Origin of the sequence: Streptococcus sp. Marseille-P6264, from assembly GCF_902460355.1 — a bacterium.
GTDB lineage: Bacteria > Bacillota > Bacilli > Lactobacillales > Streptococcaceae > Streptococcus.
The window spans coordinates 634,245-686,154 of sequence record NZ_CABPTO010000001.1 but is presented as its reverse complement, the minus strand read 5'-3'; the positions used below and the strand labels follow the sequence as shown (position 1 = coordinate 686,154).

At 43.4% G+C, this 51,910-nt stretch carries 48 protein-coding genes, 9 tRNA genes, 3 pseudogenes and 1 riboswitch (1 of these 61 running past the window's edge); of the genes and pseudogenes, 48 read left to right on the top strand and 12 right to left on the bottom strand.

The window, feature by feature from the left end:
- Positions 1–51 precede the first annotated feature (51 nt).
- From FZ941_RS03500 to ldcB, 12 genes and pseudogenes are all read left to right on the top strand, one after another.
- Positions 52–124: transfer RNA gene (locus FZ941_RS03500), tRNA-Val, on the top strand.
- A gap of 4 nt (positions 125–128) precedes the next feature.
- Positions 129–201 (top strand) — tRNA-Asp (locus tag FZ941_RS03495).
- Between the two features lie 30 nt (positions 202–231).
- Positions 232–304, top strand: a tRNA-Lys gene (locus tag FZ941_RS03490).
- Between the two features lie 5 nt (positions 305–309).
- Positions 310–391 (top strand) — tRNA-Leu (locus tag FZ941_RS03485).
- Between the two features lie 15 nt (positions 392–406).
- Positions 407–479: transfer RNA gene (locus FZ941_RS03480), tRNA-Thr, on the top strand.
- A gap of 18 nt (positions 480–497) precedes the next feature.
- Positions 498–569: transfer RNA gene (locus FZ941_RS03475), tRNA-Gly, on the top strand.
- 5 nt (positions 570–574) lie between these two features.
- Positions 575–660 (top strand) — tRNA-Leu (locus FZ941_RS03470).
- A gap of 18 nt (positions 661–678) precedes the next feature.
- Positions 679–752: transfer RNA gene (locus FZ941_RS03465), tRNA-Arg, on the top strand.
- A gap of 42 nt (positions 753–794) precedes the next feature.
- Positions 795–868: transfer RNA gene (locus FZ941_RS03460), tRNA-Pro, on the top strand.
- Positions 869–1,179: 311 nt separating this feature from the next.
- Positions 1,180–2,274, top strand: a pseudogene (locus FZ941_RS03455) (DUF6574 domain-containing protein).
- Positions 2,275–2,292: 18 nt separating this feature from the next.
- Positions 2,293–4,016 (top strand): annotated as a pseudogene (locus tag FZ941_RS03450) (TcaA second domain-containing protein).
- Positions 4,017–4,025: 9 nt separating this feature from the next.
- The gene (ldcB, locus tag FZ941_RS03445; protein WP_148886857.1) at positions 4,026–4,808 is read left to right on the top strand and encodes an LD-carboxypeptidase LdcB/DacB; all 783 of its coding nucleotides are present in this window, start codon (positions 4,026–4,028) and stop codon (positions 4,806–4,808) included.
- A gap of 199 nt (positions 4,809–5,007) precedes the next feature.
- Here ldcB and FZ941_RS03440 read toward each other — a convergent pair whose 3' ends face one another.
- Together FZ941_RS03440 and FZ941_RS03435 are read right to left on the bottom strand one after the other, a co-directional pair.
- Entirely contained in the window at positions 5,008–5,802 is a 795-nt protein-coding gene (locus tag FZ941_RS03440) for a peptidylprolyl isomerase (protein ID WP_148886856.1), read from the bottom strand.
- 55 nt (positions 5,803–5,857) lie between these two features.
- Positions 5,858–6,277: an NUDIX domain-containing protein gene (locus tag FZ941_RS03435; RefSeq protein ID WP_148886855.1), complete on the bottom strand. Its 420-nt coding sequence runs from the start codon at positions 6,275–6,277 to the stop codon at positions 5,858–5,860.
- Positions 6,278–6,434: 157 nt separating this feature from the next.
- Here FZ941_RS03435 and FZ941_RS03430 point away from each other — a divergent pair, with 157 nt between their 5' ends.
- The 4 genes and pseudogenes from FZ941_RS03430 to FZ941_RS03415 all read left to right on the top strand — a co-directional run bounded on the left by FZ941_RS03430 (position 6,435) and on the right by FZ941_RS03415 (position 10,056).
- On the top strand, positions 6,435–6,881 hold the full coding sequence (locus FZ941_RS03430) for a DUF2798 domain-containing protein (RefSeq protein ID WP_148886854.1): 447 nt from the start codon (positions 6,435–6,437) through the stop codon (positions 6,879–6,881).
- A gap of 132 nt (positions 6,882–7,013) precedes the next feature.
- Positions 7,014–7,195, top strand: a pseudogene (locus FZ941_RS03425) (PspC domain-containing protein).
- 71 nt (positions 7,196–7,266) lie between these two features.
- The gene (locus FZ941_RS03420; RefSeq protein WP_148886853.1) at positions 7,267–9,564 is read left to right on the top strand and encodes a DNA translocase FtsK; all 2,298 of its coding nucleotides are present in this window, start codon (positions 7,267–7,269) and stop codon (positions 9,562–9,564) included.
- Positions 9,565–9,669: 105 nt separating this feature from the next.
- Entirely contained in the window at positions 9,670–10,056 is a 387-nt protein-coding gene (locus FZ941_RS03415) for a VOC family protein (protein WP_148886852.1), read from the top strand.
- A gap of 107 nt (positions 10,057–10,163) precedes the next feature.
- On the opposite strand, the gene FZ941_RS03410 is transcribed toward FZ941_RS03415, so the two are convergent.
- Positions 10,164–10,511 carry a DUF3397 domain-containing protein gene (locus FZ941_RS03410; RefSeq protein ID WP_148886851.1) on the bottom strand — a complete coding sequence of 116 codons (348 nt, stop codon included), beginning with the start codon at positions 10,509–10,511 and terminating at the stop codon, positions 10,164–10,166.
- Positions 10,512–10,660: 149 nt separating this feature from the next.
- Here FZ941_RS03410 and rplK point away from each other — a divergent pair, with 149 nt between their 5' ends.
- The 8 genes from rplK to FZ941_RS03370 all read left to right on the top strand — a co-directional run bounded on the left by rplK (position 10,661) and on the right by FZ941_RS03370 (position 17,128).
- Entirely contained in the window at positions 10,661–11,086 is a 426-nt protein-coding gene (rplK, locus tag FZ941_RS03405) for a 50S ribosomal protein L11 (RefSeq protein WP_001085808.1), read from the top strand.
- 96 nt (positions 11,087–11,182) lie between these two features.
- Positions 11,183–11,872, top strand: a complete 690-nt coding sequence (gene rplA / locus FZ941_RS03400) for a 50S ribosomal protein L1 (protein WP_001085675.1) — start codon at positions 11,183–11,185, stop codon at positions 11,870–11,872.
- Positions 11,873–12,000: 128 nt separating this feature from the next.
- The gene (locus FZ941_RS03395) at positions 12,001–13,452 is read left to right on the top strand and encodes an APC family permease (RefSeq protein WP_148886850.1); all 1,452 of its coding nucleotides are present in this window, start codon (positions 12,001–12,003) and stop codon (positions 13,450–13,452) included.
- A gap of 308 nt (positions 13,453–13,760) precedes the next feature.
- Positions 13,761–14,696, top strand: a complete 936-nt coding sequence (locus FZ941_RS03390) for a manganese-dependent inorganic pyrophosphatase (protein ID WP_062004654.1) — start codon at positions 13,761–13,763, stop codon at positions 14,694–14,696.
- Between the two features lie 85 nt (positions 14,697–14,781).
- Positions 14,782–15,294, top strand: a complete 513-nt coding sequence (locus tag FZ941_RS03385) for a YiiX/YebB-like N1pC/P60 family cysteine hydrolase (protein WP_148886849.1) — start codon at positions 14,782–14,784, stop codon at positions 15,292–15,294.
- A complete protein-coding gene (locus FZ941_RS03380; protein ID WP_148886848.1) occupies positions 15,287–15,940 on the top strand; it encodes a DUF1803 domain-containing protein in 654 nt (217 codons plus the stop codon). Before FZ941_RS03385 ends, FZ941_RS03380 begins: the two co-directional genes overlap by 8 nt.
- A 96-nt stretch (positions 15,941–16,036) precedes the next feature.
- A complete protein-coding gene (locus FZ941_RS03375) occupies positions 16,037–16,237 on the top strand; it encodes a CsbD family protein (protein ID WP_148886847.1) in 201 nt (66 codons plus the stop codon).
- A 141-nt stretch (positions 16,238–16,378) separates the two neighbouring features.
- Positions 16,379–17,128, top strand: a complete 750-nt coding sequence (locus FZ941_RS03370; RefSeq protein ID WP_148886846.1) for a CPBP family intramembrane glutamic endopeptidase — start codon at positions 16,379–16,381, stop codon at positions 17,126–17,128.
- A gap of 25 nt (positions 17,129–17,153) precedes the next feature.
- On the opposite strand, the gene FZ941_RS03365 is transcribed toward FZ941_RS03370, so the two are convergent.
- Positions 17,154–18,599, bottom strand: coding sequence for a UDP-N-acetylmuramoyl-L-alanyl-D-glutamate--L-lysine ligase (locus tag FZ941_RS03365; RefSeq protein WP_148886845.1), 1,446 nt, complete (start codon positions 18,597–18,599; stop codon positions 17,154–17,156).
- A gap of 86 nt (positions 18,600–18,685) precedes the next feature.
- Between FZ941_RS03365 and FZ941_RS03360 the strand changes: the two genes are divergently transcribed.
- The 5 genes from FZ941_RS03360 (at position 18,686) to mgtA (ending at position 26,511) form a co-directional block, all read left to right on the top strand.
- On the top strand, positions 18,686–20,314 hold the full coding sequence (locus tag FZ941_RS03360) for a polysaccharide biosynthesis protein (RefSeq protein WP_148886844.1): 1,629 nt from the start codon (positions 18,686–18,688) through the stop codon (positions 20,312–20,314).
- Positions 20,315–20,464: 150 nt separating this feature from the next.
- Complete coding sequence (locus FZ941_RS03355; protein ID WP_148886843.1) at positions 20,465–21,559, top strand: cystathionine gamma-synthase; 1,095 nt, start codon at positions 20,465–20,467, stop codon at positions 21,557–21,559.
- 1 nt (position 21,560) lies between these two features.
- Positions 21,561–22,727, top strand: coding sequence for a MalY/PatB family protein (locus FZ941_RS03350; RefSeq protein WP_148886842.1), 1,167 nt, complete (start codon positions 21,561–21,563; stop codon positions 22,725–22,727).
- Positions 22,728–22,779: 52 nt separating this feature from the next.
- Positions 22,780–22,935, top strand: a riboswitch (M-box (ykoK) riboswitch).
- Between the two features lie 146 nt (positions 22,936–23,081).
- Positions 23,082–23,693 (top strand): glutathione S-transferase family protein, encoded by a 612-nt coding sequence (locus FZ941_RS03345; protein ID WP_005592160.1) that lies wholly within the window; start codon positions 23,082–23,084, stop codon positions 23,691–23,693.
- A gap of 157 nt (positions 23,694–23,850) precedes the next feature.
- The gene (mgtA, locus tag FZ941_RS03340; RefSeq protein ID WP_148886841.1) at positions 23,851–26,511 is read left to right on the top strand and encodes a magnesium-translocating P-type ATPase; all 2,661 of its coding nucleotides are present in this window, start codon (positions 23,851–23,853) and stop codon (positions 26,509–26,511) included.
- 69 nt (positions 26,512–26,580) lie between these two features.
- On the opposite strand, the gene zwf is transcribed toward mgtA, so the two are convergent.
- The 5 genes from zwf to FZ941_RS03315 all read right to left on the bottom strand — a co-directional run bounded on the left by zwf (position 26,581) and on the right by FZ941_RS03315 (position 31,577).
- Entirely contained in the window at positions 26,581–28,044 is a 1,464-nt protein-coding gene (gene zwf, locus FZ941_RS03335) for a glucose-6-phosphate dehydrogenase (RefSeq protein ID WP_148886840.1), read from the bottom strand.
- Between the two features lie 121 nt (positions 28,045–28,165).
- Positions 28,166–29,530, bottom strand: a complete 1,365-nt coding sequence (locus FZ941_RS03330) for an MFS transporter (RefSeq protein ID WP_148886839.1) — start codon at positions 29,528–29,530, stop codon at positions 28,166–28,168.
- A 195-nt stretch (positions 29,531–29,725) separates the two neighbouring features.
- Positions 29,726–30,541, bottom strand: coding sequence for a TIGR03943 family putative permease subunit (locus FZ941_RS03325; protein ID WP_148886838.1), 816 nt, complete (start codon positions 30,539–30,541; stop codon positions 29,726–29,728).
- Positions 30,538–31,443 (bottom strand): permease, encoded by a 906-nt coding sequence (locus FZ941_RS03320; RefSeq protein ID WP_148886837.1) that lies wholly within the window; start codon positions 31,441–31,443, stop codon positions 30,538–30,540. The genes FZ941_RS03325 and FZ941_RS03320 overlap by 4 nt, the downstream gene beginning before the upstream one ends.
- The gene (locus FZ941_RS03315; protein WP_125373709.1) at positions 31,440–31,577 is read right to left on the bottom strand and encodes an SPJ_0845 family protein; all 138 of its coding nucleotides are present in this window, start codon (positions 31,575–31,577) and stop codon (positions 31,440–31,442) included. The genes FZ941_RS03320 and FZ941_RS03315 overlap by 4 nt, the downstream gene beginning before the upstream one ends.
- 171 nt (positions 31,578–31,748) lie before the next feature.
- Here FZ941_RS03315 and FZ941_RS03310 point away from each other — a divergent pair, with 171 nt between their 5' ends.
- The 9 genes from FZ941_RS03310 to FZ941_RS03270 all read left to right on the top strand — a co-directional run bounded on the left by FZ941_RS03310 (position 31,749) and on the right by FZ941_RS03270 (position 39,066).
- A complete protein-coding gene (locus FZ941_RS03310; RefSeq protein WP_148886836.1) occupies positions 31,749–33,881 on the top strand; it encodes a Tex family protein in 2,133 nt (710 codons plus the stop codon).
- Positions 33,868–34,317: a SprT family protein gene (locus tag FZ941_RS03305; RefSeq protein WP_005589455.1), complete on the top strand. Its 450-nt coding sequence runs from the start codon at positions 33,868–33,870 to the stop codon at positions 34,315–34,317. Before FZ941_RS03310 ends, FZ941_RS03305 begins: the two co-directional genes overlap by 14 nt.
- 102 nt (positions 34,318–34,419) lie before the next feature.
- Positions 34,420–34,692 (top strand): PspC domain-containing protein, encoded by a 273-nt coding sequence (locus FZ941_RS03300; protein ID WP_037586216.1) that lies wholly within the window; start codon positions 34,420–34,422, stop codon positions 34,690–34,692.
- Between the two features lie 148 nt (positions 34,693–34,840).
- Positions 34,841–35,332: an NUDIX domain-containing protein gene (locus FZ941_RS03295; protein ID WP_005592248.1), complete on the top strand. Its 492-nt coding sequence runs from the start codon at positions 34,841–34,843 to the stop codon at positions 35,330–35,332.
- 143 nt (positions 35,333–35,475) lie between these two features.
- Positions 35,476–36,411, top strand: coding sequence for an HPr(Ser) kinase/phosphatase (gene hprK / locus FZ941_RS03290; RefSeq protein ID WP_005589460.1), 936 nt, complete (start codon positions 35,476–35,478; stop codon positions 36,409–36,411).
- Positions 36,404–37,183, top strand: coding sequence for a prolipoprotein diacylglyceryl transferase (gene lgt, locus FZ941_RS03285; protein ID WP_148886835.1), 780 nt, complete (start codon positions 36,404–36,406; stop codon positions 37,181–37,183). The genes hprK and lgt overlap by 8 nt, the downstream gene beginning before the upstream one ends.
- Positions 37,184–37,195: 12 nt before the next feature.
- Complete coding sequence (locus FZ941_RS03280; protein ID WP_015605212.1) at positions 37,196–37,591, top strand: DUF948 domain-containing protein; 396 nt, start codon at positions 37,196–37,198, stop codon at positions 37,589–37,591.
- A 15-nt stretch (positions 37,592–37,606) separates the two neighbouring features.
- Positions 37,607–38,038, top strand: coding sequence for a YtxH domain-containing protein (locus tag FZ941_RS03275; protein WP_148886834.1), 432 nt, complete (start codon positions 37,607–37,609; stop codon positions 38,036–38,038).
- A 200-nt stretch (positions 38,039–38,238) separates the two neighbouring features.
- Positions 38,239–39,066 (top strand): C39 family peptidase, encoded by an 828-nt coding sequence (locus tag FZ941_RS03270; protein WP_148886833.1) that lies wholly within the window; start codon positions 38,239–38,241, stop codon positions 39,064–39,066.
- 49 nt (positions 39,067–39,115) lie between these two features.
- On the opposite strand, the gene FZ941_RS03265 is transcribed toward FZ941_RS03270, so the two are convergent.
- Complete coding sequence (locus FZ941_RS03265) at positions 39,116–39,406, bottom strand: DUF3270 family protein (protein WP_148886832.1); 291 nt, start codon at positions 39,404–39,406, stop codon at positions 39,116–39,118.
- A gap of 129 nt (positions 39,407–39,535) precedes the next feature.
- On the opposite strand from FZ941_RS03265, the gene FZ941_RS03260 reads away from it, so the two are divergent.
- A complete protein-coding gene (locus FZ941_RS03260) occupies positions 39,536–40,465 on the top strand; it encodes a peptidase U32 family protein (RefSeq protein ID WP_148886831.1) in 930 nt (309 codons plus the stop codon).
- A gap of 130 nt (positions 40,466–40,595) precedes the next feature.
- Here the strand turns inward: FZ941_RS03260 and FZ941_RS03255 are convergent, their stop codons facing one another.
- The gene (locus FZ941_RS03255; protein ID WP_148886830.1) at positions 40,596–41,159 is read right to left on the bottom strand and encodes a TetR/AcrR family transcriptional regulator; all 564 of its coding nucleotides are present in this window, start codon (positions 41,157–41,159) and stop codon (positions 40,596–40,598) included.
- 143 nt (positions 41,160–41,302) lie between these two features.
- On the opposite strand from FZ941_RS03255, the gene FZ941_RS03250 reads away from it, so the two are divergent.
- The 6 genes from FZ941_RS03250 (at position 41,303) to FZ941_RS03225 (ending at position 47,811) form a co-directional block, all read left to right on the top strand.
- Entirely contained in the window at positions 41,303–42,004 is a 702-nt protein-coding gene (locus FZ941_RS03250; RefSeq protein ID WP_148886829.1) for an ABC transporter ATP-binding protein, read from the top strand.
- A 1-nt stretch (position 42,005) separates the two neighbouring features.
- The gene (locus tag FZ941_RS03245) at positions 42,006–44,729 is read left to right on the top strand and encodes an ABC transporter permease (RefSeq protein ID WP_148886828.1); all 2,724 of its coding nucleotides are present in this window, start codon (positions 42,006–42,008) and stop codon (positions 44,727–44,729) included.
- A 94-nt stretch (positions 44,730–44,823) separates the two neighbouring features.
- Positions 44,824–45,672 (top strand): metallophosphoesterase, encoded by an 849-nt coding sequence (locus FZ941_RS03240; RefSeq protein WP_148886827.1) that lies wholly within the window; start codon positions 44,824–44,826, stop codon positions 45,670–45,672.
- Positions 45,673–45,729: 57 nt separating this feature from the next.
- Positions 45,730–46,179: an Rrf2 family transcriptional regulator gene (locus tag FZ941_RS03235; protein WP_148886826.1), complete on the top strand. Its 450-nt coding sequence runs from the start codon at positions 45,730–45,732 to the stop codon at positions 46,177–46,179.
- 232 nt (positions 46,180–46,411) lie between these two features.
- Positions 46,412–47,269, top strand: coding sequence for a VOC family protein (locus FZ941_RS03230; protein ID WP_148886825.1), 858 nt, complete (start codon positions 46,412–46,414; stop codon positions 47,267–47,269).
- 35 nt (positions 47,270–47,304) lie between these two features.
- The gene (locus FZ941_RS03225; protein WP_148886824.1) at positions 47,305–47,811 is read left to right on the top strand and encodes a methylated-DNA--[protein]-cysteine S-methyltransferase; all 507 of its coding nucleotides are present in this window, start codon (positions 47,305–47,307) and stop codon (positions 47,809–47,811) included.
- Positions 47,812–47,862: 51 nt separating this feature from the next.
- Here the strand turns inward: FZ941_RS03225 and FZ941_RS03220 are convergent, their stop codons facing one another.
- The gene (locus FZ941_RS03220) at positions 47,863–48,945 is read right to left on the bottom strand and encodes a Xaa-Pro peptidase family protein (protein ID WP_148886823.1); all 1,083 of its coding nucleotides are present in this window, start codon (positions 48,943–48,945) and stop codon (positions 47,863–47,865) included.
- 262 nt (positions 48,946–49,207) lie between these two features.
- Between FZ941_RS03220 and yycF the strand changes: the two genes are divergently transcribed.
- The 3 genes in view from yycF to FZ941_RS03200 are tightly spaced (each overlapping or abutting the next) and all read left to right on the top strand, a layout consistent with a single transcriptional unit that may run on beyond the window.
- On the top strand, positions 49,208–49,909 hold the full coding sequence (yycF, locus tag FZ941_RS03210; RefSeq protein WP_005589489.1) for a response regulator YycF: 702 nt from the start codon (positions 49,208–49,210) through the stop codon (positions 49,907–49,909).
- Positions 49,902–51,266 carry a cell wall metabolism sensor histidine kinase VicK gene (vicK, locus tag FZ941_RS03205; RefSeq protein ID WP_148886821.1) on the top strand — a complete coding sequence of 455 codons (1,365 nt, stop codon included), beginning with the start codon at positions 49,902–49,904 and terminating at the stop codon, positions 51,264–51,266. Before yycF ends, vicK begins: the two co-directional genes overlap by 8 nt.
- Positions 51,259–51,910, top strand: partial view of an MBL fold metallo-hydrolase gene (locus FZ941_RS03200; protein WP_148886820.1) — the 5' portion only. The gene runs 149 nt beyond the window's last position; only the first 652 of its 801 coding nucleotides appear in the window; the start codon lies at positions 51,259–51,261; its stop codon lies off the right edge, out of view. Before vicK ends, FZ941_RS03200 begins: the two co-directional genes overlap by 8 nt.

Sequence of the window (51,910 nt, the reverse complement as noted above, 5' to 3'; positions counted from 1 at the left end):
TGAGATATGGTAGTCGCTTAGCAGGATAGGAAGTCGGAGTACTTCCTTTTTGGGAGTTTAGCTCAGCTGGGAGAGCATCTGCCTTACAAGCAGAGGGTCAGCGGTTCGATCCCGTTAACTCCCATATAGGTCCCGTAGTGTAGCGGTTATCACGTCGCCCTGTCACGGCGAAGATCGCGGGTTCGATTCCCGTCGGGACCGTTGAAATTGTTAAACAGTTTCAAGAAGAAAGACTCGTTAGCTCAGTTGGTAGAGCATTTGACTTTTAATCAAAGGGTCACTGGTTCGAGCCCAGTACGGGTCATAAGCGCGGGTTTGGCGGAATTGGCAGACGCACCAGATTTAGGATCTGGCGCTTTAGGGCGTGGGGGTTCAAGTCCCTTAACCCGCATAGAAATATAAATGAGCCGGCTTAGCTCAGTTGGTAGAGCATCTGATTTGTAATCAGAGGGTCGCGTGTTCAAGTCATGTAGCCGGCATTTTTTTTGGATAGAGATGCGAACGTAGTTCAGTGGTAGAACACCACCTTGCCAAGGTGGGGGTCGCGGGTTCGAATCCCGTCGTTCGCTTTGAGGCCGGGGTGGCGGAACTGGCAGACGCACAGGACTTAAAATCCTGCGATTGGTAACGATCGTACCGGTTCGATTCCGGTCCTCGGCATAGCGGATATGCGACAGGGCACCCTTAGCTCAACTGGATAGAGTACCTGACTACGAATCAGGCGGTTAGAGGTTCGACTCCTCTAGGGTGCATGAAGGGAAACGAGGTCCTATGACTCCGTTTTTACTTATGATCGGGAAGTAGCTCAGCTTGGTAGAGTACTTGGTTTGGGACCAAGGTGTCGCAGGTTCGAATCCTGTCTTCCCGATATGCTAATTCATAAAAGACAACGGCTATATGCTGTTGTTTTTTATATTTTATGGGTTCTGTTTTTTTGCTTTTCTATAATGTCTTTATAATTTATAAGTTTTCGTAAATTAGATAGTATCCATATAGGATGTGGTCTTTTTGCTTTTTGATTAGAGTATTTGGCTTACTTTATATTTTTTGGTGTTTATGCGTGCCTATTGACTTGATTGAATTTTCACTCGATTTTTTGTATACTAATATGAGGATAATCATTTATAGATGGGAGATTGTTATATGTTAAAGTAAGATTGGCTCGAATATTTTGAAGCTGTGAATGGCCGTTCAGCGACGGATGCAGAAATTGCTCAAGCTTTCCTAGCTGGTGAGTTTGTGGAACCTGAGTTGGCAAGTGCACATCAAGTTGGAAATGAGACTGCTTCAACCATGGCAGGAACTACACAAGCACAAGGAGTGGCTTCGAACGGAGAATACTATGCACAGCAGCAAAATGTTTTTCAGGAACAGAATGTACAAGCCCCGTTCACTCAGCCAACTGGGCAGTAATATCAAGAGCTTCCCCAGCAACAGCAAAACATAAATCAATTTGCTAATCAACCACAATCGTTTGCTCAGCAGGGATATCCTTATCAACAGCCAAATGGTGGGCAACCTAACCAGTTTGTTGGTCAGCCTCAATCTTCTGGTCCGCAAGGCTTCAATCAGCAAGCTTATTAAAATAATCCGCAAGGCCAGTTCAATGTGCAGAATTTCCAGTAAGGTCCACAGGCCTATTATAGTCAGCAACAGCCGGCGCAACCAAGTGAATTTTCTAAAACAATGAAAGGTTTCTGGGCTTAGCTTGTTTCTGCTTGGAAGTCGCCAACTTCAGAAGTTGAAAGTAGCAAATTAAATGGCTATCTTTCTCTAGGATTGACTGTTTTCTTTGCAGCTATTGTGGTGAATTATAATTTTTATAATATTATTTCTTCGGTGAGTTTTGGCTTTTACAGTGGTCCGACTTTTGATTTTAGACTGTTCTTGGTCTCACTGATAGCGGCAGGCCTCGTTCTTTTCTCCATTATTTTAGGAGGTTTTGCTGTAAAACGCATGGTCTATAAGGATGGAAGCTTTAGCTTTAATAAGGCATTCGACTGGTATGGCCGACTCTATGCGATTGTCTTACCTTTTGTAGCTCTTTCTGCTTTATTTAGTTTACTAGGCATTATGTCTGTATCCCTCTTCCTAGCATGGATTGGCTTGGTGTTAATTGGAGTCGGAGCAACCTTTGCTTTGATTTATTCAAAATCTAGCACGTCAATGGATCCTTTTTATAAATATTTACTGGCAATCATTGTCAATGGTGTGATTACATTTATCTTTACTTTCATCGCTTTCTCATTGCTGATGAGTCTTATGATGATGTAAAGTTTTAGGAGGTGATTTATGACAACGAAAGAAAAGTGGGTTGAGCTTTTTGAGCAAGTTATTGGTAGAAAGCCAACCGCAGATGAATTTTTAGAAGGAAAGCGTTCTGATTTTGATCCCAGAAAGATTATTTCTATTGCGGCTCCGGCAGGACAAAGTAACGATGGGGTAGCTGAAGAGAAGCAAAGCTCGGTGAATCAAGAACAAAATTTGGGACAAGAGGAGCCAGCCCTAGAGTTTTTCAAAGAAGAAACTGTTGTGGATTCTCCTAAAGAAGAGAAGCAAGAAATTCCAGAGCCTGATCAATACCAAGAGCAACGGGAAAATTGGCTGCAAGCTTTCGAGATGAATATTGGTAGAAAGCCGACTAAAGAGGAATTTTTAGAAGCACGAAATCAAGGTTTTATTAATTTGCCTGTTCGCTCTGAATTACTGGATTCGGAATTACCACAGAAAGCGATAAAAAAGCAGAAAAAAGAATGTCAAAGAAGAAAGTCATGTTACTTGCTTTTCCTTTGATTTTGCTTTCTGTTTTGGTGGCAGCCTTTCTTTATTTGAGCTCGGTGACAGGTGTTAAAGTAGTGACGGACGATTTTGCAAAAGCAGTTACTAAAAAGGATTATGATGGAATTGCAAACCTTCTCTCTACGAATTCAGATAAGTGGACACGCGCAGATGCGAGGGCTTTAGTCGAACACTTAGAAAGTCAAGAAATCAATATTGAGACCGAGCTGGACAACATTGCTAAGTCAAAGGGCAAATCAGCTTATATTGATGACAATCAGAATAAACTTTTAGGTGTGACTGAAAAGAGCAAAAAATTTGGAATTTTTCAGGAATATCAAATAGTAGCCCATCCAGTAGAGGTTAAGGTTAACACGAACTTAGACAATGTGAGCATCAAAGCAGGAGATAAGAAAAGCCTTCCTTTGAATAAGAATGCTGAAACGAATATTGGCAAATATCATTTTATCAGGCAGGAATTCACCCTCAAGGGTAAGACGGAAGTCGGAGAAATTGAGAGTAAGATTCAGCTTGATTTAGCAACTGCTAAGAATAATGAAATTAAATTGGATCTTAAATCTGAAAAGAAACGATTGAAGGTTATTCTGCCAGCAGAAGCTTCAAATGCAACAGACCTTAAAATTGTTGTAAATGGAAAGGAAATTGGTAGTAGCTTGGAAACAGATATTCAAGTTGTACCACATCAAGAACTGGAAGTTTATGCTAAGTTTGTTGTTGCTGATAACACTTTTGTAACCAACAAGGAAAGTATTGTTGTCAAGGGAGATACGCTTGATGTTGCTTTATCTTTACCTAAAGAAGTGACAGATAAGATCAAAGAAAAGGACGAAGAAGCTAAAAAGCTAGAAGCTAACAAGGCAAAAATCACCAATTTCCTTAGTGAATATCGCAGTGCTATTTTCAGATCGGTTTCTAATCGTTCTAATTACTACGCTCAATACTACGACACTTCTAGTCCAGTATACAAAGAAATGGTTGAGTGGACTACAGGTGGCGGTGTCAAGAAGGCGAAAATTGATTATTACGATCCAGGAGCCTTGGATATCCGTGATGTGCGGGAGGAAAATGGTTCTTATATTGTAACGACTTATGAGGACTACACAGTGCACTATATGGATAATACTCCAAATAGTGTCAATCGTAAAAATAAAACTTACTATTTGAAGCCGGCTGGAAATTCTTTTGTGATCTATAATATTGAAGTTTCAGAAAGTTAGTGGGATACAATGAAATATAATAAACTTATTTTTCTAGCAATGTCAGTCTTGGTTTTAAGTGCTTGCTCAGCAGCTAAAGACAAGACTGAAAGTAGTACAAACAAGCAAGCAAGTAGCTCAAAGGTATCTGTTGAAAAAAAAGAGGGTGAAAAAGATCGGTCATCTAGCCAAGATACGAGGAGTGAATCGGATAGTGCGGAGTCTAAGAAGGAGCAAAAGCAGGACGTAACTGTCGATAAAAATGTTTCTTACAACGGAAGCTATTATAGCGTTCAAGGGAAATATGACGAAATAGTCATCGCCAATAAACACTATCCATTATCAGCTGATTACAATCCAGGTGAGGATCCAACTGCTAAAGCAGAATTACTTAAGTTAATCGCAGATATGCAGTCCAAAGGTTATCCTATCAGCAACCAATATAGCGGTTTTCGTAGCTACCAAACTCAGGTAGGCCTTTATCAAAGTTATGTGAATCGAGATGGGCAAGCTGCGGCTGATCGCTATTCGGCAAGACCGGGCTACAGTGAGCACCAAACTGGTTTAGCGTTTGATTTAATTGATAGTAGCGGCAATCTGGTTGAAGAAGCTGGGGCTAGTCAGTGGCTCTTGGACAATGCCTATAAATATGGTTTTGTAGTACGCTATCCTGTTGGCAAGGAGGCTTCTACTGGCTATGTGCCTGAAAGTTGGCATCTACGCTATGTAGGAAAAGAGGCCAAGGAAATTTCCGAATCTGGTCTCACACTGGAAGAGTATTATCATTTTACAGGTGGTAATTATGTCCAGTAAAATCTAATTGCAGACTCAGCATCTACCTTATTCTCAAAAGTTAGAAGCTATATACTTCACTTTAAAAGTGGAGTTGAGCTGCTGGATAATTAGAAAAATGCATAGTAAAACCAGTCCTCGTTTTTGGGGACTGGTTGTTTGTTTTGTTGCTATTAAGGCATAACTCATAAGATGACTAGAACTCGAGTTGACTCTGGTCCTATTCTTTTATAATTTCAATCTTTTCGATTTTAATATCTGTTTTGGGTTTATCTTTATCGCCAGTTTCTGTGGCAGCGATTTTGTCTACTACGTCCATTCCTTCAATGACTTGACCAAAGACGGTATAGCCGCCGTCAAGGCTTGGATTTCCGCCGTTTTTGTAAGCTTCAATGATTTTAGCTGGGAAGGTGTCGGTCGGTAATTGTTTGGATAAGTCTTTCTTGCTTTGGTTGATGAAAAATTGACTGCCGTTGGTGTCTTTTCCAGCATTAGCCATGGCTAGTGCACCGCGCAAGTTGTAGAGGTAAGGAGAATATTCATTCTTGAAGCCATTTCCTGAGTCAATAGCCTCATTCTTGCCTTTCCAAATGGATTCGCCACCCGTACCATCTCCTTTAGGATCGCCGGTCTGAATCATGAAGTCGTTGATAACGCGGTGGAAAATCACACCGTCATAATAGCCTTCTTTTGCATGTGTCAGAAAATTTTCGACAGCTAAAGGAGCGTATTTAGGAAACAGCTTGAGGCGAATGTCTCCTTGTGTTGTGATAATCTTGACTTCAGCCTCATCTTCAGCAACTTCTGTAGATAGTTGTGGGAAGTTGGCATTCTCATTGGTCATGGCATCCTTGTACTGTTCACGGAGTTTTTGAGCTTCCGCTGCCTCAGAGCTAGTATCGGTAGCAGAAGACTGCTTAGGAGCGCTGGAGGACTTGGTAGTAGAATCTTCTTTAGTGGAGCAGCCTGTCAGAGCAAGTGCAGATAAAAGACTAAAAAGAATGATTTTTTTCATAAATAACCTTTCTATGCATAAGTTTATGAACTATTGCTATTTTACTATAAGTGCCTTAGTTTTTCAAACTTTCCTGCGTCAGAAATTCCAAGAGTAGCGATTTAAGGATTTCTGGACGCAGATTGTAGTTGTAAAGTTCTTGCAAGCTGACCCATTTGGGCTGGTAAATGTTTTGGAGACTACTGCGCTGGGCTTCCTCACCCTGCATGAGGGGTGTATCAGCCGTAGATAGTTCGGTGTAGAAATAATACTCCTCTTTGCCCTGATTATTAAGGGAAAAAGCTGTGCATAGTTGGTCGGCAGAAAAGGTCAGATCGACTTCTTCTTTCATTTCCCGTAAGGCAGCCTCTAAAGGCTTTTCTCCAGGCTCGATAGTTCCACCGGGAATCACGAAATACTCTTGTCCGTCCTTCCAGCGGTGAATCAGTAAAATCTTGTCTAAGAAAGGATTGTAAATAATCACACCTGCTCGCATGGTTTTCTCCTTTTCGATACTTTTCTTCTACTTAGTCTAGCAAAAATAACTAAGGATTACCAATCTCAGGCTATGGAAATATTCTCTTGAAAATTTTGCTTACGAGACAAAAATATTTATGCTAGCATGAATGTAATCCATCAGAAATGGAGTGTTTATGCCGAGAAATTTTAAAGAAGCTATCTTCTTAACCTTGCCCATGTGTAGTATGATGGCCTTGGGGATGTCCATTTGGAATCTCTATCTACTATGCCGTGTATCTTTAGGAAATTTAGCTGCTGACTATCTATCTGGTTTTATAACGGCCTTTTTATTAGATGTTCTTTTAGTAGGAGCCTTGGTCAAAGGGCTGTCCTTCCACTTTTTGAAAGACTATCACAAGCGCTGGCAAAAGATTGCGGTCATATCTGGAGGTATGGTGCTCATGATGGTATCATTGATGTCAGTCTATGGCCTGCTTTTTAATGGTGTGGACTTGTCAATGGAAAGCTATTTGGGAGCTTTGGGAACAAATTTTATCATGGCTTTTCCGATCAACTTTCTGCTGGTTGGTTCGCTCTCGCATTTTATCCTAGGACGTATCCAGAAACCTTTCCCTGATTAAGAAAATGTCGAAGATTTTGAAGACGATAATGAAGTTCCGACAATTATTTGAGGAAAAATTATGGTAAAATAAGATGAGAATCATTGGTTGCGTTTGATAAAAATTTGTCGTTCGTTTGAAGGGGGCTTGATTATGGCAAGACGTTTAACAAGAAGTGCTGATGATAAAATCATTGCGGGAGTTTGCTCCGGCCTAGCTGGTATTTTAATATAGATCCGGTCATCATCCGTGTCATCTGGGGAGTCTCCTTTTTCGCTTATGGGATTGGACTTCTTCCCTACCTCATTTTCTGGTTGATTTTGCCAGAAGAATAAAGCGGAAACTAGTTGCAAAAGGCAGCTAGTTTTCTCTTTAGAAGATCTTAAAATATGGTATAATGAAAGTTATGGCAAATAAGAAAAATACAAGAAACAGTCGGACTACGAGAAGGCCGACAAAAGCGGAATTAGAAAGACAGAAAGCGATTCGACGTATGATAGTCACCTTTGTTTTGGCTATCGCTTTGTTGTTTGCTGCTTTGAAGCTGGGGGCTTTTGGCGTCACCATTTATAACTTAATTCGGGTTCTGGTAGGGAGTCTGGCTTATGTGGCGATTCTAGCTGCCTTGTTTTATCTCTTTTTCTTTAAGTGGCTGCACAAACATGAGGGAAAGATTTCTGGCTTTATCAGCTTTTTCTTAGGACTCAGCTTAATTTTTCAAGCCTATTTTGTTCATGTTTTGCATTTGAAAGGGCAGGTTTTATCCACTACGCTTACGCGAGTCCTGACAGATTTGATGGCCTTTAAAGTTACCTCATTTGCTGGTGGGGGACTGATTGGGGCGGCTCTTTATGCTCCGATTTCTTTTCTCTTTTCAAATATCGGTTCTTATTTTATCGGGCTGCTCCTGATTTTGCTGGGGGCCCTGCTCATGAGTCCATGGTCGCTTTATGATCTTGCTGAGAAATTTAGCGTGGCTTTCCAAAATTGGAGAGAAAAAGAGGAAGAAAAACGTCAGCTCCGTTTTCTTGAGCAGGAGGAGAAAGCTGCACAGGCAGCTATGCAAGCCATTGAGGTAGAGCAGGCAGAAGCTGAAGTGGATCCTGAAACGGGAGAGATTCTAGATGCCGAGGACTTGTCCTATTCGCCTATGGACTTTGACGAGGCGGACTATGCTGAAGAGGGAAACTATAATCCTCATGAGCCGCTAGACTTTGACCGAGACGAGGAAATAGAAGAAGCAGAGGCGGACGTAGAGGTAGATTTTACGACCAAAGAAAGTCTAGATTATAAATTACCGACCATCAATCTCTTTGCGCCTGACAAGCCTAAGAACCAGACTAAAGAAAAGCGGATTGTCCGAGAAAACATCAAGATTTTGGAAGAAACATTTGCTAGTTTTGGGATTAAGGTTACTGTTGAGCGGGCTGAAATCGGGCCTTCTGTCACCAAGTACGAGGTTAAGCCAGCTGTCGGCGTTCGGGTCAATCGGATCTCCAATCTGGCGGATGACTTGGCTCTCGCTCTTGCTGCCAAAGATGTGCGGATTGAGGCACCAATTCCTGGGAAGTCTCTTGTCGGGATCGAAGTGCCCAACTCTGAAATTGCGACCGTGACCTTCCGAGAACTTTGGGAGCAGTCTAAGACGGATGCTAGTAAGCTCTTAGAAATCCCTCTAGGAAAAGCTGTCAACGGCTCTGTCCGTTCTTTTGACTTGGCTAAGATGCCCCATCTCTTGGTGGCGGGCTCTACTGGATCTGGTAAATCTGTGGCCGTCAACGGTATTATTGCCAGCATTCTCATGAAAGCCAGACCGGATGAAGTCAAGTTTATGATGGTGGATCCTAAGATGGTGGAGCTGTCCGTTTATAATGACATTCCCCACTTGCTTATCCCCGTTGTGACCAATCCTCGCAAGGCCAGCCGCGCTCTGCAGAAGGTCGTGGACGAGATGGAAAACCGCTATGAACTCTTCTCCAAGGTCGGTGCCCGTAATATTGCCGGCTACAATGCTAAAGTAGCCGAGTACAATGCCCAATCAGAATACAAGCAGGTGCCCCTGCCTTTAATCGTCGTCATCGTGGACGAGCTGGCTGACCTCATGATGGTGGCCAGCAAGGAAGTGGAAGACGCTATTATACGTCTGGGACAAAAAGCGCGTGCGGCTGGGATTCACATGATTCTGGCTACCCAGAGGCCATCTGTAGATGTTATCTCGGGCTTAATCAAGGCCAATGTCCCCTCTCGGATTGCCTTTGCTGTGTCTAGTGGGACAGATAGCCGGACCATTCTGGATGAGAATGGAGCGGAAAAGCTTTTGGGACGTGGCGATATGCTCTTTAAGCCGATTGATGAAAATCATCCAGTCCGTCTGCAGGGCTCCTTTATCTCAGATGAAGATGTAGAGCGAATCGTAGCTTTTGTCAAGAATCAAGCTGAAGCTGACTATGATGATAATTTTGATCCTGGCGAAGTATCTGAAAGTGATTTGGATACTGGCGGGGGCGATGATGAAGGCGATCCTCTCTTTGAGGAAGCCAAGGCCTTGGTTATCGAGACTCAGAAAGCCAGCGCCTCTATGATCCAGCGGCGACTCTCGGTCGGCTTTAATCGGGCTACTCGTCTCATGGAAGAGCTGGAAGCAGCAGGCGTTATCGGGCCGGCCGAAGGAACCAAGCCGAGAAAAGTGTTGCAGACAAGTTAAACATTTTCCCGAGCAGTTGGTTAACAAGAATAATATCCTGAAAATACAAATCTGCCAGCAGTTAGCCGGCAGATTTTCTCTACTGAGGAATGAAAGGAAACAGTTATGAAACTAGATAGCATTCACCATATTGCGATTATTGGCCATGATTATGACAAGACTAAGGATTTTTATGTAGAAAAGCTGGGCTTTGACATGCTGGATGAGCACCATCGCCCCGACAAGCAGGACATTCTCTTTAATGTCCGCAAGGGAAATTTGACGCTGGAAATTTTCATCAAGGAAGAGGCTCCCAAGAGGCCAGCCTTGCCAGCTCCAGAGCATACTGGATTGCGACATCTGGCCTTCCGAGTGACGGATGTCGAAGAAACGCTAGCGGAATTTGACCGATTGGAGATTCCCCATACCGAATTGCGCTATGACGACTTTGACGGCCGTAAGATGGCTTTCTTCTTTGATCCCGATGGCCTGCCTCTAGAGATTCATGAATAAGACTAAGAGAATCGGAAGGTCTTCGTTTCTCAACAGAAGAATGACTCGTAAGATGCGCGTATGAAAAAACCATCGGTCAGTACAGACCGATGGGTTGTGGTTTACATTTATAAAAAGAGGGCGATGACCATGGCTAGGTACATAAAGAAAGTCAAGATAAAACCAGCCCGCCAGAAGAATTTAAAGAACTTAGGATAGTAGAAAGTCCGTTTTTTTCTAAGAAAATAGGCTGTGATGGCAATAGCTAGGCCAGACAAGACGAATAATAGGTGAGGCAAAAGACTATGGTAGAAGGCCTTGTCTGAAATGATATAAAACTCCATGGCAAAAAAAGGGAAAGCCAAATCTGCAAAATTCAAGCCAAATTTTCTTAGCTTGAAGACCTTCACCGCGATAATCGATAAGATAAGTGTTAAAAAGATAAATAATACAGAAGCAATTTTTAATAATACCATGTAACCATTTTACCATAAAAACGAGAAAATATAAGAATTTTTCTTGCATTTTGAAAAGATTAGTGTATAATAGAAAAGTATGCAAAAAGCATACTTGTGGGAGGTAAAAATCTCTAATTACCGCCAAAACCACAAAGGAGGATTTAAAAATGGCTAAAAAAGTCGAAAAACTTGTAAAATTGCAAATCCCTGCTGGTAAAGCTACTCCAGCTCCACCGGTTGGACCTGCTCTTGGTCAAGCTGGTATCAACATCATGGGATTCACAAAAGAGTTCAACGCTCGTACAGCTGACCAAGCTGGTATGATCATTCCAGTTGTTATCTCAGTATACGAAGACAAATCATTTACTTTCGTTACAAAGACACCACCAGCTGCTGTTCTTTTGAAAAAAGCTGCAGGTGTTGAAAAAGGATCAGGTACACCTAACAAAACGAAAGTTGCTACAGTTACTCGTGCACAAGTACAAGAAATTGCAGAAACTAAGATGCCAGATTTGAACGCAGCAAACATTGAGTCTGCAATGCGTATGATCGAAGGTACTGCTCGTTCTATGGGATTCACTGTTGTTGACTAATCAATAACACCCCAATATAACCCGCAAGACTTCATCATTTCGAGAAGTGACGTGGGAGATGAAAATCGATTGAACCACTTACAAGGAGAATAGAAAATGGCTAAAAAAAGCAAACAACTTCGTGCTGCACTTGAGAAAATCGACAGCACAAAAGCATACAGCGTAGAAGAAGCTGTAGCACTTGCAAAAGAAACTAACTTTGCAAAATTCGACGCAACTGTAGAAGTTGCTTACAACTTGAACATCGACGTTAAAAAAGCTGACCAACAAATCCGTGGCGCAATGGTATTGCCAAACGGTACTGGTAAAACTTCACGCGTTCTTGTTTTTGCACGTGGTGCAAAAGCTGAAGAAGCAAAAGCTGCAGGTGCAGACTTTGTTGGTGAAGATGACCTTGTTGCAAAAATCAACGACGGTTGGTTGGACTTCGACGTAGTTATCGCTACACCTGACATGATGGCTCTTGTTGGACGTCTTGGACGTGTCCTTGGACCACGTAACTTGATGCCAAACCCTAAAACTGGTACTGTAACAATGGATGTTGCTAAAGCAGTTGAAGAGTCTAAAGGTGGTAAGATCACTTACCGTGCTGACCGTGCAGGTAACGTTCAAGCAATCATCGGTAAAGTATCATTTGAAGCTGAAAAATTGGTTGAAAACTTCAAAGCGTTCAACGAAACAATCCAAAAAGCAAAACCAGCTACAGCTAAAGGAACTTACGTAACAAATTTGACTATCACAACTACTCAAGGTGTTGGTATCAAGGTTGATGTGAACTCACTTTAAGAATAGAATTTGAGCTACCTACGGGTAGCTCTTTTTTTGGACAAAATATGCTGAAGACGGTTACAAAAATATAAAAACATGGTATAATTTTATGTAGCTATTTATTTTATATTCAAAGGAGATGAATGATGAAAAAAGATCAGAACCAGCTGACTTGGCTGATGGTGTCCCTGATTGCCTTTAATATGGTTTGGGGTCTGGGAAATGTGGTCAACAACTACTCCCAACAAGGGATTTCGGTCGTTGTTTCTTGGATTCTTATCCTGGCCATTTACTTTATTCCTTATGCCCTCATCGTGGGGCAGCTAGGCTCGACTTTCAAGGAAAGCGGAGGTGGTGTCAGCGACTGGGTGGAGAAGACTTCTACCAAGCGCTTGGCTTATTTTGCGGCTTGGACTTACTGGGTCGTACATATCCCCTATCTGGCTCAAAAGCCGCAGGGAGTTTTGATTCCTTTAGGTTGGGCTATCCAAGGCAATGGCGATTTTTTGAGCAGCTTGGATTTTCATTGGATTGTTATTCTTAGCTTGCTGATCTTCGGTGCCTTCCTCTACTTGTCCACCAAAGGGCTGTCCACACTTAAGGTGATTGGGGGCTTAGCCGGAAGTGCCATGCTGATTATGTCCTTCCTCTTTGTTCTCTTAGCGGTTGGCGCGCCTTTTATCAAGCCGGACATGCAGTTTGCGACGGCTAATATGGACAAACTCAGCACTTATATTCCTAATTTTGATTTTTCATATTTTACGACTATCTCGCTCTTGGTCTTTGCAGTCGGTGGGGCTGAGAAAATCTCGCCTTACGTTAATCAGACTCGCAATCCAGCCAAGGAATTTCCAAAAGGAATGATCATCATGGCCATCATGGTTGGGGCCTCTGCGATTTTAGGCTCTCTAGCTATGGGTATGCTTTTTGATGGCAGCAATATTCCTGAAGACTTGATGCGCAATGGTGCCTACCAAGCCTTCCAAATGCTGGGTAACTACTGGGGTGTGGGCAATGTGCTAGTCGTTATCTATGCCCTGACTAATATGGTCGGACAGATCGCGGCCTTAGCTTTCTCTATTGATGCCCCTCTACAAATCTTGCTAAATAATGCTGATGAAGAATTTGTTCCGAGCTGGCTACGCAAGCGGACATCAAAAGGTGTGTTGATTAACGGTTACATCTTGACTGGGATTTTGGTCAGCTTCTTGATTATCCTGCCTATCTTTGGAATCAAAGAAATTGATGGCCTAGTTAAATGGATGACCAATCTTAACTCTATCGTTATGCCCATGCGTTATCTCTGGGTATTTGTGGCTTATATGCTGCTCAATAAAGCTTGGAAGAAGTACAAAGATGCAGAGTACAAGTTTACCAAAAATCCAAAAGTTGGCTTTGCTATTGGAGCTTGGTGCTTCCTCTTCACAGCCTTTGCTTGTATTTTAGGAATGGTTCCTAAGGTAGACTACGCAGCGGATCCAGCAGGTTGGCGCTTCTCTCTGATGACAAATATCTTGACGCCGATTGTCTTGATTAGTTTGGGAGTCATCTTGCCTATTTTGGCTAAGCGTGAGAAAAGACAGTCGCTTAAGCAATAGTGATAATTGTCGATATCCTCAAATTGATAAATTTTTCAGTCCTATCTTATGATAGGGCTGTTTTTTAGGAAAAAATTCCTTTCATAGGAAATAAAAATGATAAGGCAAGTATTTCTTATGGGGACTTTCATCAGAGATGATACTTGTATCGACGGTTAAGATTGGATGATTATTTTGAATGTTCAGCTTAGCCCTCTGTTGCAAAGCTACAATTTTTCTCAAGAAAATATCCTTCTCCTTTTGTGAAATACCCATAATTGTGGTAAAATAAGTGGAATAAATATTATTAAAAACAAAGAGGTATTATCATGTCTAAGATTCTAGTATTTGGTCATCAAAATCCAGACTCAGATGCCATCGGCTCATCTGTAGCCTTTGCTTATCTTGCAAAGACAGCTTACGGTTTGGATACAGAAGCAGTAGCTCTTGGGACTCCAAATGAAGAAACAGCCTTTGTCTTGAACTATTTTGGTGTAGAAGCACCCCGCGTGATTACATCTGCTAAAGCAGAAGGTGCAGAGCAAGTTATCTTGACTGACCATAATGAATTCCAACAATCTGTTTCAGATATTGCTGAAGTGGAAGTTTATGGCGTTGTGGATCACCACCGTGTAGCTAATTTTGAAACTGCAAGCCCACTTTACATGCGTTTGGAGCCAGTTGGATCAGCATCTTCTATCGTTTATCGTATGTTTAAAGAACACGGTGTGGCAGTTCCTAAAGAGCTTGCTGGTTTGATGTTATCTGGTTTGATTTCAGATACACTTCTCTTGAAATCTCCAACGACACACCCAAGTGATAAGGATATTGCTCCTGAGCTGGCTGAGTTAGCCGGTGTGAACTTGGAAGAATACGGTCTTGCTATGCTTAAGGCTGGTACAAACTTGGCAAGCAAGTCTGCAGAAGAATTGATTGACATTGATGCCAAGACTTTTGAATTGAACGGAAATAATGTCCGTGTAGCACAAGTCAACACTGTAGATATTGCTGAAGTTTTGGAACGCCAAGCAGAGATAGAGGCAGCAATGCAAGCGGCTATTGCAGCAAATGGCTATTCTGACTTTGTTTTGATGATTACAGACATCGTTAACTCAAACTCAGAAATCCTTGCAATTGGCGCAAACATGGATAAGGTCGAAGCAGCCTTTAACTTCAAACTTGAAAATAACCATGCCTTCTTGGCTGGTGCTGTTTCGCGTAAGAAACAAGTGGTGCCTCAGTTAACTGAAAGTTTTAATGCTTAATTTCCTGAGTGACAGCTCAAAATAGGAAACACTTGTTTCCCCCCATGTAAAGGAGTTTCGGCTCCTTTTTTGATAGACGAGAGAAATGAAGATTCAAGATTTACAAAATGGTGATCTGCTGTTCACAGTCGGGCAATCGGATATGGCAGCAGCAATTCGGACAGCGACGGGCTCTTATAGTCATGTGGGCATCTTCTTTGATGGTGAGATTTACCATGCGACGCAGGACAAGGGAGTGAACCATCAGCTCTTGAGCCAGCTTTTGGATGAAGAGGACACCTATCATGTCTTTGCTTATCCAGAGATAGATGTCTCTGCCGCCTTTAAAGAAGCCAAATCCCATCTGGGCAAGCCCTATAATGCTAGTTTCTATCCTGAGAGCGAGGGCTTTTACTGTTCGGAATATATTGCTCAGATTTTGCCAATTTTTGAGACCATTCCCATGCAGTTTGGAGATGAGGAAAACCTGATTTCTAATTTTTGGCAAGTTTACTATGAGGAATTGGGCTTAGCAGTGCCCGTAGGACATCCTGGAACAAATCCCAGTCAGTTGGCTCAGTCAGCCAAGCTCATTTTTAAAGGAGAGCTCTATGATTAAAATTCTCAATCCGACTCGGCTGACACGACAGCCCTTATTTGAAAAACTAATCAATTATCTGGATCAGCATAATGATGTGATTCTACGAGAAATCAAACGTGAATTGTCGGGCTTTCCCAATCTAGATCGCTTCATAGAGGAATGTATCAAGGCGGGCTATATTCGGCGGGAAAATAAGCGCTATTATCAGCAGGTTACGCTTCTGGACAATCTAGAAAATCTAGCTTTGGATCAGGAAGTCTTTATTCGAGATGATAGTCCGATCTATCAGGAATTTTTGGATTTGCGCTTTGAAACTCGGCTTGCGAATCAAACAAACGCCGCTATTTTACTGGAAAAGACCGATTTTCAAAGGGATCAGCTGACCCTGTCCAATTATTTCTATAAAATGCAGCATCAGTATCCGCTATCTGAGGCACAGCAGCCTCTCTATGCTGTCTTGGGAGATGTGAATCCAGAGTATGCCCTCAAGTATATGACGACTTTCCTCCTCAAGTATGTCCGCAAGGATGAGCTCATGCAGAAGCGTCGCGATATTTTTGTTGATAGTCTGGTGATTTTAGGTTATATTCGTCAGAATGAGGCTGGTAAGTATGAGTTGCAGGCTAGCTTTGACAAGGAGCGCCTAGTGTTCCAATTGGACTGATGTGTTGCCAATGAGCAGAATAATTGACCTTTGCCTAGAAAAGTCTTAAAGTACTGTAAACGGTATCAAAGACCGAAAAAGAATGGAGGCAGATTTATGTCACTAGAAGATAAACTCAATCAAGCCAAAGGCGCTCTCAAAGAAGGCCTTGGCAAAGTTACTGGCGATAGCAAGACAGAAGCAGAAGGTTCAGTCGAAAAAACAGTTGCTAAAGCTAAGGAAGTTGTAGAAGATGCAAAAGGAGCTGTCGAGGGAGCAGTAGAAGGTTTGAAAAACTCCTTCAAGAAAGAAGACTAAAATCAGAGGCTGGGATAATCGTATCTCAGCCTTGCTTCTTTCCTCCCTGTTTTCAAATGAGGGAAAAATTAGATAAACTGCTCTGTCAATTTATCTTATTCTGTGCTATAGTAATATATAGAATCTGGGAAAGGAATATGGATGACGATGTTGAAAAAAATCTATCCCGAGCAACCACTGGAGAACCTTAGATGGTTCGATATGTTGATTTTAGCCGCCATTATGTTTGGTCAATTTATTTACTCCTCAACAGTAAATTGGCTCACCACGATTAGCTCTGTGGGACAAGCAATCCTGCCGAGACCAGAGGATGAAAGTTTTGCCTTATTGAGCAATTTGAAATTGCAAGTTTTCCTGCTGGTGCTGGCTCTGCTCTATCTGGGAATCCGTCATTATGATTTCAAACAGCTGAAACTACGCTTGTCTTGGTCCATTCTGTGGGCGCCCTTAATTTTTGCGGTTGTCGGTCTGACTTCTGATGTAATAGCGGCCTTAGTCGGTTCCTATAATTATTTTGACTTAGAAATCTTGCAGCATATCGACTGGACCTTTGTCGAAGTTTTTCGCAAACTCGCTGCCTTGGGACCTGTCGTCATTCTCTATTCTCTCTTCAATGGTGTCTATGAGGAATTCTTTTTCTTGGGCTTGCTCACATCAGTAAAAGAAGAAAGCAAATGGTGGGTTTTAGCCTTTTCAACACTAGTTCGCTTTTCAGTCCATACCTATCAGGGGCTAGTCTCTGCTTTTCTGATTGGCGTGGTCTTCGGTCTGTTCTATTATTTCTTTTATAAATACAAGGTTAAAAACTTGCTGCCTTTCTTTTTGTCACATGCCTTTGCAGATATGGTAGGCAGCAGCTTGCTCTATGTCTTAGTGATGTGGAATGGATAATAAAAAAGGACTTGAAAGTCCTTTTTTATATGTATTTTTCTGCCAGTGCATAATCACCGGGATAAGGAACCTTTTGGTCATTGATGATTTGGTAAGCATCCGCTCCCTTGCCAGCAAGGATGACTGCATCGCCTTCAGCACTAGTCAGGCTGAGGGCTTTTTTGATCGCTTCCTCTCGGTCAGCAATCATGTCCACTTCAAAGGAGATGTAGCTAGCAATTTCTTTTGCGATAGCAATCGGATCTTCACGATTTGGATCATCTGCGGTCAAAATAACTTTGATTTCAGGATGCTGGTTGAGTAGGAGACCAAAGTCCTTGCGTCGACTTTCTCCCTTATTGCCAGTAGCTCCTAGTACAAGAACGGTCTGCCCTTTTTGATGTTCTTGTACGACGGACAGCAACTTAGCCAAACTGTCGCCATTGTGAGCATAGTCCACGAAGACCTTGGCACCGTTTGACTGGGTCAAGACCTCCATGCGCCCCGGCACTCGTGTCTGGGCAATACCAGCTTGAATATCTTTCAAAGAAGCTCCAAGTCTTAGGCAGGCTAGGCCAGTAGCGATGGCATTTTCTTGATTGAAGCGACCAATCAGCTGGATATCGTAGGAACCAGCCAACTTTCCTTGCGCTTCAAAGGAGAAGGCTTGCGATTGCTGAATATTGTTGACGGAGTCTGCTCCATAGAAATCGTGTTCCATAGAAGCGACTTGCTCTTTTACGATTTGGAAATGGTCCATGCCGCTATTGACGACAACAGCTCGGCTATTGTCCATCAAGAGTCGTTTGTGGTAGAAGTAGTCTTCAAAAGTCGGATGCTCAATCGGGCCGATGTGGTCAGGGCTGATATTGAGGAAGACACCTACATCAAAGGTCAGGCCGTAGACCCGCTTTTTAAGATAGGCCTGGCTGGAGACTTCCATGATGAGATGGGTACGACCATTGGCTACAGCTTGAGCCATCATCTCAAAGAGGTCTAAACTTTCAGGAGTTGTCAAGGTTGATTTAAAGAAAGTTTCACCGTCCAAGGTGGTGTTCATAGTAGAAAGCAGGGCTGGTTTGTGGCTTTGTTTTAAAATATTATAAGCGAAATAAGCCGATGTGGTCTTGCCCTTGGTACCAGTGAAGGCCAAAAGTTTGAGTTTTTGCTCTGGATGACCATAAAATTCCATAGCAATGAGGCTCATGGCTTGTTTGATGTCATTGACCAGAAGCACTGGAATTCCGACTTCGAAATCAGTTTCACTCAGGTAAAACCCTAACCCAGCTGCTACAGCCTTCTCTAAAAATTCCCGCTTGAAATGCTCGCCCTTGACAAAAAAGAGGGTTCTGCTATCAGCCTTACGACTATCATAGCTAATCTTGTCAAAGGTTAAGCCCCGATAGTTGAAGTGGTAGCGTCCATCAGCGATGATTTCACGAAAATTCTGGTCTTTTTTTAAAATATCTAGTATAGTTTCAATTTTTATCATATCTCTATTGTAAACCTAAAGGCTATGTTTTACAAGAGGCAAGGAAAAGTTTATAATAAAAGAAGAATAAATGGAAGAGGTTTTCTATGAGCCAAGAAACAACGAGTCAGCAGCAGCAAATGCTAAGGGGCACTGCCTGGCTGACTGCTAGTAATTTTATCAGCCGCCTTCTCGGGGCTGTCTATATCATTCCTTGGTACATCTGGATGGGACAGCATGGGGCGGAGGCCAATGGTCTCTTTACCATGGGTTACAATATCTATGCTTGGTTCCTGCTGGTTTCCACAGCAGGAGTGCCAGTGGCTGTGGCCAAGCAGGTTGCTAAGTACAATACCATTGACAAGAAAGAGCATAGCTTTGCTCTCATTCGAGAGTTTCTCAAGTTCATGTTGGCATTGGGACTGATCTTTGCAGGCATCATGTACTTGATGGCACCGACTTTCGCCTCCATATCTGGTGGCGGATCGGATCTAATTCCAGTCATGCAGAGCTTGTCTTGGGCCGTGCTAATTTTCCCGTCCATGAGTGTCATCCGAGGCTTTTTCCAAGGGTTTAACAATTTGAAACCGTATGCCATCAGCCAGATTTCGGAGCAGATGATTCGGGTGATCTGGATGCTGCTGACAGCTTATTTCATTATGAAAATTGGTTCAGGCGACTATGTTGAGGCTGTGACCCAGTCTACTTTTGCCGCCTTTGTCGGGATGCTGGCAAGTATGCTCGTTTTACTTTTCTATCTAGCAAAAACGGGTATGCTGCGCTCTATCTTGAGAAAGCCAAAAAAATCTGCGGGAATTAGTAGCCGTTCTCTCCTCTGGGATACGATACGAGAAGCTATTCCCTTCATCATTACAGGCTCTGCCATTCAGCTTTTCCAGATCATTGACCAAGCGACCTTTATCAATATCATGACCCAGATTAGCGACTACACGAAATCAGAGCTCTTGGTGCAGTTCGCCTACTTCTCAGCTAATCCGAATAAAATCACCATGATTTTAATTGCGGTGGCAACTTCTATCGGTGGTGTCGGAATTCCTCTCTTGACCGAAAATTATGTCAAGGGTGACTTTCGCTCAGGCGCTCGCCTAGTGCAAGATAATCTTAGCATGTTGCTCTTCTTTATCTTTCCGACAACGGTGGGAGCGGTCATGGTAGCCAGTCCACTTTATACCATTTTTTATGGTAAGCCCGATAGTCTGGCATTGGGGCTCTTCATCTGCGCCATGCTGCAAACCATCATTCTCAGCACTTATACAGTTCTGGCTCCGATGATTCAGGCCCTATTCCAAAATAAGAAGGCCATTCTCTACTTCTTTTATGGGGTTCTTGTCAAGCTCAGTCTGCAGGTGCCGATGATCAATCTCTTCCATGCTTATGGTCCCTTGATTTCAACGACCGTCGGTCTTTTACTGCCAATCTTCTTCATGTTTAGAGAAATTCGCAAGGTTGTTGGCTTGAATCCTAAGAACCTTTTGAAGCGTCTGCTCTTGAGTATGATTCTCACAATTGCCATGGTGATCTTGGTTCTGCTTGTCGAGTATCTACTAAGCTTTATCTTCCAGCCAACTAATCGGATGTACAGCTTTATCTATGTCGCTGCCGTTGGAGGAGTAGGAATGATCGTCTACATCCTACTTTCCCTCAAGGTTCGTCTCATAGACCGTTTTATCGGACAAAAGGCAGATAGTTTACGCCAACGATTAAGAATGAAATAAGAAACGAAGAGTCGTTCAGCGACTCTTTTTTTATGAATTATTACTCTATAGTTTCAGACTATAGCTAGCTCTTGAAAAGAAAAAAGCTCAAGACTTTCTTAAGATGTTACAATAGAAAGGTAGAATATTTTAAAAAAGAGGAACGGTTAAATGGAGAGAGAACGGAAATTAAATACTTTGTTGGCTCAAGCGGGAGTAAAAACAGACACAACAACGGGTGCCTTAACAACCCCCTTGCATTTTTCAACGACCTACCAGCATCCTGAGTTTGGCCAGTCCACAGGATATGACTATACTCGAACCAAGAATCCAACGCGGGTTAGCTTGGAAGAGACCCTGGCTGCTATCGAAAGTGCAGATTACGCCTTAGCGACTAGCTCAGGTATGTCGGCTATTGTGCTGGCCTTTAGTGCTTTTCCAGTCGGCAGCAAGGTTTTGGCTGTTCGGGACCTTTATGGTGGCTCTTTCCGCTGGTTTGCCCAGGCTGAAGCAGAAGGGCGCTTTGCCTTTACCTATGCCAATACGGAAGAAGATCTTCTGAATAATCTGACAGAGGATATAGATATTGTCTATATCGAGACACCGACCAATCCTCTGATGGTGGAGTTTGATATTGCCCGTATTTCCCAAGCGGCGCACGAGCGAGGAGCAGCTGTCATTGTGGACAATACCTTCTACAGTCCTATTTACCAAAGACCGCTGGAGGATGGAGCTGATCTTGTCCTACACTCTGCAACTAAGTATCTGGGCGGGCACAATGATGTCTTAGCTGGAGCTATCATGACCAATGATGCTGCCATCTATGATAAGCTTTTCTATAATCTCAATACAACTGGAGCAGTCCTATCTCCATTTGATAGCTACATGCTTTTGCGCGGGCTCAAGACCTTGTCTCTCCGCATGGAGCGCTCTACTCAGAATGCACAAGAAGTAGTTGCATTTTTGAAGTTATCTCCTGCGGTAAGAGAAGTTCTTTATCCAGGTAAGGGCGGCATGATTTCCTTTAAAGTTGTGGATGAAAGCAAGATTCCTCATCTCTTAAATAGCCTGAAAGTCTTTACCTTTGCGGAAAGTTTGGGTGGCGTGGAGAGCTTGATTACCTATCCAACGACCCAGACTCACGCGGACATTCCTGTTGAAGTGCGCCATTCCTATGGCTTGACTGATGATTTGCTGCGCCTGTCGATTGGCATTGAGGACAGTCGGGATTTAGTAGACGATTTGCGCGCAGCCTTGGAGGACTAGTATGGGAAATTATAACTTCGAAACAGCACCCAGTCGGATTGGTCAGCATACTTATAAATGGAAAGAGGCGGAGAAAGACAGTCAAGTCCTGCCAGCCTGGATTGCGGACATGGATTTTGAAGTCCTGCCTGAAATCCAGCAAGCTGTTCATGATTACGCTGATCAGTTAGTCTATGGCTATACCTATGCTAGTGAGGAGTTGATCAATGCCGTTCTAGCTTGGGAGCGGGATGAGCATGGCTACACATTTGACCAGGAAGCCTTGGTCTTTATCGAGGGAGTTGTTCCTGCTATTTCGACGGCTATCCAAGCCTTTACAGATGAAGGCGATGCCGTTCTGATCAATACCCCTGTTTACCCGCCTTTTGCTCGCAGTGTCAAGCTCAATAATCGTCGGTTGATTACTAATTCCTTGATAGAACAGGACGGTCTCTTTCAGATTGACTTTGAGCAGCTGGAGCAGGACATCGTAAACAATGAAGTTAAGATTTACGTGCTTTGCAATCCGCATAATCCTGGCGGTCGAGTTTGGGAAGAGGACGTTTTAGAGAAGATTGGTCGTCTCTGCCAAAAGTACGGTGTTCTCGTAGTTTCAGATGAGATTCACCAAGATTTGACACTGTTTGGACATAAACATCAGTCTTTCAATACTGTTTCTCCTGACTTTAAGGACTTTAGCCTGATTCTAGCCAGTGCGACTAAAACTTTTAATATTGCTGGAACTAAAAATTCCTATGCAGTGATTGAGAATCCTAGCCTGCGGCAGCAGTTTCAAAAGCGCCAACTGGCCAATAACCAGCATGAAATTTCGGGTCTTGGATTTTTAGCGACGGAAGCTGCCTATCGTTATGGTAAAGCTTGGTTGACGGAGCTCAAGGCTGTCTTGGAAGAAAATATTGATTTTGTTGTTGATTATTTTACTAAGGAAGCACCAGAACTGCGGGTCATGAAACCTCAAGGAACTTATCTGGTTTGGCTGGACTTTTCAGCTTATGGGCTGACAGATGACCAGCTTTTCCACTTGATTCGAGAAGAGGCTAAGGTTGTCCTGAATCGGGGAAGTGATTTTGGTCAAGAGGGCAAAGGACATGCTCGTCTCAATACAGCTGCGCCGAAGGCCATGATTAAAGAGCTTTGTCGACGAATTGCGGAAGTTTTACCAAAATAAAATAAAAATAGCTCTCTTTATTGACAATCTTTCTAAAGAGGAGTATAGTAATAGTGTCAATCGGTAGGTGAGGCTACCATAGGGATACGGATGACTACCGCAAAGCAGTGGAGACACTACTCGTTGGTCAACAGTCCTGATCGCAAAGGTCAAGACTAAGCTCATTTCATCGCCTTATGGAGTTAAAGCTTGAACGGTGAATGCTTGTTTTATCTGTGTTTAAAACAATGAAGCGAATAACCTGACATGCAAACAACCCTGCCTAGAATTGGCAGGGTCTTCTTTTTGCCTGAATGCATTTTAAGAATGCAAATAGTTAATAGCTCACCTCTTAAAAAAGAAGGAGGAATAGTAATGAAATTATGGTATTCTAGTACCAGTCCTTTTGCGCGTAAAGTCTATGCCACAATTTTACATCATCATTTAGAGGAGCAAGTGGATATTCAGAAAGTTCAGGTGGCTTTCGACAAAAATTCACCGCATAATCAAGATAATCCTTTGGGTAGAATTCCTGCTTTTCAAGCTTCCAATGGAGAATGGCTATATGGTAGCGATTTAATTTCTCAATATTTAGACGAGCTAGGTCAGGAAACTCCTCTTTTTCCTAATGGGATAGAGAAGTGGCACGTTTTAAACATACTGTCCGTTGCTGAAGGGATTTTGGAAAACACAATGCCGATGGTTGCGGAAAAAATTTTTCATGAAAAAGAGCATTGGTGGAAAGACAGACATCAGCAAATTGAAGAGAGAAATGTCCGGAGTCTGGCCTTATTAGAGAAATTGGCTACTGAGCAGGGACTTTCTTTAAATATTGCAACAATCCAAGTAGTTGCTCTTGTAGATTGGTGGAATTTACGTGAAGAAGTCATTGGATTTTCTTTGAGAGACAATTTTCCTGACTTGCAAGAATGGACCCAGAAGATGAATGCTGCTTTTGATGTCTTGCAGGCATCTTGGGATTATTAACTACATTTATAAGCTAAGAAAGGAGAAGTACGATGCAAATTGACGATCATCCGGAACCGCACATACACAGCCAATCACTGATTTGTGTCGTTCTGTCCTTATAAAGTGATTGGTCCCTGTGTATGAAAATTATCAATCATACATAAAGGAGAAACCAATGAAAACAGTAAAAGAAAGATTAGTTGCAGCTTTGCAGCTTCCTGTAAAAGAAACTTTGGCATTTTACAAGACTTCCTTTCGTGGCTTGACAGAAGAGCAAGTCGAAGAAAATCGTGACCTCTATGGTGAAAATGTCATCACAAAGGGTCAGGAAGACTCTATTTTCAAGAAGATTTACGAGTCTATCATTAACCCCTTTACAGTCATCCTATTAGTGATTGCTCTGGTGTCCTTAGTGACCAATGTCTGGCTGGCCAAGCCCGGTGAGGAAGATCCGACGACTTCCATCATTATTGTCGTTCTGGTCTTGATTTCTGGAGGCATTCGTTTTGTTCAGGAATTGCGGAGCGACCGCGCTGCTAGCAATCTATCTCGACTGATTGTCAACACAGCTACGGTTATCCGAGAAGGAGAAGAGCAGGAACTTCCGATTGATGAGCTTGTTGTAGGAGACATCATCAAGCTTAGTGCTGGAGACATGATTCCCGCAGATGTCTTGCTGCTGGATTCACGTGATTTCTTTGTTCAGCAGTCTGGACTGACAGGGGAAAGTGATGCGGTAGAAAAGATCTGTCTGGCCAAGGCGGATGGGCAAAATCTCGATAGCCTTTTAGAGACAGAATCATTGGCCTTCATGGGAACTAACGTTATTTCCGGAAGAGCTACGGCTCTGGTGCTGGTGGTTGGTGATGAGACTATGATGGGAGCTATTGAGCAGACGCTAAATACCTACGATGAGCCGACCTCTTTTGAGCGCGAGATGAATAGTATTTCCTGGCTCTTGATTCGTCTGATGCTGGTCATGGTGCCAGTTGTCTTCTTCATCAACGGTCTGACAGACGGCGACTGGTTGGAAGCAGGTGTCTTTGCCCTCAGCGTTGGAGTCGGCCTGACGCCAGAAATGCTGCCTATGATTATCACGGCGAGCTTGGCTAAAGGTTCTATTATTATGGCTCAGGAAAAGGTCGTGATTAAAAAGCTGAATGCCATCCAAGACCTAGGAGCTATTGATATCCTTTGTACGGATAAGACGGGGACACTGACCCAGGACGAGATTGTTTTAGAATACCCGCTGGATATTCATGGTGATTTGGACTTGGCAGTGCTCCGTCGAGCATTTCTCAATTCCTACTATCAAACTGGTCTCAAAAATCTTATGGATCGGGCCATTATCAACCGGACGGAGAAAGAAGCAGAAAAGCATGAGATTGTCCGTGATTTAGACCAAACCTTTAAGAAAATTGATGAACTGCCCTTTGACTTTGAACGTCGTCGCATGAGCGTCATCGTCAAGGATGATGAGGACGTTATCAGCATGGTAACCAAGGGGGCCTTGGAAGAAATGCTGGCCATCTCTAGCTATGTAGAATACAAGAATCGCATTACAGAACTGACTGAGGAGATCCGTCAGGAAATCCTTGCGGAAGTGGCTCAACTTAATGAGCAAGGATTGCGCGTGCTTGGTGTTAGCTACAAATCAGACCTAGAAGAAGATTATGAGTATGAAGTGAAGGATGAGTCCGATATGATTTTGACGGGCTATCTAGCCTTTCTAGATCCACCTAAGTCATCTGCGGCACCAGCTATTGAAACTTTGGCTGAGTACGGCGTTGCTACTAAGATTTTGACGGGTGATAATGATAAGGTAACCCAGGCGGTTTGTGAAAAGGTTGGCTTAGATGTAGATAATATCTTGCTAGGTGTAGAGGTAGATGCTTTATCTAATGAGGAATTGAGTCAGGCAGTGGAGAACACGACAGTCTTTGCCAAGCTCTCACCTGACCAAAAAGCACGGATCATTCTCCAACTCAAGGCTAATGGTCACAAGGTTGGCTACATGGGGGATGGCATCAACGATGCGCCTTCTATGAAGGTGGCAGATGTGGGGATTTCTGTTGATACGGCAGTCGATATAGCCAAGGAAACAGCAGATGTCATTTTGCTGGACAAGGATCTCATGGTTCTGGAGAAAGGGCTGGTAGAAGGTCGCAAGGTCTATGCCAACATGACCAAGTATATCAAGATGACGGTCAGTTCCAACTTTGGGAATATCTTTTCTCTCCTCTTTGCCAGTATCTTTTTGCCATTTCTTCCTATGGCACCAGTTCATCTGATTGTCCTCAATCTAGTTTATGATTTGTCTTGTATCGCTTTGCCCTTTGATAATGTAGATAGTGAATTTCTCAAGAAGCCTCATATTTGGTCAGCTAGCTCTATTACCCGTTTTATGGCTTGGATCGGGCCTATCTCATCCGTTTTTGATGTTTTGACTTATCTGGTGCTTTACTTTATCATCGTGCCTATGATCACAGGAGGCAGCTATCAAGCTGGTACTGAACAGGCAGTGACCTTTATCACTCTTTTCCAAACAGGCTGGTTCATTGAGTCTATGTGGACCCAGACCATGGTCATCTACATGCTACGCTCGCCTAAACTGCCTTTTGTGCAAAGCCGTCCTGCTTTGTCTGTCATTGTTACGACCATGGCGGCTGCGCTCTTTGTTACTTCCTTGCCATATAGCCTCTTTGCGTCAGTTCTGAAGACTGCCCCGCTCAATGGCACCTATTTCCTTTGCCTTTTCTTGATTATTGTGCTTTATATGGTTAGTGTAACCCTTGTGAAAGGCCTTTATATCAAGCGTTACAAGGAATGGCTGTAATAGAAGGGCTAGCAGATGTTTAAGAATTATAAAAAAGATTGGAAAATTTTCCAATCTTTTTTGTATGTATTATTCTTTATCAGGTTGCCATTGCCAGTTTGCTCCAAATTGGGCGAGTAACTCGAAGGAGGCTTCTGGTCCCATAGATCCGACAGGATATTCATGGAGTAGCACTTGATTTTGGCTCCAGAGTTCTTCGATGCGATCGATGAGCTCCCAGCTGGCTTTTACTTCGTCCCAATGGCTGAAATTAGTTGAGTCGTTATTAAGGACATCAAAAATTAGTTTTTCATAAGGATCTGGAGAAGCTCCTGAAGCTGTGGCATCTGTTCGATAATCCAATGAGATGGGAGCTAGATTAAAGAGTTCTCCAACTTCCTTGCCATTAAGGCTGAGTGAAATCCCCTCGGTTGGCTGGATATAGATGGTTAGGACATTTGGTTTGAGAGGCTCACCAAAGATGGAGTCCATTTGCTTGAAGACGATATTGACATGGGTGCCTTTTTTGGTGAGGCGCTTCCCTGTTCGGAAGAAGAAAGGAACGTCACGGAAGCGGTCGCTATCAATGAAGAAAGCACCAGAGGCAAAGGTCTCAGTAGTAGACTCAGGATTGACATTTGGTTCGCTACGGTAAGAAATATATTTTCGACCGTTGATTTTGCCAGACTTGTACTGGCCACGAATGAAGAAGCGTTTCAAATCTTCTTCGCTTGGCTGAACAAGGCGTTCAAAGACCTTGACCTTTTCTGCACGGATATCGTCTTTGGTAAAGCTTTTTGGCTTATCCATGGCTAATAAGGAGAGGAGTTGCAAGGTATGGTTTTGCACCATATCACGGAGGGCACCGGATTGATCATAGTAGCCACCGCGTTCTTCAACTCCCAACTTTTCAGCAAAGGTAATCTGCACATTATCAATGTATTGGCGGTTCCATACATTTTCAAACAGCAGATTAGCAAAGCGGATGGCAAAAATCTTTTGAATCATTTCCTTGCCCAGATAGTGGTCGATACGGAAAATCTGTTCTTCGTCAAAGGTAGCCAGTAGATCTTCGTTGAGCTTGCTGGCAGTTGCCAAATCTGTCCCAAAAGGTTTTTCGACAATCAGGCGTTCAAATCCTTTTCCATCAACGATTTGCTCAGACTTGAGATGCTTAGCAATGGTTCCGAAAAATTGTGGCGCCATAGAAAGGAAGAAGAGTTTATTATTTTCTGCCTGGTATTGCTCATTGAGCTTGTTTTGCAGCTTGCGCAATTCGATATAATGCTCAGTATCTTGCACGTCATGGCTTTGATAATAAAAGTGGCTAGCGAACTCTTGAGCCTGTTCGGCACTGTCGGCTAGGTCTGAGATTGACTCGACAACGACCGACTCGAAATATTCCTTGCTCCAAGGTCTGCGGGCAGTTCCGATTACGGCAAAATGTTGCGAAAGATTGCCAGATTTATAAAGTCGAAAGAGGGAAGGATAAAGTTTTCTTTGAGCCAAGTCTCCGCTGGCACCGAAAATTGTAATAATAACTTTTGAAGACATGAGATCTATTACCTATCTAAATGTGATTGTCTCTATTTTATCACAATTTTCAGAAAAATTGTATTTGAAAAATCTGGATTTGACCAAAGAAAATATCCCGAGGGGAAGTCGGGATAGAAAATTAGGCTTCTTTCTTCTGATGAATCGCTCGAAACAGAAAATAGTAGAAAATAAAGTTTCCTATTGCGAGAAGGAGCAGTAGGCTGAAGACATTGTGGACGCCGCTTGTCGTATCGGGGGCTTGATTGAGTAGGACAGCCGCGATTGCCGTTCCCAAGGCACCGGCAAAGGTTTGTGCTAGTTGAAAGAGGGCTGTCACATCCGCCGTTTTATCTCTGCTGACTTGAGAAGCCGATAAAGCCATGGTATTGTTGAAGGCCATGTTGCGCCCTAGAGTAAAGAGGATATAAAATCCTAAGATTAAAGGCAGATTGAGCCAGCTTGTAAAAAAGCTAAAAATAATCATGACCAGAAAGACTAGGCTATTGCCGCCTAGCAGAGATAGTTTTGGGCCTTTGCTATCGTACAATTTCCCCAAAAAAGGCGACATAAAAGCCCCGATCATAGTTCCGGGAAGGAGGGAAAATCCAGCTTGCGCGGTGGAGACATTCTTGACCAGCACAAGAAAGTTGGGAATGAGAAAGTTGCTGGATAGGTTGGAGAATTGGAAGATTAAAAAGGGTAGAATTCCAAAGAAAATCGTTGGTTCTTTCAAGATACGGATGTCCAGAAATGGATCTTGAACAGTCAGACTCCGCCATATGAAAAAGGCAAAGGAAAGGAAGAAAATGGCTAGATAAAGCCAATTGACACTATCACCACCTTCTAAACTGGAGATAGTCATTAGAGAAAAGGAAAGAGCCGTTGCGAGCGAGAGAAAGCCTAGCACATCAAAGGGACGCTTGCTTTTTCCTGCTGAATTTTCCAAGTTAACATAAGCCAGCAAAAAAGAGAGGATGGGAACTGGCATGATAAAACTGTAGATCATGTGCCAGTCGAAGGAGCCAATCATGAAGCCTCCGTAGGTCGGGCCGATGGCTGGTGCCAGACTGATAACTAGACCACTTAGTCCCATATAAAATCCGATTTTCTGCCGAGGAATCCGCTCCACGATGAGATTAAACATAAGCGGAATGGCAATCCCAGTCGCTCCACCCTGAAGGATCCGTCCCAGCATAAGAGAAGTAAAGTCTGGGGCAATCATAGCAATCAGATTACCGAGGGTAAAGATGGAAAGCGAGGTAAAGAGGATGCAACGCTCCGTCCAATTGTGGGCGAGAGTTGCACCTAAAGTTATGGTGATGGCAACGGCCAGCAGATAGCCAGTCGTAATCCATTGCAGCACTCCTAGGCTCAGACCAAATACCTTGCTGAGGTGGGGAAAGGTCACATTCATACTGGTCTCTGAAAGAATTCCAGCAAAGGTGATTAAGGCTACAGCTAGAATAGAAAGCAAATCTCGTTTCCTTACTTTTTCTTGCTTCATAAAAAACTCCTTTTCAAATGAGATAGTATTATTGTAGCACGATTTTTCAAGAGAGGAGAGAAAAAAGTTACATAGCAACTTTAATCAAATTTATAAAAGTCGAGCAGACTAACTTAGTAAAGAGGAAAGAATGAATTGCAGGGCTTGCTTATAAAAGAAACACCCATGAAAATGGATTTTCATAGGTGTTTGATTTTAAAAGACTCGATAGACGTAAGGGTTGTCCGGTTTTTCTACCTTATCAAAACTTTCGACTTTTAGAGTTGGAAGGCTTTGTCCCAGACTTTTATGGTAGTGCATGGTAATTTTTCCCTTGGCATGAATCCAGGTATTATTTTCGAAATGCTGGGTATTTCCGGTCGTCAAGAGACCATAGACACCTGAGTCGGCGATACAGTGGATGATACCGAAGCGAAAGAGAAATTGATTCTTCTGGTCGCTGGGGTCATTGTAGACAAATCCGGTGAACTCCAGCGTCTTGCCTACAAACTCGTCGGGATAATCATAGATGACCTCCATGACCTCCATGTAGTTCTCAGTTGTGACCTGAATGGTATCTTGCTTGACATATTTCTTGGCAGCTGCCCGCATTTCTTTTTCGTAAGCCCCTTTGGTAAAGTAGGTGCTGGTGTCTGGCTTCAGGTATTGGCTGGTTGTGCCTTCGTCTTGCTGGACGGCTGCAGAAGTTCCCTCAGCCAGCGGGAAATGAAATCCTTTAGCCGAAACTGTCGTCGAATCCAAGGTGACAGTTGGAAAGAAAATTCCCACAAAGAGCGGAATGACAAGGAGCAGCACGCTGCCTAACTTGGCCCAGCGAGTGCTTAAATGACTGTGGACCTCCATCTTTTTCATCCAGATGATAAGCTGTACAACTGCCAAGACAAAAGACAGAATCATAGACAAGTAGGCCAAATAGGAATAGTGGAGATTGATATATTGATTAAGCTTGCCCGTCAGCTGCAGATACATGGTGATCTCAAAGTAGCCGACTAAGATTAGAAATCGAATCATAGCACCACCCCCACAAGCCAAGAGTAAAGAAAGACGACGACGGTAACCAGGCTGATAAATTGCCAGATAAAGCGTGTCTTAAAGTAGTTTTTCATCATCAGCAGATTCTTGACATCTAGCATAGGCCCAATGACCAAGAAAGCTAAGACTGGCGATAAGCCGAAGCTAGCAATCAAGGAGCTCCCGATGAAAGCATCAGCTTCGCTGCAAAGTGAGAGCAGGAAGGACAGCAGCATGAGCAGGAGAATAGCAATAGCTGGTGTTGAGCTAATTGAGGTCAGGATTCTGGTTGGCACATAGACTTGTACTATGCTGGCGAAGAGACAGCCAAAGACCAGATAGCGGCCTGTATCGAAAAATTCGTCAATAGCCTGCACAAAGATCTGAAAAACCTTTTGTCCTTTGCTGAGATGTGAAAAGTCATGCTCATGAACAGCCTTGCGATTTTCTTTTTGGATATTGCTATCTGCAAAGAAGCCCAGAAAAATCCCTAAAAGAATAGCCACGACCATAGAACCTAAAGCACGAAGCAGAGCCATCCGAAAGGAATTTCCAAAGGCTGAGTAAGTCGCAAAGAGCACGATGGGGTTGATGACTGGAGCCGTTACCAGAAAAGGCACAGCAGTGTAGCTGGGCACTTTCTTTTCTAAGAAGCGGTTAATTATGGGAACAATACCGCACTCGCAGGAAGGAAAGACTATACCGACCAAGCTTCCAAAGAAAATCCGAGCCCATTTGTTCTTGGGCAGGAAACGATAAACTTTGTCCGGCGTGACATACACCTCGATAAAGCCAGAAATGATACTTCCGATTAAGACAAAAGGCAGGGCCTCGATGATAATGGAGAGAAAAATAGCTCCAGCCTGTAAAACGCTGGAAGGAAGATTTGAAAAGAGGCTCATGCTTTTTTAGCCTTGTCTTCAGCTTCTTTTTTCTTTTTGTCATCTGGAAATTCTACTTTTTCCAGCTTGGGCAGAGTGGCAAACTCCTCGAACATCTTGTCTAAATCGTCTGTTTTAGTAAATTTAACAGCCATAAAAGCACCTCATTTCTAAAATAATAATTCTATTATACTACCAAAAGAAAAAAAATGATATTTTCAGACATGATGGAGCTGAGACACTAGATTTATCCTAGTAATAAAAAGATGGATTAAACTAGTCTTTATAGATTGTTCAGCTTCATATTATGATATAATAGAATCGTTATGGAAAATATAAATATTGAAAAAATTGCCCAGAAATTGGGCCTTAAAGAAAGCCAAGTATCACAGGTCTTAGAATTGACTGCTGAAGGAAATACCATTCCTTTCATTGCTCGTTACCGTAAAGAAATGACAGGAAATCTGGATGAGGTCGAGATTAAGGCAATAATTGACTTAGATAAGAGCATGACTGCTTTGGCAGAGCGTAAAGTGACAGTTTTGGCCAAGATTGAGGAGCAGGGAAAACTAACGGATGCACTGCGCTCTGATATTGAGGCTGCTGAAAAGCTGGCTGATGTGGAAGAACTTTATCTGCCCTACAAAGAGAAGCGTCGTACCAAGGCTACTATTGCGCGTGAAGCAGGTCTCTTTCCTTTGGCCCGCCTAATCTTACAGGATGCGGCTAATCTGCAGGAAGAAGCTGAGAAACTGACTAGTGAAGCCTTTCCGACAGCAGAAGCTGCTCTAGCTGGAGCAGTGGATATTCTGACTGAGGCGATTTCTGAAGATACCAAGCTGCGGGCTTGGACCTACCATGAGATTCAGACCAATTCTTCTATCGTATCTAGTCTCAAAGATGGTGATTTGGATGAAAAGCAGGTCTTCCAGATTTATTATGATTTTTCTGAAAAAGTAGCGACCATGCAAGGCTATCGTACACTGGCTCTTAACCGTGGTGAGAAAATGGGAGTCCTCAAGGTCGGTTTTGAGCACAATCTTGAGAAGATCCTGCGCTTCTTTGAAGTACGTTTCAAGGTGAAAAACGCCTATATTATTGAAGCTGTCCAGCAAGCAGTCAAAAAGAAAATCATTCCAGCTATGGAGCGCCGTATTCGGACTGAGTTGACTGAGGCCGCTGAGGATGGAGCAATTCAGCTCTTCTCAGAAAATCTCCGAAATCTCCTCCTGATTGCCCCTCTCAAAGGTCGTGTAGTACTGGGCTTTGACCCAGCCTTTCGGACAGGAGCCAAGCTAGCTGTTGTTGATGCGACGGGAAAAATGCTGACGACTCATGTCATCTATCCCGTTCCACCAGCAAAGCCAGCTCAGATTGAAGCTTCTAAGAAGGAACTGTCAGAGCTGATTGAGCAGTTTGGCGTGGAAATCATTGCCATTGGAAATGGAACGGCTAGCCGAGAAAGCGAAGCCTTTGTAGCTGAAGTTTTGAAATCCCATCCAAATGTCAGCTATGTTATCGTCAATGAAAGCGGAGCATCTGTATACTCTGCTAGTGAACTGGCTCGTCATGAGTTTCCAGATTTGACTGTTGAAAAGCGTTCAGCTATTTCCATTGCCCGCCGTCTGCAGGATCCTTTGGCAGAGCTGGTTAAGATTGATCCTAAGTCCATCGGAGTTGGTCAGTACCAGCATGATGTCAGCCAGAAAAAGCTGTCTGAAAGTTTGGACTTTGTCGTTGATACTGTGGTTAACCAAGTCGGGGTCAATATTAACACCGCCAGTCCTGCTCTGCTGGCCCATGTAGCTGGTCTTAATAAAACTATCTCAGAAAATATTGTCAAGTACCGAGAAACGGAAGGCTTGATTCGGTCTCGCGAGGCTATCAAGAAAGTGCCGCGTCTAGGCGCAAAGGCTTTTGAACAGGCAGCTGGCTTCCTGCGTATTCCCGAAAGTGATAACTTGCTAGACAATACAGGCGTTCACCCAGAGTCTTATAAGGCGGTGGAGGAGCTCTTTAAGCGCCTGGAAATCAGTAGTTTGGATGAAGCAGCCCAAGCCAAATTAAAAGCAGTGCAGACTGCTAGTTTGTCTGCAGAACTAGGTTTGGGAGAAGAAACCCTCAAAGATATTATTGCCGATCTGCTCAAGCCTGGTCGAGATTTGCGTGATTCCTTTGACGCGCCAGTTCTGCGGCAGGATGTCTTGGATATTAAGGATTTGCGCATCGGTCAAAAACTGGAGGGTGTTGTCCGCAATGTCGTTGATTTCGGAGCCTTTGTGGATATCGGTATCCACGAAGATGGCCTTGTCCATATTTCTAAAATCAGCAAAAATTTCATTAAACACCCTAGTCAAGTCTTGTCGGTTGGCGATTTAGTCACTGTCTGGGTGGATAAACTGGATGTGGAGCGGGAGAAGATCAACCTCTCTCTGATAGCACCAAATGAATCTAACTAACTACGTTAAGCAAGTTTCGCTGGAAGATTTTGGCTGGGAATTTAGCCACCAAGCTTTTTGGAATAAGCGTCTCCGTACTACAGGAGGACGCTTCTTTCCTAAAGACGGCCATCTGGATTTTAACCCAAAAATCTATGAGACTTTTGGGCTGGAGATCTTCCGAAAAATTGTCCGCCATGAGTTGGTCCACTATCATCTTTATTATCAGGGCAAGGGTTACCGCCATGGGGATAGAGACTTTAAAGAATTGCTCAAGCAGGTGGATGGCCTGCGCTACGCTCCTTCATTGACCAACTCGCAAGCCTTTCTCATCTATGAATGCCTGAGTTGCGGAGCACTTATCTGTCGTAGACGCAGGGTCAATCTTCAAAAATACCGTTGCGGACGCTGTAGAGGCCAACTGGCATTCCTAAAAGATGAGCCTAACAAAGACTGAGCGAATGAAAAACGGATAAAGATAGAATCAGCCTTGGGGCTGATTTTTTTGTTCTCCCGCTATGATAAAATGAAGGAAAGAATGAGAGTTGAGGTCATCATCATGAAAACTAAATTTTATAAATTAAGAAGAAACCGAGTGATTTCAGGGGTTTTGTCTGGACTGGCCGATAAATTCAACTTTGATCTTGGTTTGTTACGCTTTTTATTCATCATCTTTACAGTTTCCAATTTTGGCTTAGGTATTTTGATTTATATTTTGCTGGCTGTCGTGATGCCTTACAAGGAAGATGTGGAAGCGGAAATGTATGGAACGGGACCTCGTAAAATGAAAGATGCCGAGCCAATCAATGACAATGACGGCTGGTTTTGGTAATTATGAAAGAGAGATTCGGGTAGTGTTCCCGAATTTTTGTTCGATCCCAATATAAAGGAATTGAAAAAAGAAAGAATCTAGGGAAGCGCAGCTGACTGAATCTGGAAGCTGCTACTGAAAGATGAATGACTTCATCCAAGGAGGAAGTATGACAGAAGTTTGGAATGCCTATGACTTGAATCGAAATCTGCTCCCGCATCTCCTAGTTCGAGGAGAAAAGATTCCTGAAGGGCAGTTTCATCTTTGTGTCAATGTCTTGGTTCGCCATCAGGATGGTGATTTTCTCTGTATGCGACGATCAGCTCATAAAAATCTCTATCCTGGCTACTATGAGTTTGGAGCGGGAGGTAGTGTATTAGCAGGAGAGGATAGTCAGACAGCCGCCCTGCGTGAATTGGAAGAAGAAACAGGCCTAGTTCCCGACAGTATCAGACTGTTGGAGCAGGTGTGCTCTGTCGAAGACCAGTGCCACTTTGATTTCTATGAAGCGGTGGTGTCTGGGGACAAGAGCCAGGTTTGCTATCAGGTAGGCGAAACTGATGCTCATATCTGGCTGACTCTAAGAGAAATACCAGCCTTTATCGAGAGCCATCCTTGTTTTCAAAATCAGAAAAGAATTCTCCAAAGATGGATTGGCTAGTTGTTTTGACTGGCCTTTTTGCTGGTTGGAAGATGTTTTCACAAGCATCTAGGGAAAAATCCTGCTTAATTTCCAATCTTAAAAACTCTTTTAGGGTAAAAATTTGCTATAATAGAGAAAGATAAATTTGAAGGGAGCAGGGAATGTCTGTAAAGGTCAAAGATTTGATTGAAAAAGTCCGTTTACACATCGTTTACGGCAGTGATGACCTCTTAGAAAAGGAGATTTCGACATCGGATATTTCGCGGCCGGGCCTTGAAATGACCGGCTATTTTGACTACTACACACCAGAACGGATTCAGCTGATTGGGATGAAGGAGTGGTCTTATCTGATGAAGATGACGTCCCACAACCGTCATCAAGTCCTTCTGAAAATGTTTCAACCAGAAACGCCAGTTGTCATTGTGGCGCGCAATTTGGAGATTCCTGAAGAAATGCGGCGAGCAGCTGAAGAAAAGCAAATCGCGATTCTCACCAACCGCACATCAACCAGCCGTCTATCAGGGGAAATTTCTAGTTTCCTTGATTCACGTTTGGCAGTCAGAACCAGTGTTCATGGCGTATTGATGGACATCTACGGAATGGGAGTGCTGATTCAAGGGGACAGCGGTATTGGTAAAAGTGAAACTGGCCTTGAGTTAGTCAAGCGTGGCCATCGTTTAGTGGCGGATGACCGTGTCGATATCTTTGCCAAGGATGAAATGACCCTTTGGGGAGAGCCTGCTGAGATTCTTCGCCATCTCTTAGAAATTCGTGGTGTCGGCATTATCGATGTGATGAGTCTTTACGGAGCTAGTGCAGTTAAGGATTCTTCACAGGTACAGATTGCCGTCTATCTGGAAAATTATGATACCAATAAGACCTTTGACCGTCTGGGTAATAATGCAGAAGAATTGGAAGTTTCTGGTGTCAGAATTCCTCGTATTCGCATCCCCGTTAAGACAGGACGCAACATCTCTGTGGTGATTGAGGCTGCAGCCATGAACTATCGAGCTAAGGAAATGGGCTTTGATGCCACCAAGATTTTTGAAGAACGACTGACTAATTTGATTAGCCAGAATGAGGTGAAAGATGCTTGATCCAGTAGCTTTTACAGTCGGTCCCTTTAGTATTCGTTGGTATGCGATTTGCATTGTCAGCGGCTTGATTTTAGCCGTTTACTTGGCCATGAAGGAAGCGCCACGCAAAAAGATGATTCCCGATGATATTCTTGATTTCATTTTGATTGCCTTTCCCTTGGCTATCCTTGGAGCGCGACTCTACTATGTGATTTTTGAATGGTCTTATTATGGCAAGCATTCTCTGATTGAGATTTTTCAGATTTGGAATGGTGGTTTAGCTATTTACGGTGGTTTGATCACTGGTGCCCTTGTCCTTTATTTCTTTTCACAGAGAAGATTGATCAATCCTGTTGATTTCTTGGATATTGCAGCGCCTAGCGTCTTGATTGCCCAGAGTATCGGTCGTTGGGGTAATTTCTTTAACCAAGAAGCCTATGGAGCAGTGGTCAAAAATCTTAATTATCTGCCGTCATTCATCCGCAACAATATGTACATAGATGGCGCTTATCGCCAGCCAACCTTCTTATACGAATCCCTTTGGAATTTACTTGGCTTTGCCCTACTGCTGATTTCACGACGCCGGCCTAAATTCTTCCGTCAGGGAGAATTGGTAGCCTTTTACCTGATTTGGTACGGCTTTGGCCGGATGATTATTGAGGGTATGCGGACCGACAGTCTCATGTTCTTGGGTGTTCGTGTATCTCAGTGGCTGTCTGCAGCCCTGATTTTACTAGGCATCGGCATTATGATTTACCAAAGAAAAAAACAAGCCCCCTATTATCAAGAGTGAGAGGAGAATACTATGCTTGAAATTGCTTATACTTTAGTTGCTGTCGCTTTGATTGTTTTTCTAATCTATATGACCATCACCGTCAAAACTCTCGGTGATAAGGCTGCTAAAATGCTGGATGAGACAGAAAATACGATCAAAGTTTTGACTTCTGATGTCAATGTCACCCTGCATCAAACCAATGATTTGATTGCCAAAGTCAATGTGTTGACAGATGATATCAACCACAAAGTAGCAACGATTGATCCGCTTTTCAATGCGGTGGCAGACCTATCCGAATCAGTCTCTGATTTAAATGATCAGGCGCGTGTTTTAGGAAAAAAGGCAGTCGCAGCAGGAAGCACGACAGCCAAAACAACAGCAGGTCTAACGGCCCTTCGTTTTGTTGGCAAATTATTTAAAAAATAAGAAAGTAGGTTTATTATGGGAAAAATTTCATCACTTTTATTAGGTGCTGTGTCTGGTGCAGCTGCAGCGTACTTTCTAACTAGCAAAAAAGGTAAAGAAATTACTGAAAAAGTTCAAGACTTTGTTGTCGACTATCGTGAAGATCCAGATAAGACTCACGAAGCAGTTGTCCAATCAGTAAAGGATTTTTCAGATCAGGCTGTCAAGGCCATCAACCAAACCAAGGAAAAGGTTGAAAATGGCGAAATTACAGCAGAAACGGTATTGGAGTCTGTCAAGGATACGACCAAGTCAGTAGTAGACTATTCGCAGGATAAATTTCAAGAAATCAAAGAAAAGTTTGAAAAAGAAGAGGAAATTCTTGAAGAAGAAATTTCTGATATCGTGGTGGAAGAAGGAGAACAAGCTCCTTCAGAAGAAATCATCATTGATTTAGAAGATAAGTAAGTTCAAACTGGATATACAAGTTGAGGCTGGGACAAAAGAGTCCTAGCCTCGTTTTTATTCGAAGTAGACATTTCCTGCAGTATCTGATGAGTAGTCGTATGGAGCTAGGAAGCAAAAATTATTACTCTTTAGTTTCCCCTTGGCCAACTTGATTTCCAAAAAAGAAAGCGTTATCATATAAATAAAAAGGGGGTGTTGGTATGAAACATTTAAAAGTACTTGCCTTGCTTGGTTTAGGCTGCTACTTACTAGCCTGTTCTCGGCAGAAAGCTTCAGAGTCCCCTCAGTCTGGAAGCTCTGACTCTTCTTCTAAGGCTTCGAGCATGAGTCAAGCCCGCTCGAAAACAGCTAGCAGTGGTCAATCTAGTGATAGTCAGAGTTCTGCTTCTGCGGAGTCAAAAAGCTCTAGTCAGACCAGTGAAAAGGTCAGAGAAGAGGAGACACAGCCTTCTAGCAAAGAAGCATCTTCCCCAATCAGAAAGCGCCTGGAAGTTCCCATGCAGATCCAGCGAGCTTGGAATACTTGCGCACCGACCTCTGTCAGTATGATTTTAGCCTACAGAGGCGTCCAAGCTAGCCAAGAGGAATTGGCACGAGCGATGGGCACTGATGAGACCTTCGGTACCCATAATGTCAATGCAATCCGTGTCTTAAATCAATATTTATTTGGTTATGCGGAAGTGCCGGTAGGTCAAGCGGGCTACCATCTTGCGACAGTGACTAGTAGCGCCTCGAATTCTGAAGATATGCGGCTCTTTAAGGAGCGCCTGCGCAAGAATATTGATGATGGTTATCCGCTCTACTATACGATTGATAATGCCTCCATCTACCCAGGCCACAAGGGTGAACACAATGTTGTGGGTACGGGCTATGAATTATCAGCAGACGGCAGTGATGTCCTTGCAGTTTATTACATTGATCCATCCTATACCGTTCAGGATCCAGTCTATGGAGGGCTGAAAAAGGTGACTCCAGAAGAATTATTGGCAGCGATGTGTGCTTGTCAGGAACCAAATTACGCTTGGTAAAGAAACGAAAAAACGAGATCTTTTGATCTCGTTTGATTTAATTCGTGAATTAACGGCGTTTCTTTCTCCGAACAGTGCGATATCCTTGAATAATCATAAGACTTAGGACAATAGCAAGTGAGAAAGATAGAAAAGTGCTCATTTTTGCAGATAAGAAGATAAAGCTAAAAAAGACTGTCAAAATACAGAATAAAGCGATATTTATAAAGAAAAATAGCTCACGTAATTGTGATGCTGATTCTGCTTGGGGCAGGTATTCTTGATAGGATATTTCCTTGGTTTGCTCTGTCGAATCATGCAGGGGCGCTGATTCAAACTGTTTAAAATCTCTTACAGCCATTGTCTCTCTCCTAGTAGTACCTTATCATTCTATCATGTTTCTATGATTAGATATATTACAAGATAGTTACAAAACGAATAAAATCGAATTAAGAAATCATAAATCCTATTTTTTTGGTATAATAATGATATGAAAAAGATAATCATTACAGCTACAGCTGAAAGTATAGAACAAGTTCAAGCCTTATTGGAAGCAGGTGTGGATCGTATTTATGTCGGTGAGAAAAAATACGGTCTTCGATTACCGCATAATTTCACTTGCAACGAATTAAATCGTATCTCACAAATGGTTCATCAGGCAGGAAAAGAAATGACTGTTGCCGTCAATGCTCTGATGCATCAGGATATGATGGACCAGATCAAGCCTTATTTGGATTTTCTTCAGAAGATTGAGGTGGACTATATCACCGTTGGGGATGCAGGTGTATTCTACGTTTTGCAACGGGATGGCTACAAGCTAAAAACGATTTATGATGCTTCGACTATGGTTACCAGCAGCCGCCAGATTAATTTTTGGGGCAAGAATGCTGGAGTATCGGAAGCTGTTTTGGCGCGGGAAATTCCATCGGCAGAACTCTTTAAAATGCCGGAAATCCTTGAAATTCCAGCAGAAGTCCTAGTTTATGGTGCGAGTGTTATCCATCACTCTAAACGTCCGCTTTTGCAAAATTATTATAACTTTACACACATTGATGATGAAAAATCAAGAGAGAGAGACCTCTTTCTTGCTGAACCAAGTGACCCTCAGAGTCATTATTCGATCTTTGAGGACGACCATGGGACGCATATTTTCGCCAATAATGACTTGGACTTGATGACCAAGCTGACAGAATTGGTTGACCACGGCTTTACGCATTGGAAGTTGGAAGGGCTCTACACTCCTGGTCAGAATTTTGTTGAGATTGCTAAGCTTTTTGTTCAGGCGAGGGACTTGATTGAAAAAGGTGAATTTAGTCATGACCAAGCTTTCTTGTTAGATGAGCTGCTTCACAAATTGCATCCTAAGAATCGCTTCCTCGATACAGGGTTTTATGATTACGACCCAGACATGGTGAAATAGGACAGGTTTTTGCTACCTTTATATAAGTGGAAATCCTTAGAAAGCCATTTGCTCACCAGAAACGTTTTAAGAAAAGGCACAGATGAATCTGCGTCTTTTTGAGTTTTCATCTATAAAAATGGAGTGCTGGTCATGATTTCCAATAATCATAATTGTAGGTAGCTAGGATCATTTGCGTAATTTCTTCGGGCTCCTCCTGAGCTCCGCCGGCTATCCAAAGAGAAATAATCCCCTCAACACTGGATAGGAAGATTTCCAAGGCGTATTTCTGAGGAATGTGGAAGTTCTCCTCTAAAAAACGCTGGGTAGTAGCTTTTTGCTTGTCGCTCAGAATGATACTGGTTATGAATTCCCGAATAGCTCCACGAAAGTCAATATAATGGCTTCTGGTCAGGGCATTGATCAGACGTTCATTAGCACGCAGTATATGAAATTTGGCTATCATGAACCGTTTGGAATATTCGCCTTCTTCTTCAAAAAGACTATAACTATAAAGTTGGGAAATGATGTCGCTTTTTAGACTTTCAACCATCTGATACTTGTCCTCGTAGTGGAGGTAGAAGGTGCCACGGTTAATCCCAGCCCGCTTGCAGAGCTTGCTGATGGAGATATTATCAAACCTTTCCTCAGATAGTAGCTGAATCAAGGCTTCTTTGATGTCTTCCTTAGTGCTGGTTTTTCGTTTCTGGATCATTTTTTCTTCCCTTTTCGCTTAAATCAACACTTTGTTGATTTTTGGTTATTGCTTTTTATCTAAGCTCATTATATAATATCTGTGATTTGGAATCAACAGTTTGTTGATTTAAGGAAACGAGCTTTGAAAAGGAGAGAAACGATATGGCTTATATTGAAATGAAACATAGCTTTAAACGTTATCAGATGGGGGATACGGAAATAGTTGCCAATCACGATATTTCATTTGACATTGAAAAGGGGGAACTGGTCATTATCCTAGGGGCTTCTGGTGCCGGTAAGTCTACGGTGCTCAATATCCTAGGCGGTATGGATACCAATGATGAGGGAGATATCCTGATAGACGGGCAGAATATTGCTCACTACAATTCCCACCAGCTGACAGACTATCGGCGCAATGATGTGGGCTTCGTCTTTCAGTTTTATAATTTGGTGCCTAATCTGACGGCCAAGGAAAATGTCGAATTAGCTTCTGAAATCGTCAAGGATGCTCAAGATCCAGTAGCGGCTCTGACTGCAGTGGGACTGGAAAATCGTCTCAATAATTTTCCAGCTCAGCTTTCAGGTGGAGAGCAGCAACGTGTGTCCATTGCTCGGGCGGTGGCCAAAAATCCCAAGATTCTGCTCTGCGATGAGCCAACGGGAGCTTTGGACTACAATACCGGTAAGCAAGTGCTGCAAATCTTACAGGACATGTCCCGTAATCAAGGAGCGACGGTGATTATCGTGACACACAATGCTGCCTTGGCTCCCATTGCTGACCGGGTCATCCGTATGCACGATGCGAGAGTCAAGAGTGTTACGGTCAATGAATCGCCTCAGGACATAAGTACATTGGAGTATTAATATGAGGAGAAAGATTTATTGGAAAGACATTCTGCTCTCCTTCACTAGCTCTAAAGGACGTTTCCTATCTATTTTAATCCTCATGATGCTGGGCTCTTTAGCTCTCGTGGGGCTCAAGGTCGCTCCACCCAATATGCGCAGAACAGCAACAGATTATTTGAAAGAGCAACGAACCATGGACTTGGCTGTTATGGCGGACTATGGTTTGGATGCAGCGGATCAGAAAGAGCTGGAAGCTATCAAGGGAGCTGATGTCGAGTTTGGCTATCTGACAGATGTCACCGTAGACGAGGAGGCTCTCCGAGTATTCTCAGATACCAAGGATATCTCAAACTTTCAAGTGACCTCCGGTCGTCTTCCCAAGAATGAGCAAGAAATTTCCTTAGCTAGTTTTTGGTCTAAAAAATACAAGCTTGGCCAGGAGATTGATCTGACCGAGAAAGCAGGCAGTCGGTCAGTTCTGAAAAACAAGACCTATAAGGTCGTGGGCTTTGTCAACTCGGCAGAGCTCTGGTCTGATAGAAATTTGGGCAATGCGACTAGTGGCAGCGGGGCTTTATCAGCTTATGCTGTAGTCAGCCCCAAGGCCTTTGATACAGATGTTTACAGTATTGCCCGCCTGCGCTATCATGATTTAGAAAAATTAGCCCCCTTCTCTGCAAGTTATCAGGAGCGTTTGGAGCAGCACCAGACAGCTTTGGACAAGAGCTTAGCAGATAACGGAGCGGCTCGCTTTAAGCGATTAGAGGCAGATGCCAAAAGCACCATTCGGAAGGGCGAAGATAAGATTGGTCAGGCTGAGAGTGAGCTGACCCAAGGTAAAAAGCAGTTAGAGCAAGCTCAGAGTCAGCTAGACCAGCAAAAAAGCCAGCTAGCGGCAGCTCAATCCGCTTCTATCCTAGCTCCCGATCAGCTAAGCCAGAGCCAGCAACAGATTCAGGAAGCTGAGTCCCAGCTCAATCAGAAAAAATCTGAGCTGGCTCAGGCAGAGAAAGACTTGTCTGCTAACAAGGACAAGCTAGCTGAGGCTAAGGCAGACCTGAGTCGTTTGAAAGAGCCGGCCTATCATAGCTATGACCGCAAGTCTCTGCCAGGTGGTAATGGCTATCATATGTATAAAAACTCCATGAATAGTATTGCGTCGATTGGTAATATTTTCCCGGTGGTGCTCTATCTAGTGGCAGCGATGGTAACCTTTACCACCATGACGCGCTTTGTCGACGAGGAACGAACAAATGCAGGTGTCTTTAAGGCTTTAGGCTATCATAGCCGAGATATCATTCGCAAGTTTGCTCTTTATGGTTTGGTGGCAGGGAGTCTCGGTACCCTCATAGGGATTCTGCTGGGGCATTATTTCTTGTCGGGAGTGATTTCTTCTATTATTACCAGAGGCATGGTGTTTTCTGCCCCTCATGCATATTTTTATATTTCCTATAGTTTATTTGCCCTTGGACTCTCCCTTCTATCGAGTGTTCTACCGGCCTTTTGGGTAGCAAGGCGGGAGTTGACAGAAGAAGCAGCTCACTTGCTTTTGCCCAAGCCACCGGTCAAAGGCTCCAAGATCTTTTTGGAAAGACTGTCCTTTATCTGGCGGCGCCTTAGCTTTACTCAGAAAGTCACAGCTCGCAATATCTTTCGCTATAAGCAGCGGATGTTTATGACCATCTTTGGTGTGGCGGGTTCTGTTGCCCTGCTCTTTGCCGGTCTAGGGCTCCAATCTTCTATCGGTGGTATTCCCAAACGCCAGTTTGAGGAGATTCTGCGATACGACTTGATTGTCGCTGTCAATCCTGGAGAGAATCAGGCTGAGCAGGACAAGCTGAAAAAGATGCTGGCAGATGGTTCGATTGCTGACTATCAGGAAATCCATAGTGAAACCTTGACAGAGAAATACAAAGGAAGAAAAGAGACAGAAACAATCACTTTGATGGTCACGGACAAAGAAAATTTTAAACCTTTTATTTCTCTGGAAAGTCCCAACAACCAGCAAAAGCTGACTCTCAAGTACGGTGCAGTGGTTTCGGATAAATTGGCCCGCATAGCTGGAGTTAGCCCCGGTGGCAGTATAGAGCTGGGTGGCAAGTCTGTCAAGCTCGTAGCAGTCAATGAGAATCATTTTGGTCATTTTGCCTTTATGAAGGCGACTGACTACCAGAAAATTTACGGGAAAAAGCCCGATAAAAATACTTATCTAGTGCGGCTCAAGGATTCTTCTAGTAAAAATATTGTCGACAAGGCCAATGAATTTATGAGCCTCAAGTCTGTCAAGAGTGTTTCACAAAATGCTAGCATGGTGAAGCAGTTCAACGTTCTAGCTGATTCTCTTAATAATACGATGCTTATTTTGGTGGTGATCTCCGTTCTTCTAGCAGTTGTCATTCTCTACAATCTGACTAATATCAATGTCGCTGAGCGGATTCGCGAGCTGTCCACTATCAAGGTTCTGGGCTTCCATAATAAGGAAGTGACTCTCTATATCTATCGAGAGACCATTATTCTGTCAGTAATTGGGATGGCAGTTGGGCTTCTGGGCGGTTTCTTCTTGCATCGTTTTTTGATTGAGAAGGTTGCGCCTAGCATTATTAGCTTAAATACTCAAGTAAGTCTCTCCGTCTATCTGTTTCCTCTAACAGCAGTGACTCTTATCCTGACCTTACTTGGCTTCTTTGTCAACTACCGCCTCAGAAGGGTGGATATGCTGGAAGCACTCAAATCGGTTGATTGATAAAAGATATTTTAAAGCTTTCACTCACTTGATGGGTGGAAGTTTTTTTGAACTTTGATATAATATTCCTTGTAAAGAAAGAGAAAGACATACGATGATACGAAAAATTGCCTTATTATCCGATGTGCATGGGAATAGCACAGCCTTGGAAGCAGTACTGGCGGATGCGGAAAGCCAGCAGGTGACAGATTATTGGTTTTTGGGGGATCTGCTCCTGCCAGGAACCGGTCGCAGAAATATTTTAGACAGGATGGAGCAGCTGCCCATCAGCCTCCAGGTCAGAGGGAATTGGGAAGACAGTCTCTGGCATGCTTTGCATCAAAAGCTGGATTTGGATCGTCCCAGCCACCTCTACCTGACCCGTCTCTGTCATTTTGTCCTAGAAGAAATCAAGCCTGAAGAGATTGACCGCATGCAGGAACTTCCTCTGCAAATCCTGACAGAAGTAGAAGGCTTGAAGATTGCGGTTAGCCACCATCTGCCCGATAAGAATTGGGGGCGGGAGTTGATTCATATTGGCGAGCAGAGCGATTTCGACCGCCTTTTTGAGGGAAATGACTGCGCTATCGCTGTTTATGGGCATATTCACCAGCAGTTTCTCCGCTACGGGACTAAGGGGCAGCTGATTATCAATCCCGGCTCTATTGGTCAGCCGTTCTTTCTAGATTCGGCTTTGCGTCAGGACTTGCGAGCTCAGTATGCCATTTTAGAGGTAGATGAGAAGGGTCTGGCTGATGTCGACCTTCGGCGCGTGGCCTACGATGTGGAGCAGGAGCTGAGATTGGCGCGGGAGCTCCACTTGCCTTACTATGAGATTTATCGGGAAAGTTTGGTCAATGGTATCCACCATACCCACAATCATGACCTGCTGCGGGAAATCAGTGAGCGGGAAGGCTATGCGGATGAGATTGCAGCTTTCTTAAAGTTCAGTCGTAACTCTTGAAGTTACACCATTTTTGAGATATAATAGTGAGAGAAAATGATGAGGGAGGAGAAAAAAATGCAGATTTCTAGCCGTTTTACCATTGCCACCCATATGCTGATTGTACTGGCTTTGGAAGGAAAAAAACGAAAACTGACAAGTGATATCCTTGCTGGTAGTGTTGGCGTCAATCCAGTGATTATCCGCAAGACCCTGTCCCAGCTCAAGAATGCAGGAATGATTACCGTTGCTCGTGGGACTGGAGGAGCAGAGATCGCCAAAGATTTGAAAGATATTAGTCTGTTGGACGTCTATATTGCGGTTGAATGTCTGGGAAAGAGCGGCCAGCTCTTTAGTTTTCATGATAAGCCCAATCCAGACTGTCCTATCGGTAAGAACATTCATAACGTCTTAGACGACCGCTTGGCGGCTATTCAGGCCGCCATGGAAGCGGAATTGGCTCAGACCAGCCTCGACGAAGTTGTCGCAGCAACCGAAAAAGAAATTAAAGGACAATCTGCTTCCTAGTGAGCAGATTGTTTTTTTTATTAAGAATTTTTCAAGATGTAATTATTGACATTACATTAAGATGTGCTATACTAACAGATGTAACAAAAATAATTACAATATGAGCAATCCTTCGGTGCATATGGAGATGTGGAAAACCGAATCAAGGAACCTATCTCTGTTTTGGAAAAATAAAAAGAAAGATGGAGCAGGAGCACTGCTGAAATTTAAAATTTAAGAGAGGAGAAAGTACATGACTTTTGAATATCAAAGCAAGATTTATCTAGGAGAGGTGGCACTTTATGTGGCTGACCTAGCAAGACAAAGGGATTTTTACCAGCACGTTTTAGGCCTGGAACTTTTGGAAGAGCAGGACGGACAGGTGGCTTTGGGTCGGGACGGACAAGTGTTGGTGCGGCTCTTAGCAACCAGTGACCGACAGCCCGTCAAGTCGGCTTACGGTCTTTATCATCTGGCACTGTTGCTTCCCAGCCGTCAAGCTTTAGCAGATATCCTGAAGCATTTATCAGAAAATAAAGTTCCTATGGTTGGAGGGGCGGACCACGGTTATAGTGAAGCCATTTATCTGGAGGATCCAGAAGGCAATGGCATTGAGCTTTATCGGGACAAACCTCGGGCTGATTGGGATATTCGAGAAGATGGCCGCATTATCGGAGTGACGGAAGCGCTCGCGGCTCAAGAAATCTATGAACTAGGTCAGGGAATCCAGCCGTTTAGTATTGCGGAAGGCACTCGTATGGGCCATGTCCATCTGTCTGTGAAAAATAGCAGAGCAGCCAGTCATTTTTACCAAAAACTTCTAGACTTGGAGGATAAATTTTCTGTACCTTCTGCAAGCTGGCTGGCATCAGGAAACTACCATCATCATTTAGCTGTTAATGAATGGGGTGGTTCTCACTTGAATCATCGCCAATCTAAGCAACTAGGACTAGCCTATTTTGAGGCGCAAGTAGAAGGAGAAGAAGACCTAGTAGCTATTTATGAAAATGCTCTGGACTTGCATGCACCAGTCCGGTGGATTAGCTCCCAGGAGCTAGAAGTCACAGACCCAGATGGGATTGTGGCTAAAGTTAAGACAAGAGTGGTATAATAAGACATATCAAGAAGTAAAAAGAAAGAAAAAATATGTACAAGAATTATTATACATCGCCGATTGGCCGGATTCTTATCTTGACGGACGCAAATGCCTTGTTGGGGCTTTGGCTGGAGAATCAGAAATATTTTGGGGCAGGCTATGATTTGGAGCAAGCACAGGAGGAAGAGACAGAAGTCAGCCGACGCGTCTCTGCTTGGCTGGATGCTTATTTTAAGGGAGAAAATCCCGCGACAGATGAGATTCCATTGGCACCCCAAGTGACTGAGTTTAGAAGCAAGGTTCTGACAGTATTGCAGAAGGTTCCCTATGGGCAAACGGCTACTTATTCAGATATTCTACGAGAATTACAAGCTGAGTACGGTAAGATTGGCTCGGCTAGAGCAGTTGGTGGCGCCATTGGTCATAATCCCATTTCCCTTTTGATTCCCTGTCATCGGATTGTTGGAAGCGACGGCAAACTAACCGGCTATGCTGGTGGCCTTGATAAAAAAGCCTTTCTGTTGAAACTAGAGGCGGGGGAGAAGACAACAGGATAAATAAAACTATTGATAAGCTAAAAAAGCACCAATTGGTGCTTTTCTAGTTTCTTAATCAAAATACAGCAAGTCTTTGCTGGTTTCGGTGAAGAGTTCAAAACCATTCTTGGTGACATAGCCGCAGTCCTCGATGCGGACACCTACCTTGCCAGGGATGTAAATACCAGGCTCGACAGAGAAGCACATGCCTTCTTCGATGACCATGTCGTTGCCCTCCATGATAGATGGAAATTCGTGAACATCCATGCCAATACCGTGTCCAAGGCGGTGGTTAAAGTATTCGCCATAACCAGCTTTTTCGATAACCTCACGGGCGGCGCGGTCTACTTCATGAGCTGTGACGCCTGGTTTGATAAAATCAAGTGCAGCTTGTTGGGCTTCCAGAGTCAGATAGTAGATATCCTTTTTGAACTGATCTGGCTGGCCGACAGCGACAGTCCGTGTCATATCACTGGCATAGCCATTGACCATGCAGCCCAAGTCAAAGAGGAGGAGGGCGTTGTTTTCAATTTTATTGGCACCGGGAATGCCGTGCGGATTGGCTGCGTTATTGCCTGTCAGAACCATGGTTTCAAAGCTCATTTCATAGCCTTCTCGCTTGATGGCAAAGTCGATTTGAGCGATGATGTCTGTTTCAGTATTTTCTAGTGAAATATTGTCGAAACCGATATTGACAGCCTTGTCAGCATATTGACCGGCTACTAGCATTTTCTGGATTTCATCGGCTGACTTGATCAAGCGCAAGCGGTTAATGTAAGGGGTCAGATTGACAAATTCAGCCCCATTAAAAACAGTACGCAGGCCGTGATACTTAGTTAAAATCAGATTATCAAACTCGACCGCTACTTGTTTGAAGGATTGAGATGGTAGAGAAGCCTTGATCTTTTCCCAAGGATTTTCAGAATCGACATAGCCTATAACTTGAAAGTCTACGGTAGAAGAAGCACGCTCAACTTCTAGTGCTGGTACGAAAAGGAGTGGCTCATGGTCAGTGTAGACGAATAGGAACATTTGGCGTTCATGTGGATCGCTGTAAAAGCCTGTTAGGTAATGAATGGTTACAGGATCAGAGATTACAGCTACATCCTGCTTTTCATTTTCAAGATAAGTGATGATTTGATTGATTGTTGTCATAGTTCAACCTTCTTTCTATGCCTCTATTTTTGCAGAAAAAGTGAAAAAAATCAAGGATTTTAGTGAGGATTCCTCATCCTTGACTGAGATTTTTGGGAGAAAGAGAGTTGAGTTGAAATTTCTATAAGAATGTTGGAATATAGTGTGCGAAAATAGTATTTTTTAAGGAAAATTTGATATAATAGTGCTTATGGAGCGGTAGGACAGATACAAAAACAATAGATGTCTAAGCTTAAAAATTGTATAGATATGAAGGTAAAAAATGAAAAAAATATTAGTTGTAGATGACGAGAAGCCAATCTCGGACATTATAAAGTTTAACATGGCTAAGGAAGGCTATGAAGTGCTGACAGCCTTTGATGGTAAGGAAGCTCTAGAAATGTTTGAAGCAGAGCAGCCGGATATTTTGATTTTGGATTTGATGTTGCCAGAAGTGGACGGACTAGATGTTGCTCGGACCATCCGCAAGACCAGCAATGTGCCAATCATTGTGCTTTCGGCCAAAGATAGCGAATTTGATAAGGTAATCGGTCTGGAAATCGGTGCCGATGACTATGTGACCAAGCCCTTTTCAAATCGTGAATTGCTGGCTCGGGTCAAGGCCTTGCTGCGCCGTTCTGAACTGATACCAGATAGCCATGTGGACGAGAGCAGTCCAAAGGAACTTTTTATTGGGGATTTGCAGATTCTTCCAGATGCTTTTGTGGTGAAAAAACACGGGAAAGAATTGGAATTAACCCATCGTGAATTTGAACTTCTGCACCATTTGGCGACTCATGTTGGTCAGGTCATGACGCGTGAGCACTTGCTGGAAACCGTCTGGGGCTATGATTACTTTGGAGATGTGCGGACAGTCGATGTGACCATTCGCCGTCTGCGCGAAAAAATCGAAGATACTCCAAGCCGTCCGGAGTATATCCTGACTCGCCGCGGTGTCGGTTATTACATAAGAAATAATGATTGAAACGCTAAAAGAATTTGTGCTTTCTCCTGACTTTGTCTTTTCACTGATTGTTGTCGGCTTTATCATCGTTGTGGCTCTTTTACTTCTGGAAAATCGACGAGATACTCAAAAGCTAGTGCAGTTAAACCAAAAGATCAAGGGATTGATCGCAGGAGATTATTCAGAAGTTTTAGATATGCAGGGCAGTCCTGAAATCACGGACATGACCAATTCTATCAATGATCTTTCTGAAGTCATTCGCCTGACGCATGAAAATTTGGAGCAAGAAACCAAGCGTCTATCCAGTATCCTGTCTTATATGACGGATGGCGTACTTGCGACCAATCGTCGAGGACAGATTATTACCATCAATGACATGGCAACCAAGCAATTGGGTGTCAAACGTGATGATGTCCTTAATACCAGTATTTTAGATTTACTGGATATTGCTGATGAGTACGATCTACGCGAATTGATCACCAAGGTTCCAGAATTGACCATTGATTCTCAAGATGAAAATGGTGAATATGTAAGCCTGCGGGTTCGATTTGCCTTGATCAGACGGGAGTCAGGTTTTATATCCGGGTTGGTAGCAGTGCTGCATGATACAACGGAGCAGGACAAGGAAGAACGGGAGCGTCGGCTTTTCGTTTCCAATGTTAGCCATGAATTGCGGACGCCTCTAACCAGTGTAAAATCCTATCTGGAAGCCTTGGATGATGGTGCTCTGTCAGAGCCTGTTGCACCAGACTTTGTCAAGGTCTCGCTGACCGAGACCAACCGGATGATGCGGATGGTGACGGACTTGCTTAGCTTGTCGCGGATTGATAATAATACCAGCCATCTGGACGTTGAGCTGACTAATTTTACGGCCTTTATCACCTATATCCTCAACCGTTTTGATAAGATAAAAAATCAGGATGAGACCAAAAAATATGAGATTATCAGGGATTATTCAATTACGCCGATTTGGGTAGAGATTGACACGGATAAGATGACCCAGGTGATTGATAATATCATGAACAATGCCATCAAGTATTCACCTGACGGTGGGACGATTACAGTTTCTGTGAGAACAACAGATGTTCAGTTGATTCTCTCGATTTCGGATGAAGGTTTGGGTATTCCCAAGCAGGATCTGCCAAAGATTTTTGATCGTTTCTATCGGGTGGATAAGGCCCGCAGTCGAGCCCAGGGAGGAACGGGCTTGGGTCTGGCTATCGCGAAAGAGATTATCAAGCAGCATCATGGCTTTATCTGGGCTAAGAGTGAGTATGGCAAAGGCTCTACCTTTACCATTGTCCTTCCATATGATAACGATGCTGTCCGTGTAGATGACTGGGAAAATGAAGAGAATGTAGAAAGTGAACATGACTAAGGGATTTCAATATAGTATTCTAGCATCAGGCTCGAGTGGTAATTGCTTTTATCTGGAAACAGACCAGAAACGACTGCTCGTCGATGCTGGTTTATCAGGGAAAAAAATTACGAGCCTTTTGAGTGAAATTGACCGCAAGCCAGAAGATTTAGATGCTATTTTGGTCACCCATGAGCACAAGGATCACATCCATGGTGTGGGGGTTTTGGCGCGTAAATACAATCTAGATATTTATGCCAACGAAGCAACCTGGCGAGCGATGGAAAAGGACTTGGGCAAGCTGGATGCCAGTCAGAAGCATATCTTTAAAATGGGTAAGATGAAGACTTTTGGCGATTTGGATGTCGAAAGTTTTGGAGTGAGCCACGATGCAGCTGCTCCCCAGTTTTATCGCTTTATGAAGGATGGTAAGAGCTTTGTCATGCTGACGGATACGGGCTATGTCAGTGACCGTATGGCCGGAGTCATTGAGAATGCGGATGCTTATTTGATTGAGAGCAACCATGATATCGAGATTCTCCGGAGTGGTGCTTATCCATGGAGTCTGAAACAGCGCATCCTGTCTGACTTGGGACATTTATCCAATGAAGATGGTGCGGAAACCATGATTCGCACACTTGGCAATCGCACCAAGCGTATCTATC

Bases quoted from the DNA above. Each gene is read 5' to 3' on its own strand.
- ldcB (WP_148886857.1), top strand. From the start codon at position 4,026: ATGAAATATAATAAACTTATTTTTCTAGCAATGTCAGTCTTGGTTTTA.
- FZ941_RS03440 (WP_148886856.1), bottom strand. From the start codon at position 5,802: ATGAAAAAAATCATTCTTTTTAGTCTTTTATCTGCACTTGCTCTGACA.
- FZ941_RS03435 (WP_148886855.1), bottom strand. From the start codon at position 6,277: ATGCGAGCAGGTGTGATTATTTACAATCCTTTCTTAGACAAGATTTTA.
- FZ941_RS03430 (WP_148886854.1), top strand. From the start codon at position 6,435: ATGCCGAGAAATTTTAAAGAAGCTATCTTCTTAACCTTGCCCATGTGT.
- FZ941_RS03420 (WP_148886853.1), top strand. From the start codon at position 7,267: ATGGCAAATAAGAAAAATACAAGAAACAGTCGGACTACGAGAAGGCCG.
- FZ941_RS03415 (WP_148886852.1), top strand. From the start codon at position 9,670: ATGAAACTAGATAGCATTCACCATATTGCGATTATTGGCCATGATTAT.
- FZ941_RS03410 (WP_148886851.1), bottom strand. From the start codon at position 10,511: ATGGTATTATTAAAAATTGCTTCTGTATTATTTATCTTTTTAACACTT.
- rplK (WP_001085808.1), top strand. From the start codon at position 10,661: ATGGCTAAAAAAGTCGAAAAACTTGTAAAATTGCAAATCCCTGCTGGT.
- rplA (WP_001085675.1), top strand. From the start codon at position 11,183: ATGGCTAAAAAAAGCAAACAACTTCGTGCTGCACTTGAGAAAATCGAC.
- FZ941_RS03395 (WP_148886850.1), top strand. From the start codon at position 12,001: ATGAAAAAAGATCAGAACCAGCTGACTTGGCTGATGGTGTCCCTGATT.
- FZ941_RS03390 (WP_062004654.1), top strand. From the start codon at position 13,761: ATGTCTAAGATTCTAGTATTTGGTCATCAAAATCCAGACTCAGATGCC.
- FZ941_RS03385 (WP_148886849.1), top strand. From the start codon at position 14,782: ATGAAGATTCAAGATTTACAAAATGGTGATCTGCTGTTCACAGTCGGG.
- FZ941_RS03380 (WP_148886848.1), top strand. From the start codon at position 15,287: ATGATTAAAATTCTCAATCCGACTCGGCTGACACGACAGCCCTTATTT.
- FZ941_RS03375 (WP_148886847.1), top strand. From the start codon at position 16,037: ATGTCACTAGAAGATAAACTCAATCAAGCCAAAGGCGCTCTCAAAGAA.
- FZ941_RS03370 (WP_148886846.1), top strand. From the start codon at position 16,379: ATGACGATGTTGAAAAAAATCTATCCCGAGCAACCACTGGAGAACCTT.
- FZ941_RS03365 (WP_148886845.1), bottom strand. From the start codon at position 18,599: ATGATAAAAATTGAAACTATACTAGATATTTTAAAAAAAGACCAGAAT.
- FZ941_RS03360 (WP_148886844.1), top strand. From the start codon at position 18,686: ATGAGCCAAGAAACAACGAGTCAGCAGCAGCAAATGCTAAGGGGCACT.
- FZ941_RS03355 (WP_148886843.1), top strand. From the start codon at position 20,465: ATGGAGAGAGAACGGAAATTAAATACTTTGTTGGCTCAAGCGGGAGTA.
- FZ941_RS03350 (WP_148886842.1), top strand. From the start codon at position 21,561: ATGGGAAATTATAACTTCGAAACAGCACCCAGTCGGATTGGTCAGCAT.
- FZ941_RS03345 (WP_005592160.1), top strand. From the start codon at position 23,082: ATGAAATTATGGTATTCTAGTACCAGTCCTTTTGCGCGTAAAGTCTAT.
- mgtA (WP_148886841.1), top strand. From the start codon at position 23,851: ATGAAAACAGTAAAAGAAAGATTAGTTGCAGCTTTGCAGCTTCCTGTA.
- zwf (WP_148886840.1), bottom strand. From the start codon at position 28,044: ATGTCTTCAAAAGTTATTATTACAATTTTCGGTGCCAGCGGAGACTTG.
- FZ941_RS03330 (WP_148886839.1), bottom strand. From the start codon at position 29,530: ATGAAGCAAGAAAAAGTAAGGAAACGAGATTTGCTTTCTATTCTAGCT.
- FZ941_RS03325 (WP_148886838.1), bottom strand. From the start codon at position 30,541: ATGATTCGATTTCTAATCTTAGTCGGCTACTTTGAGATCACCATGTAT.
- FZ941_RS03320 (WP_148886837.1), bottom strand. From the start codon at position 31,443: ATGAGCCTCTTTTCAAATCTTCCTTCCAGCGTTTTACAGGCTGGAGCT.
- FZ941_RS03315 (WP_125373709.1), bottom strand. From the start codon at position 31,577: ATGGCTGTTAAATTTACTAAAACAGACGATTTAGACAAGATGTTCGAG.
- FZ941_RS03310 (WP_148886836.1), top strand. From the start codon at position 31,749: ATGGAAAATATAAATATTGAAAAAATTGCCCAGAAATTGGGCCTTAAA.
- FZ941_RS03305 (WP_005589455.1), top strand. From the start codon at position 33,868: ATGAATCTAACTAACTACGTTAAGCAAGTTTCGCTGGAAGATTTTGGC.
- FZ941_RS03300 (WP_037586216.1), top strand. From the start codon at position 34,420: ATGAAAACTAAATTTTATAAATTAAGAAGAAACCGAGTGATTTCAGGG.
- FZ941_RS03295 (WP_005592248.1), top strand. From the start codon at position 34,841: ATGACAGAAGTTTGGAATGCCTATGACTTGAATCGAAATCTGCTCCCG.
- hprK (WP_005589460.1), top strand. From the start codon at position 35,476: ATGTCTGTAAAGGTCAAAGATTTGATTGAAAAAGTCCGTTTACACATC.
- lgt (WP_148886835.1), top strand. From the start codon at position 36,404: ATGCTTGATCCAGTAGCTTTTACAGTCGGTCCCTTTAGTATTCGTTGG.
- FZ941_RS03280 (WP_015605212.1), top strand. From the start codon at position 37,196: ATGCTTGAAATTGCTTATACTTTAGTTGCTGTCGCTTTGATTGTTTTT.
- FZ941_RS03275 (WP_148886834.1), top strand. From the start codon at position 37,607: ATGGGAAAAATTTCATCACTTTTATTAGGTGCTGTGTCTGGTGCAGCT.
- FZ941_RS03270 (WP_148886833.1), top strand. From the start codon at position 38,239: ATGAAACATTTAAAAGTACTTGCCTTGCTTGGTTTAGGCTGCTACTTA.
- FZ941_RS03265 (WP_148886832.1), bottom strand. From the start codon at position 39,406: ATGGCTGTAAGAGATTTTAAACAGTTTGAATCAGCGCCCCTGCATGAT.
- FZ941_RS03260 (WP_148886831.1), top strand. From the start codon at position 39,536: ATGAAAAAGATAATCATTACAGCTACAGCTGAAAGTATAGAACAAGTT.
- FZ941_RS03255 (WP_148886830.1), bottom strand. From the start codon at position 41,159: ATGATCCAGAAACGAAAAACCAGCACTAAGGAAGACATCAAAGAAGCC.
- FZ941_RS03250 (WP_148886829.1), top strand. From the start codon at position 41,303: ATGGCTTATATTGAAATGAAACATAGCTTTAAACGTTATCAGATGGGG.
- FZ941_RS03245 (WP_148886828.1), top strand. From the start codon at position 42,006: ATGAGGAGAAAGATTTATTGGAAAGACATTCTGCTCTCCTTCACTAGC.
- FZ941_RS03240 (WP_148886827.1), top strand. From the start codon at position 44,824: ATGATACGAAAAATTGCCTTATTATCCGATGTGCATGGGAATAGCACA.
- FZ941_RS03235 (WP_148886826.1), top strand. From the start codon at position 45,730: ATGCAGATTTCTAGCCGTTTTACCATTGCCACCCATATGCTGATTGTA.
- FZ941_RS03230 (WP_148886825.1), top strand. From the start codon at position 46,412: ATGACTTTTGAATATCAAAGCAAGATTTATCTAGGAGAGGTGGCACTT.
- FZ941_RS03225 (WP_148886824.1), top strand. From the start codon at position 47,305: ATGTACAAGAATTATTATACATCGCCGATTGGCCGGATTCTTATCTTG.
- FZ941_RS03220 (WP_148886823.1), bottom strand. From the start codon at position 48,945: ATGACAACAATCAATCAAATCATCACTTATCTTGAAAATGAAAAGCAG.
- yycF (WP_005589489.1), top strand. From the start codon at position 49,208: ATGAAAAAAATATTAGTTGTAGATGACGAGAAGCCAATCTCGGACATT.
- vicK (WP_148886821.1), top strand. From the start codon at position 49,902: ATGATTGAAACGCTAAAAGAATTTGTGCTTTCTCCTGACTTTGTCTTT.